Source organism: Mesorhizobium amorphae (genome assembly GCF_014843845.1).
In the GTDB taxonomy this organism is placed as follows: domain Bacteria; phylum Pseudomonadota; class Alphaproteobacteria; order Rhizobiales; family Rhizobiaceae; genus Mesorhizobium; species Mesorhizobium amorphae_A.
Genome location: NZ_JHQS01000015.1, coordinates 278,166 through 333,082, shown reverse-complemented (window position 1 = coordinate 333,082; position 54,917 = coordinate 278,166). Strand labels below are relative to the sequence as shown.

Here is a 54,917-nt window from a genome sequence, read left to right as displayed (position 1 = left end):
CACAGTCTGGGGAGACGGAATGGCGCTCGCTGAGTGCCATGGCAGCACAGGATTTGTATCATCATGACGCAGGCCGCTTTGCTCAACCTTGCACCCGCTCCGGCAGCGACCCGGGCCGGCACGAAAGCGGGCGAGCGCTTCCTGGTGCTCGATTCCTGGCGCGGCATCTGCGCGCTGCTGGTGGCGCTGTTCCATTTCCCGACCAGCTCGATGATTTCGCAAAGCGCCTTCGTCGGCGGCTCCTATCTTTTCGTCGATTTCTTCTTTGTGCTGTCGGGCTTCGTCATCGCCAGCTCCTACGCCGACCGGCTGAACGAGCCGGACGAGGTCGCGCGTTTTGCGCTGGTGCGTTTCGGCCGCGTCTATCCGCTGCATCTTGTGATGCTCCTGGCCTTCGCCGCTTTCGAGATGCTGCGGCTGCTGCTGCCGCAATTGCACGGCACGGGGGCCGCACCTTTCACCGGCGGCTTCGACGTCAAAAGCCTGGTGACGAATCTCGTCCTGCTGCAAGGCATGGGCCTCGAGGATCATCTCTCCTGGAACGCGCCGAGCTGGAGCATCTCGGCCGAGTTCTTCACCTATCTCATGTTTGCCGGCGTTGTCTTCGTCGCAGGCCGGCGTGCCTGGATCTGGTTCGTCGCCGCCGCGCTCACCGCGCCTTTGTTCCTGCTTGCCTTCTCCGACAGGCATATGGACGTATCCTTCGATTTCGGCTTCATCCGCTGCCTTTACGGCTTTTCGCTTGGCGCGTTGCTGGCATGGTTTCAGCACGATTCCATTGCAGAGGCGCGACAGTCGCTGGCCGGCGGCCGTGCCCGGATGGCCTGGACATTGGCCGAGATCATGATGATTGCGGTGATCGGCCTTTTCGTCTCGCTGGCGGGAAGCAATGACGCTGGGATCGCGGCGCCCTTCGTGTTTGCGCTGGCGCTCTTTCTCTTTGCCCATGAGGGTGGGCTGGTCAGCGCCTTGCTACGCAGCCGGCCGATGCTGGCGCTGGGCGCGTTCTCCTACTCCATCTACATGGTCCACATCTTCGTGCAGGCGCGCATGATCAATGTCGCCGGACTGGTCGAGCGCAAGCTTGGTCTTGGGCTGGTCGGTGATATCACAGTACGAGGCGAGGCCGCGACTGGCTTCGGCGCCGCCTCGCCATGGTTTGGTTTCGCGGCAATCCTGGCGATGCTCGTTGCGGTCGTCGTTGCCTCCTGGGTTTCATGGCGTTTCGTGGAAATGCCGGCTCTGGCCTGGTTCCGCCGGCTCGCAAAGCGTATCTGAGGCGCAGCCGCGGCCGATCCGCTAGCCGGCTTCGTTCACCGGCCTGTCATGGGCATCGCCTATCCGGGGGCCGATCCGGAACGGAGCGATTCTCGATGCGAACGATCTGGCAGAGCCTTCTGTTTGCCGCAGGACTTGCCGCCTCTATTGGCCACGCCTCGGCCAGCGAAACCCGCGCCAGGCAGATCCTCGACCGCTTCGAGCACGCCAACCAGTGGCGCGACCATGTGCTGGTGGCGGCGCACCGGGCCGGCAGCATGCAGGCCGGCAAGACGCTTTACCCGGAAAATTCGATCGCCGCCGTGGAAGGCTCGATCGCCATGGGCGCCGAGATCGTCGAGGTCGACATAAGGCGTTCGAAGGACGGCGAATTCGTCGTCATGCATGACAGCTGGCTCGACCGCACGACGAATTGTAAGGGCGAGGCGGCCACCTACACCGTCGCGGAACTCAAGCGCTGCAGGCTCGTCATCGAAGGCACTGGCGCGGTCACCAATGAGACGGTCTCCACATTGCGCGAAATGCTGACGGCGACCAGGGACAAGATCCTGATCAACCTCGACAACAAGCTCGATGTTCAGGCTCTGCCGGGCATGATCGCGGTCGCCCGCGATCTCGGCATGGCCGATCAGGTCATCGTCAAGGAGAACCTCTGGAACCAGCAACGGATAGACAGCGTCAAGAGGGCCCTGGCTCGGACCGGCGGCGGCTTCCAGTTCATGCCGATCATCGCCGACGACGCCGTGCATGACGCAGCCTTCGCCGAACAGGTCGGCAAGGCTTTTTCGCCCGGTGCGATCGAGCTCATCAACTGGCGGGCTGGGGCCGAGACTCTGACCGAGACTGGCGGTCCGTTGTTCAGCACCCGCATGCGCGCCGTGTCGGTGCGGGGTGGCTGGCACATCTGGGCCAACACCTACGCCATCGTCAACAAGCCGGGCGGTTTTCTCTCCGGTGGCCGTGGCGACGAGCTGGCGGTGCAGGCCAGCCTGCCAGCCGAGACCTATGGCTTCTGGGCCGAGCGCGGCGCCACCATCATCCAGACCGACGAGCCAAAGGCGGCGATCGGTTGGCTGGCGGCGAATGGTTTTCGCGTGCCCTATGCCGACGACGCAAGGCCTGCTGAGCCCGCCAACACGGCGAGCATCAACTAGAAACCAGACGCTGGCGCCACACCACTGGCCTGGTAAGGCCATGCAGCGACGACCTCCTACCTCCCTTGATGGGGAGGTCGCGCCGCTGGCGCGGGTGGGGTGACCGCCCAGCCCTCGAAGGTTGCTTTCAGGCGGCCATCGCCACGCCGTCCAATTCCTCAAGCACATCCGCCGGCAGTGCGAGTTCGGCTGCAGCGAGGTTCTCCCGCAAATGCGCGACGGACGATGTGCCGGGGATCAGCAGGATGTTGGGTGCGCGGCCCAGCAGCCAGGCGAGCGCGACCTGCATCTGCGTGGCGCCGAGGCGCGCCGCAACGTCCGACAAGGTCGACGATTGCAGCGGGTTGAAGCCGCCGAGCGGGAAGAACGGCACATAGGCGATGCCGTCGCGGCCAAGGTCGTCGATCAGGGCGTCGTCACCTCGATGCGCCAGATTGTACTGGTTCTGCACGCAGACGATCTCGGCGATCCGGCGTCCTTCCGCGATCTGCGCCGACGTCACGTTGCTCAGTCCGATGTGCCTCACCAGACCTTGCCGCTGAAGCTCGGCCAAGACTGTAAGCGGCGCCTCGATCGAGCCTTCGGCGGGACCATGCGTGTCGAACATGACCCTGAGGTTGACCACGTCCAGCACGTCGAGCCCGAGATTGTTGAGATTGTCGTGCACCGCCTGGGTCAGCGCTTCCGGCGAGAACGCCGGCAGCCATGATCCGTCAGCGCCGCGGCGGGCTCCTATCTTGGTGACGATGACGAGGTCGTCGGGGTAGGGCGCCAGCGCTTCGCGGATCAGCAGGTTGGTGACGTGCGGACCGTAGAAGTCGCTGGTGTCGATGTGGTCGACGCCGGATGCGACGGCTTCGCGCAGCACGGCCAGTGCCGCGTCGCGATCCCTGGGCGGGCCGAAGACGCCGGGGCCGGCGAGTTGCATGGCGCCATAGCCAAGCCGTTTTACGGAGTGGTCGCCGAGAGCAAATCTACCGGAGTGGTCGATGCGGGACATGATCTATCTCCTTTTCAAGCAATGCAGAGATAGGCGTTGGTCCATGCCACGATAATCCGGTACAATCCGCACGGCTTGTGCAGGAATGCGAACGGTGAATGTCGACCTGGGTGATCTCAACGCCTTCCTGGCGGTCGCGCATGCCGGTGGTTTTCGCGAGGGTGCGCGTGCCAGGGGCGGCAGCGCATCGGGCCTGAGCGAGGCGGTCCGCCGCCTGGAGGCGCAACTCGGCGTCAGATTGTTCAATCGCACGACGCGCAGCGTCGCCTTGACCGACGCCGGTGCCGGTTTGCTGGCGCGGCTCGGCCCAGCCCTGAACGAGGTCGAGGCGGCACTCGATGTGGTGAACGGATTTCGCGACCGGCCGGCCGGCACGTTGCGCCTCAACGTACCGGTCAGCGCGGCGCGCCTGGTGCTGCCCGCAATCGTCCCGCGATTTCTCGCCGCCTATCCCGGCATCCGGCTGGAGGTGATCGCCGAAGAGGGCTTTGTCGACGTGCTGGCCGCCGGCTGCGACGCCGGCATCCGCTATGACGAGCGGCTGGAGCAGGACATGATTGCGGTGCCGATCGGACCGCGCGTGCAGCGCTTCGCTGCAGCCGCCAGCCCTGCCTATCTCGACCGCCATGGGAGACCAGAACATCCAGGCGACCTGCTCGGCCATGCTTGCCTGCGCGGTCGTTTCGCCAGCGGCGCGATGCCGCCTTGGGAGTTCGAGCGCGACGGCGAGGTGGTGCGGGTCGATCCAACCGGGCCGCTTCTCGTGACCCTGGGCGGGGCTGCCGATCTCGCCGTCGATGCAGCCATCGCCGGCACCGGCATTGTCTGCCTCTTCGAGGACTGGCTTCGCCCTTACATCGACAGCGGCGTGCTCGAACCCGTCCTCGAACCCTGGTGGCAGAGTTTTTCGGGACCGTTCCTCTACTATCCCGGCCGGCGCCTTGTCCCGGCGCCGTTGCGGGCGTTCATAGACTTCGTCAAGGATGGCGGGGCCTGAGGCACGCCAACGGAAAAGGCCGCCCGGAGGCGGCCTTTGGATCGTCCGAACTTCGTAGCGCTTAGCGCTTCGAGAACTGGAAGGAGCGGCGGGCCTTCGCCTTGCCGTACTTCTTGCGCTCGACGACGCGGCTGTCGCGGGTCAGGAAGCCACCCTTCTTGAGCACGGCGCGCAGCGTCGGCTCGTAATAGGTCAGTGCCTTGGAGATGCCGTGACGCACGGCACCCGCCTGGCCGGACAGGCCGCCGCCGACAACGGTGGCGACGATGTCGTACTGGCCGGCGCGGTTGGCCGCGACGATCGGCTGGTTGAGGATCATCTGCAGGACCGGACGCGCGAAATAGGTCGCGAATTCCTTGTCGTTGACGACGATCTTGCCGGAACCCGGCTTCACCCAGACACGTGCGATGGCGTTCTTGCGCTTGCCGGTGGCATAGGCGCGGCCCGACTTGTCGAGCTTCTGGACATGGACGGGTGCAGCCGGCTGCGTATTGAGGTTGCCGGTAGCCGTTCCGAGTTCTGCGAGCGAGGAAAGCTCAGCCATCTTACGAAGCCTTCTTGTTCTTGGCGTTCAGCGCGCCTACGTCGAGGGTGACGGGCTGCTGGGCGACATGCGGATGTTCCGTGCCTGCATAGACGCGGAGATTCTTCATCTGGCGGCGACCGAGCGGGCCACGCGGGATCATGCGTTCGACGGCCTTCTCGACGACGCGCTCGGGGAAACGGCCCTCGAGCAGCTGGCGCGCGGTGCGCTCCTTGATGCCGCCGGGGTGGCCGGTGTGCCAGTAATAGACCTTGTCGGTGAACTTCTTGCCGGTGAACACCACCTTGTCGGCGTTGATGACGATGACGTTGTCGCCGTCGTCGACATGCGGGGTGAAGGTGGGCTTGTGCTTGCCGCGCAGATGGTTGGCGATGACAGTGGCGAGGCGGCCGACGACGAGACCTTCGGCGTCGATCAGCACCCACTTCTTCACCACATCCGCAGGCTTCTGCGAAAAGGTTGGCATGGATTTATCGCTTTCGGTTTGACCTTCCCCATCCACGAATGACAAGGAAAGGCGTTTCTTGTTGCTTGGATTGGCAACAGGCGCTTGCCCGACGCCAATAACAAAACGGCGGCCTTTGCGGGCCGCTGCTTCGTATGGGCTTATAGGGGAGGGCGTTGTAGGCGTCAAGGTGCATGAAAAGCGTGCCGGCGCGCAAAATGTAGCAAAAACAATTGGTTGATAAAAAGGTATTATTTTACCACATCAAAAATGCGGCGGCATGGCCGCCTAATGCTTTGCCTCGATTTCCTTGCGGGCCGCGCTGGACAGAAATGCAGATCGGGTTATGCCCCGTTCGCGCGCCGCGGCATCGATCGCTCGCAGAACGCCCCGCTCGAAAGTGACGTTTGCCCTGACCACGGCGCTGTCATTGTCGATCAGCGGCACCGAGACCAGATAGCCGCCTTCGGCGAGCGCACTGCGGATATCTGGAAGTGCAAGGACCGCTTCGTGGCTCGACGGCTCGGGAACGGGCATATCTTCCGCCCATAATTGCAGGGCCTCAACGGCATTCGGAACGATATCTTCTGCTTCGTCCGCAGCCGAAAAGCAGCCAGGAATGTCGGGAAAGCGGATGCCGAATGCGCTGTCGGGGTCTTTATCGACCAATGCGAAATAGTTTTTCATAATGGGTCTCCGGAGCGCTTCATCTTAGCCAGCCTGCCTGCTTGGCGATCGCGCGAGCAGTGCCGGTTGGCAGATCCTTCTCAGGATGGGGGACAATCAGCACGATCGCGCCCTTGCGGAATTTGTGATGCGAGCCGCGCACGGAAATCAGTTCGAAACCTTCATCCTTGAGACGTTTCACGATCTTACGGCTGTCACGTTCCAGCAAAGGCTACCTATGCGCATATATATACACATCAAGTAAAAATTCAATTGTCAGGACGACGCCCGCTTCGGCGGTATCGAATAGGTGCCGGTTGCATGCGCCACCGTCTGTCCGTCCGGTCCGGCGACGATGTCGATGTCGAACACCATCAGGCTTTTGCCGAACTTCAGGATGCGGCAGTGGCCGTCGATCGGCCCGGCCTCGGCCTTGCGGACAAAATTGATGTTGAGGTTGGTGGTCACCGACAGCGCGTCCGGTCCGGCATGCGAGAGCATGCAGACATAGCCGCCGATGTCGGCCAGCGTGAACAGCGACGGGCCAGACACCGTGCCGCCGGGGCGCAGATGCCGCGCGTCGGCATTGAGCCGCACCGTGCAGCCGCCGGGAAACACCTCGAGCGCCTGGTAGAAGGCGAACTGGTCGTTGAGCTGCGGGTAGACGGTTCCCATCAGCGCGTTGACTTCCGCCGCCGACAGCACCGGTTTGAGATTGTCTTGGGCGGGCATTGGCGGTTTCCTACATGGAGCCGGTATGGGCTCAGCAACTGGTCCAATTGTCGGGGTCGAGAAAACACGTCTCGCGGCTTTTCTTCAATCGGCAGCGTGCTAGTTCTTTTGTTCCATGGCTCGCGAATCCACAGAGCGGGCATACAGAGAGGTTTGGACCCATGGCCGAAATCGTCGCCATCAAGCCGGTCGTCGCCGAAGGTCCGGTTGTCTCACAACAGGACAAGGGCGTGCTGCGGCTGACGCTCGCCAGCCCGCCGGCCAATGCCTTGTCGCTTGCGGTTATGGCGGCTTTGGCGGCCGAACTCGATCGCGCAAAGGCCGACAAGTCCGTCCGCGTCATCATCCTGGCCGCGACCGGAAAAGTGTTTTGCGCCGGGCACGATCTCAAGGAACTGACCTTGCATCGCGCCGACGCCGACAAGGGCAAGGCGTTCTTCGAACAGACCTTCGCCGCTTGCGCGGCGCTGATGCAGACGATCGTGCGCCACCCGAGACCCGTCATCGCCGAGGTCGACGGCCTGGCCACCGCCGCCGGCCTGCAGCTGGTCGCCAGCTGCGACCTCGCCATCGCCTCGCATGAGGCGACCTTCTGCACGCCCGGCGTCAATATCGGCCTGTTCTGCTCGACGCCGATGGTGGCGCTGTCGCGCAACGTCTCGCGCAAGCATGCCATGGAGATGCTTCTGACCGGCGAGACAATCGATGCGGCGACGGCCAAGGAATTCGGCCTCGTCAACCGCATCGTGCCGCGCGAATACCTGAATCAGATTGTCATCAAATACGCGCAAACCATTGCTTCCAAATCATCTTTGGTCGTGAAGTCCGGCAAGGAAGCTTTCTACGCACAGGCCGAGATGGGGTTGGCGGATGCCTATGCCTATACCGGCCGCGTCATGGTGGAAAACATGCTGGCCCGCGAAGCCGAGGAAGGCATCGGCGCCTTCATGGGCAAGCGCAAGCCGGAGTGGAAGGAGGACTAGAAATGGAGCCGCGCATCTCCATCATCACCATCGCCACCGACGATCTTGAGCGGGCCGTGCGCTTCTACGAGGCGATGGGGCTGAAACGCCATGCCGGGATCACCGAGGGAGTCGCCTTCTTCCAGATGGGCGGCGCCATTCTCGGCCTGTTTCCGCGTGCCAGCGCCGAGGAGGATTCGGGCGTCACCTTCGCCGGGGCACCGTCGGCGGTCTACCTCGCCTACAACACCCGCTCCGACGCCGAGGTCGACGAGGTGCTTGCCATGGTCGAGAGGGCCGGCGGCCGTATCGTCAAGCCGGCAAGCCGCGCCTTCTGGGGCGGCTGGTACGGCTATTTCGCCGATGCAGACGGGCATGTCTGGGAAGTGGCACACAATCCGGCCTTTCCGATCGCGGAAGACGGCTCGATTTCCCTACCGGCCTGACCGCATCCGCATGGCGCCTCGCAAGCAACTGACGCGGCTGAAGGCGCCCTACCTCAAGCGCATCCTGCTCGAGCCGGCACGGGTAGCGGACTGGGAAAAATACCCGTGGCACCTACCGATCTTCCGTGAGCGCGAATTCCAGCTCGAATTCACCACGCCGATCACCATCATCGTCGGCGAGAACGGCACCGGCAAATCGACGCTGCTGGAGGCAATCGGCGCGCTGGCCGGTTACGACGAGGCCGGCGGCGGCAAGGGCTACAGGCCGGTCGATCATACCGCCGCCATCGACAAGAGTGGCGCGGCGCTTGCCGACACGCTACGCGGCCGAAAGCGCGCTTTCACCGACGCGGCAGATTGAACTGCTCAAGCTGCTCAGGCGGATGGACCGGTCAGGCACGGCGCAGGTGATCATGGCGACGCATTCGCCGCTGCTGATGGCCTGTCCCGGCGCGCGTCTCTTCCGCATTAGCCGCTTCGGGCTCGATCCGGTCGATTTTCAGGATACCGACCATTTCCGCATGATGCGCAATTTCTGCAACGATCCGGATGGTTTTCTCACCGAGGCGTTGTATGAGGACGAGGCATGAACCACGACAGCTACGACAATGCCTACATCGGCGGCATCCTCAATTCGGTGAAGACCATCGCCATGGTCGGCGCGTCGCCCAACGACGTGCGGCCAAGCTTTTTCGTGCTGAAATACCTTTTAGCCAAGGGGTTCTGGGTGTTCCCGATCAATCCGGGACATGCCGGCAAGGAGATCCTCGGCCGGACGGTCTATGCCAGGCTCGCCGATCTCCCTGAACCCATCGACATGGTCGACATCTTTCGCGGTTCAGCGGCCGTGCCTGGCGTCATTGAGGAGATTTTGCGGCTAGATCCCTTGCCGAAGGTCGTCTGGATGCAGCTTGGCGTGCGCCATGACGAGGCCGGCGCGCGCGCCGAGGCTGCCGGCATGAAGGTGGTGATGAACCGCTGCCCCAAGATCGAATACGGCAAGCTGTCCGGCGAGATCGGCTGGACCGGCGTCAACTCGGGCGTGCTGTCGTCGAAGAAGCCGCTGATGCGCCAGGGATTCCAGAGTTTTGGCGTTCGCCAGAAGTAGAAGCAAAATTATTCCGTAGGCTGACGCATTTTCTCGCTCACCGGGCGCCGATCGCTCGCCGAAAGGCATTTTCTTCTTTGCATTCGCAAGCGCGCTTCGCCAAGAATGCCCGGCGATTTTGAGAGATTTCAAAGGGAGGTTTTCGATGACCCGTACGCCCGGTTTCAACACGCTCGCCGTTCATGCCGGCGCCAAGCCTGATCCGGCGACGGGGGCACGGGCGACCCCGATCTACCAGACCACCTCCTTTGTCTTCGACGATGCCGATCATGCCGCCTCGCTGTTCGGGCTGAAGGCGTTCGGCAATATCTACACCCGCATCATGAACCCGACGCAGGCGGTGCTCGAGGAACGCGTTGCCGCGCTTGAGGGCGGCACGGCAGCACTTGCGGTCGCATCGGGTCATGCCGCGCAGATCCTGGTCTTCCACAACCTCATGCAGCCAGGCGACAATTTCGTCGCCGCGACAAGGCTTTACGGCGGCTCGATCAACCAGTTCGGTCATGCCTTCAAGAACTACGGCTGGCAGGTGCGCTGGGCCGACACGGACGAAGTCTCGACCTTCGAGAGCCAGATCGACGACAGAACCAAGGCGATCTTCATCGAGAGCCTGGCCAATCCGGGCGGTGTCTTCGTCGACATCGAGAAGATCGGCGATATCGCCCGCAAGCACGGCCTGCCGCTGATCGTCGACAACACGCTGGCCTCGCCCTATCTGGTGCGGCCGATCGAGCATGGTGCCGACATCGTCGTCCATTCGCTGACCAAGTTCATCGGCGGCCACGGCAATTCGATCGGTGGCGCCATCGTCGACGGCGGCACCTTCGACTGGTCGAAGTCGGGCAAATACCCGATGCTGTCGGAACCGCGCCCCGAATATGGCGGCATCGTCCTGCACGAGACCTTCGGCAACTTCGCCTTCGCCATCGCCGCGCGCGTGCTCGGCCTGCGCGACATCGGCCCGGCGATCTCGCCGTTCAACGCCTTCCTGATCCTGACCGGGCTGGAAACCCTGCCGCTGCGCATGCAGCGCCACTGCGACAACGCCGTGACGGTTGCCGGCTGGCTCTCCAACCACCCCAAGGTCGCCTGGGTGAACTATCCTGGCCTGCCCAGCGACAAGAACAACGCCCTGCAGAAGAAATACTCGCCGCTCGGCGCCGGTGCCGTCTTCACCTTCGGTCTCAAGGGCGGCTATGCGGCGGGCGTCAAATTCGTCGAGGCGCTCGAACTTTTCTCGCACCTTGCCAATGTCGGCGACACCAAGTCGCTGGTCATCCACCCGGCCTCGACCACGCATCGCCAGCTTTCCGACGAGCAGAAGGTCAAGGCGGGCGCCGGGCCCGACACGGTCAGGCTTTCTATCGGCATCGAGGATGTCAACGACATCGTCGCCGATCTGGAACAGGCGCTGGACAAGGTCTGAGATCATGACCACGCCGAACTTTCTGTCCGTCGATATCGACAGCGTCGAGCCGGAGGCCGGTGCGCCGGCGCCGGATCGTCTGATCTCGGGCGATCCGAAATTCCGTACCTGGAACGTCGAGGAGCGCGACGGCGGTCTCTATGCCGGCATCTGGGAATCGACGCCGGGCAAATGGCGCATCGTCTATGACGAGTGGGAGTTCTGCCACATCCTGTCGGGCGTCTCGGTCATCGCCGAGGAGGGTGGCGAAGAGCGCACTGTCAGGGTCGGCGACAGCTTCGTGCTTCGGCCCGGTTTCAAGGGTAGCTGGGAAGTGCTCGAAACCACCCGCAAGGAGTATGTAATCAAGCTTTGACGGCCTGTCGGCGGATCAGAGCAGGCGGTCGATATCGCTGCCGGAAAATCCGTATTCGCCCATCATCTCTCGATGCCATGTGCTTCCCAGCAGGTGGCCAAGACAGGAATCGATGCGTTGAAGCAGCGCCGCATTGCCCTTGGCCAGCGCGAAAGCGCCGGCCGCCGGTTGCTTTTCCTCTGCCGGAACGTTGATGACCGCGAGATCTGCCTCGGGGTGCCTGCCCAGATAGCCGCGATGCGCCATGGCGACGCTGGCATAGGCATGCACCGCACCGGCCGCAACGGCGTCAGCCGCTTCGGCCTGCGTGGCGAAGATCCTGATGCGCTCGGACGGAACATTGTTTTGCAGGGCTGTCTGATGCTGGACCTGGCCTGAGATGACGCCGATCAGGGCTGCCCCGTCCTCGGCGACGGATCGATAGCCGTCGAAGTCGCGCGGATTGTTTTTCGCGACCAGAAGCCCGTCCGGCAGCATCCAGATCGGCCGGGTGAAGTCGACGAGCTTCAATCGTTCGTCCGAAATGAACAGTCCCGTGGTCATGTCCCAGCGGCCCGAGGCGAGCCCGGGAAGCAGTTCGGCGAACTCTGTCTCGATGGGCGAAAAGCTCTCCAGTTCCAACAGCTGGCAAACCTTGTCGGCGAGCATGGCGTCGCAGCCTCCCAGAACCGCCGATGCGTCGGTGAAGCAGAAGGGAGGCTCCTGCAGGAACGCGAATCTCATTGTCTCAATCATCTGGTCCTGTCGCTGGTCTGAAAGCCACCGCGAGCCTTTCCAGCCCATGGAAATGAAAGGTGTCGCGGAAGCGCGGCCCTTCCGCAAGGTGGAGCCGGGGCTGTCGATCGAACAAGGTCTTCAGGGACACCTGCAATTCCAGCCTCGCCAGCGGCGCGCCGATGCAGAAATGGATGCCGGCGCCGAACGAGACGTTCTTCTGGTCCCCGCGTCCGGGCCGGAAAGCGCCGGGTTCGGCAAAGGCCAGGGGATCGTGATTGGCCATGCCGAGCAGCAGCGCGATCTTGTCGCCAGGCTTGAGCAAGATCCCAGGCCCGGCCTCGATCTCCTCATAGGCATAGCGCAGGAACATATGCAGCGGCGCGTCGAAGCGCAGGCATTCCTCCACCGTTGCCGCAGTCGCGTCCGGCGTGGTGAAGAAGCGGCTGGGGTCACCGCCTTGCGCCAGGATCGAACGCACGGCATTGCCGGTCTGGTGCACGGTCGCCTCATGGCCGGCATTGAGCAGCAGGATGGCCGAGGACAACAGTTCGTCCTCCGACAGTTTCTGGCCGTCCTCCTGCGCCGCGATCAGCAGCGACAACAGGTCGTCGCCCGGCTGCTTGCGCCGCTCGGCGACATAGCCGCGCAAAAAGTCGGAAAAGTCGCGCGCGGCGCGATTGGCTGTCTCCTCGGTCTCACGCGTGCGGCCATGCATGTACATGGCAACCATCTTGTGCGACCAGTCGAGCAGTTGCGGCCCCATCTCGACCGGCACGCCGAGCATTTCGGCAATGATGGTGATCGGCAAGGGCGAGGCGAAGGACGGCAGCAGGTCGACCCCGTCAGGCTCGAACCGGTCGATCAACTCGTTGGCTAAAGCCCCGACACGCGGCCTGAGCCGCTCGACCTGGCGCGAGACGAAGGCGCGGTTGACCAGCGTCCGCAGCCTGGTGTGGACCGGCGGCTCGAGCTCCAGCATCGAATTCGCCTCGATGCCGTCGAAGGCGCGGAGATGCGAGCGGTCAGCACCGACGCCGCGGCCGTCGGGAATGCCGGCCGGGTTCTGGCGGCCGAAGCGGCGGTCGCGCAGCAGGCGGTTGACGTCGTCGAAGCCGCCAAAGCACCAGAAGCCGTAATCCTCCCAGAAGAAGGCACTCGATGCGCCATGCAGGAAGGCATAGGTCTCGTATGGGTTCTGGAAGAACGCCGGTTCATGCGGATCGAGCCGCAACCGGCGATTGGCTGGATCAAACACGAGATAGGAAGGCATCAATTCGGTCATGCCAGATGATTAGCGCGCCTTGCCTGCCCGCTGCCAGACCGTATGTTGGCGCCCGGCAACCCAATGTATTGAGCCAGAAGAAGCGGCTGCGGAAGGATGGTTTCGATGAACGTGATTGTGGTCGGTGCGGGCATTGCCGGACTTTCGACGGCGTGGTCGCTGGTCAAGGCCGGCCATAGCGTGTCGATCGTCGAGCAGGGGCCGATCCCCAATCCGCTTGCCGCGTCCGGCGATCACCATCGCGTCATCCGTCGCGCCTACCGTGCCGGAACCGGCTATGGCCGGCTCATCACCGAAGCCTATGAAGCCTGGGACGAGATGTGGGTCGATCTCGGCGAGAGCCATCTCGACGCGCGCGGCTTCCTCTGCATCTCGCGCGAGCCGGGCGACGAGGCCGAGGAATACCGCGAAGGTCTGGAAGAGGGGAATTTTCCGTTCGAATTGTTCGCGCCTGACGCTGCGGTCGAGCGCTGGCCGTTCCTCGAGCCCAATTCGTTCCGCTACGCCTATTTCTCGACGGAAGGCGGCGCCCTGCATTGCCGCAGGATCGCCTCGGGCCTCGCGGCATGGCTACGCGCCAACGACGCCAACATCTATGAGCACAGCAGGGTGACGGAGGTCGACGCCGAGGCAGGCCGCATCGTGCTGGCCTCTGGCGAGACCATGCAGGCCGACCGCATCGTCGTCGCGGCCGGCGCCTGGGTGCTGAAACTGTTTCCGGAACTCGGCGGCGAACTGAAGACTTTTCGCACCGCGCTCGCCTATGTCGAACCGCCGGCGGATCTGAAAGCGACCTGGGAGGCGGCCCCCGTTGTCCTCGACGTTGGCGGCACCACCGACGGTTATATTATCCCGATCTCGCGTGGCGCCGGCATGAAATTCGGTTCCGGCCTGCACAGGGTGCCGACCAGCGACGCCGACTGGAACCGCGAGCCGGTGCCGGGCGAGGGGGAGGCGATCCGCAACCTGTTTTCGCCGCCCATCGCCCGCATCGAGGAATACGAAGTGACCGAAGTCGTCACCTGCGCCTATACCTTCACCGCCGAGGAGAAGTTTTTGGCGCATGAGAAAGGCAAATGCCTGATCGTCTCGGCCTGCTCCGGCCATGGCTACAAATTCGGTGCTGCGGTCGGCCGGCGCGTGGCGGCGGCAGTCGGCGACGGCGACATTGCCGGCCTGAAGAAATGGCTGCGGGCGGAGGTGGCCTGATGGGCATTCCATGACGGACGCATCCTCAGAGACCATACTGGCAGGGCTAAGACGGTCGCTTCCGTCGTCGTATGTTGATTTTCTCAAGCAACACGATGGAGGCGAATGGGTTTGGGGTGCCGACCTTGTCGCTATCTGGAGCGCTAAGCAGTTGGTGCCGTTCAACCGCGAGTATCGTGTTGAAACCCGCACACCTGGTCTGCTTCTGTTTGGCTCTGATGGCAGTGCCGAAGCCTATGGGTTCGACCTGCGCTCACCAGCTATGTCTGTGGTTCGAGTTCCATTTATCGGCATGAACTGGAAGTTGGCGATTGCCATCGCGAAGGATTTTGGCGACTGGCGAAGTGCGCTGGAACCCCGCCGGATCGACAGTTCTCGCGTTGGAATGCAACTTGCGGAACTCAAACCAGTCCTGCTTGGCGGAGACCCCGTGGATTCCGCCAACAAGGTATGGCTGACACGCGACCAGCATTTTGAGTACGTGCGGTTCTGGAATGATGTTGTTACGGCTGCCGGTTCGAAGTCGACCTCTCAATAGCTCTTGGCAAGAACCGAGGGTTGGGAAGTCCTAATGCGGCCACTCGATTGACGACTCCCGATCCTAGTCCGGGCAGTGCCGAGCAATATGCACGCGCCGCCACTTGGTGGAGCCCTCTCGCACCAGCACTCGGCGCGCTACCCTCTGGTATGAAGGCGCAATCTCGGTGATGCGGCGTCGTTCCGGCCGCACCAGTACTTCCCGGGCGACACTTTCATATTCAGCCGGAAGGACCACGCGCCGCGTGCGCTCGGGCTCGACGACCACCGTTTCGGCAACGCGCGCATATCGCGCCTTGCGCCAGACCTTGCACAGCACCTTGCGGCCGTGGATGACGCGCCACTCCCAGGCATAGCCGCCATCGTCGACCTTGACCGTGTGGTAGATGGTGCGCGTGATCGCCGGCACGACCTCATAAGTGACGCGAGGCGGCGCGATCTGCTCCACGCTCTCGCTCGTGCCATAGATCGGCGGATCGTAATCGACCAGCTGCCCGCCAGGGCTCACCATCACGTCCTCATAGACGGTGTCGTAGAGGGCCGGCCTGTGCTCTGGTTCATAACATTCAAGCGCGCGGCCGCCAGCCGCGGTTTCGGACGCGGTGGCAAGGATTGCGAGGCTGGCAACGGCGAGCGATGCAGGACTTTTCTGGATCATGACACGCCCCCTTCGCGAACTCGTGGTACAGTTCAACGCAGAAAGTGTAGCGCAAGGCGTATCGCGGGAAAGTGATTTTGCCGCGTTTCGTTAAGCGGCGCGGTTAAGGAATTGCTACCGGGCGCCGCCGCAATTCCTTGCGCTCAACGCTTGATTCGACTTAACCAGATGGCTAGGAGGGGCGGCCTTGCGCTAGGGTGAGCCGGCATCCTATTTACAACGTAACCGTCAAGAACCGATTCTGCCCGACTTGCTCATTTCCCGGCGCCGGAATCCCATCTCCAAAAAGGGATAGTCATGAAGAACCCCGTCGAAACCTACATGAACCTCGTTCCGATGGTGGTCGAACAGACCAATCGCGGCGAGCGGGCCTACGACATTTTCTCGCGCCTGCTGAAAGAGCGCATCATCTTCATCACCGGCCCGGTCGAGGACGGCATGGCGACGCTGGTTTGTGCACAGCTTTTGTTCCTCGAGGCCGAGAACCCGAAGAAGGAAATCAACCTCTACATCAATTCGCCGGGCGGCGTCGTCACCTCGGGCATGGCGATCTACGACACCATGCAGTTCATCAAGCCGGCGGTGTCGACGCTGTGCATCGGTCAGGCCGCCTCGATGGGCTCGCTGCTGCTCTGCGCCGGCCAAAAGGACATGCGCTTTGCCACGCCGAACGCCCGCATCATGGTTCACCAGCCTTCCGGCGGCTTCCAGGGCCAGGCGTCCGACATCGAGCGCCATGCCCAGGACATCATCAAGCTGAAGCGCCGTCTCAACGAGGTCTATGTCAAGCACACCGGCAAGAGCTACGACGAGATCGAAAAGACGCTCGACCGCGACCATTTCATGACCGCCGACGAGGCCAAGGATTTCGGCCTCATCGACAAGGTCATTTCGACGCGCGAACCGGTCGAAGGTGTTGCCGCATAAGCCCGCAATGGCAGCTGGATGGCGGGGATAACGCGCTTTTGGTGCGGTTTGCGGCATTTCGGCCACAATTGGCTGTTCCCTCGACGGTTGGGATTGCCTACGTTAAGGCTATGTTGATTTTCGACGGCTTAGCTTTGCGTGGGGTTTGTGCGAATCATTGCGACGTTTTCTGATTTGTGTTTCGTTCGGAATACGTTGTGTGAGTTGGGACACTGGCGGCGGCGAATTCCCGCGATAGATTGAATTATGCGCCCTTTCAGCCAGACCATCGGCGGGCGGCCATGAAAGGACTGGAAAATGAGCAAGGTTGGCAGCAACGGCGGCGATTCCAAGAACACGCTCTATTGCTCGTTTTGCGGCAAAAGCCAGCACGAAGTGCGCAAGCTGATCGCCGGTCCGACGGTCTTCATCTGCGACGAGTGCGTCGAACTCTGCATGGACATCATCCGCGAGGAGAACAAGACCTCGATGGTGAAGTCGCGCGAAGGCGTGCCGACACCGCAGGAGATCCTCAAGGTCCTCGACGACTATGTTATCGGCCAGCCCTACGCCAAGCGCGTGCTGTCGGTGGCCGTCCACAATCATTACAAGCGCCTCGCGCATGCCGGCAAGAACAACGACGTCGAGCTGGCCAAGTCCAACATCCTTTTGATCGGCCCGACCGGTTGCGGCAAGACGCTGCTGGCGCAGACGCTCGCCCGCATCATCGACGTTCCCTTCACCATGGCCGACGCCACGACGCTGACCGAGGCCGGTTACGTCGGTGAGGACGTCGAGAACATCATCCTGAAGCTGCTGCAGTCGGCCGACTACAATGTCGAGCGCGCCCAGCGCGGCATCGTCTACATCGACGAGATCGACAAGATCTCGCGCAAGTCCGACAACCCCTCGATCACCCGCGACGTGTCGGGCGAGGGCGTGCAGCAGGCGCTGCTGAAGATCATGGAAGGCACGGTCGCGTCGGTGCCGCCGCAGGGCGGCCGGAAGCATCCGCAGCAGGAATTCCTGCAGGTCGACACCGCCAACATCCTGTTCATCTGCGGCGGCGCCTTCGCCGGGCTGGACAAGATCATTTCGGATCGCGGCAGAAAAACCTCGATCGGCTTCGGCGCCATCGTCGCTTCGCCCGAGGATCGCCGCACCGGCGACGTTTTCCGCCTGGTCGAGCCCGAGGATCTGCTGAAGTTCGGTCTCATTCCCGAGTTTGTCGGCCGTCTGCCGGTCCTGGCGACGCTGGAAGACCTCGACGAGCCGGCACTGATCCAGATCCTGACCGAGCCGAAGAATGCGCTGGTCAAGCAGTATCAGCGCCTGTTCGAGATGGAGAATGTCGACCTGACCTTCCACGAGAACGCGCTGTCGGCGATCGCCAAGCGCGCCATCGAGCGCAAGACCGGCGCGCGTGGCCTGCGCTCGATCATGGAAGCGATCCTGCTCGACACCATGTTCGAGCTGCCGGCGCTGGAAGGCGTGCGCGAAGTGGTTATTTCGGAAGAGGTGGTGTCCGGCAACGCCCGGCCGCTCTACATCTATTCCGAGCAGAAGGAGAAGAAGGGCAACGTCAGCGCCTGACGTGAGCCTCAGACAGGATTTTGAAACGGCGCCCGCGAGGCGCCGTTTTGCTGTAGGCCGTTTCATGCCGCGCAACGACGGATCGGATGGACCAGCCGGTGTTGACCCTTGATCTTTGCCCCTCGGGCATCCAACTAACAGCAGAAGGCCGCCGGGCCGAATTCTGTGCTGTAAAACTCCCGTCACAAACGGTGGTAGGCGGAACGACCGTCGGTCGCTAATATGAGATTCGCGGTTGGCCGATTGGTGGCCGCGACATGAAAGGTTGGACAATGGCCAAAATATCAAAGGCTCCCAGCGACGGCGTCTTCGCAGTCCTCCCGCTGCGTGACATCGTGGTGTTCCCGCACATGATCGTTCCGCTCTTCGTCGGGCGCGAAAAGTCGATCAAGGCGCTGGAAGAGGTGATGGGTCAGGAAAAGCAGATCCTGCTGGCGACCCAGATGAATGCCGCAGACGACGATCCCGAGCCCGATGCCATCTTCGATATCGGCACGCTCGCCAACGTGCTGCAACTGCTGAAACTTCCCGACGGCACCGTGAAGGTGCTGGTCGAGGGCGCTTCGCGCGCGAAAATCGTGTCGTTCACCGATCGTCCCGACTTCCATGAGGCCCGTGCTTCGGCGCTGGTCGAGCCGGAAGAGGAAGAGGTCGAGATCGAGGCGCTCGCCCGCTCGGTCGTCACCGACTTCGAGAATTACGTCAAGCTGAACAAGAAGATCTCGCCCGAAGTGGTTGGCGCCGCCAGCCAGATCGACGATTATTCCAAGCTCGCCGATACCGTCGCCTCGCATCTTGCCATCAAGATCCCCGAGAAGCAGGAGATGCTGGCCACGCTTTCCGTCAAGGAGCGGCTGGAAAAGGCGATGGGCTTCATGGAAGCCGAGATCTCCGTCCTGCAGGTGGAGAAGCGCATCCGCTCGCGCGTCAAGCGCCAGATGGAGAAGACCCAGCGCGAGTACTACCTCAACGAGCAGATGAAGGCGATCCAGAAGGAGCTCGGCGAAGGCGAGGACGGCCGCGACGAGGCCGCCGAGATCGAGGCGCGCATCAAGAAGACCAAGCTCTCCAAGGAGGCTCGCGAGAAGGCGGAAGCTGAACTGAAGAAGCTGAGGACGATGTCGCCGATGTCGGCTGAATCGACCGTCGTGCGCAACTATCTCGACTGGATCCTGTCGATCCCGTGGGGCAAGAACTCCAAGGTCAGGCATGACCTGGCTTTCGCGCAGAACGTGCTCGACACCGACCATTTCGGCCTCGACAAGGTCAAGGACCGCATCGTCGAGTATCTCGCCGTGCAGAGCCGCCAGAAGAAGCTGAAGGGGCCGATCCTGTGCCTCGTCGGCCCTCCCGGCGTCGGCAAGACCTCGCTCGGCAAGTCGATCGCCAAGGCGACCGGCCGCGAGTTCATCCGCATGGCGCTGGGCGGCGTGCGCGACGAGGCCGAGATCCGTGGTCACCGGCGCACCTATATCGGCTCGATGCCCGGCAAGGTCATCCAGTCGATGAAGAAGGCCAAGAAGTCCAACCCGCTCTTCCTGCTCGATGAGATCGACAAGATGGGCCAGGATTTCCGCGGCGATCCGTCGTCGGCCTTGCTCGAAGTGCTCGATCCCGAGCAGAACTCGACGTTCATGGACCATTACCTCGAGGTCGAGTACGACCTGTCGAGCGTGATGTTCGTGACGACGGCGAATACGCTGAACATCCCTGCGCCCTTGATGGACCGCATGGAGATCATCCGTATCGCCGGCTATACCGAGGACGAGAAGATCGAGATCGCCAAGCGGCACCTGATGCCGAAGGTGATCCGCGATCACGCGCTGCAGCCGAAGGAATTCTCCGTCGGCGAGGACGCGATCCGCGGCATCATCCAGACCTACACCCGCGAAGCGGGCGTCAGGAGCCTGGAGCGCGAGCTGATGAAGCTCGGACGCAAGGCGGTGACCGAGATCCTGAAGACGAAGAAGAAGACGGTGAAGATCACGGCGGACAATCTCGCCGACTATCTCGGTGTTCCGCGCTTCCGCTTCGGCCAGGTCGAGGCCGACGACCAGGTCGGTGTCGTCACCGGTCTTGCCTGGACGGAAGTCGGCGGCGAGCTGCTGACTGTCGAAGGCGTCATGATGCCCGGCAAGGGCCGCATGACGGTGACCGGCAATTTACGCGACGTGATGAAGGAATCGATCTCGGCGGCGGCCTCCTATGTCCGCTCGCGGGCCATCGATTTCGGCATCGAGCCGCCGCTGTTCGACAAGCGCGACATCCACGTCCACGTGCCGGAGGGCGCAACCCCGAAGGACGGGCCGTCGGCCGGCGTGGCGATGGCGACCGCGATCATCTCTGTCCTGACCGGCATTCCGATCAAGGCCGATGTCGCGATGACCGGCGAGATCACTCTGCGTGGCAGGGTGCTGCCGATCGGTGGTCTGAAGGAGAAGCTACTGGCCGCGCTGCGCGGCGGCATCAAGAAGGTGCTGATCCCGGAAGACAACGCCAAGGACCTGGCGGAGATTCCGGACAATGTGAAGAACGGCATGGAAATCATTCCGGTCTCACGCGTCGGCGAGGTGCTGCGTCATGCGCTGGTGCGCATGCCGGAGCCGATCGAGTGGGTCGAACCGGTCAACCCGCCGGCCGCCGCCGATACGACGGACGATGCCGGAAAGTCGCTTGCACATTAGGCCGCGCGTCCACTTGGACGCGCAAAGGACGCTCTAACACTTTAGACTTGCACATGGTCCTTTCCGAAAACCGGCTACGGTTTTCGGGGCCATGCGTTAGTTTTAGCTAAAGTTGCAGCGCACAAAACGAAAGCCGGGCCTCGCGCCCGGCTTTTTCATGTGAAAAACCCCGGAATTCCGGGCTTTTTTCGACCTCTTGCTGCTTTTTCGACTTGGTTGCAGGAACGCTTCTTTCTAAAGTCCCTTTCCTGCCGGATGAGTCGAGTGTTCTTCCGGTTTTCTCATGGAAGGAAATTTTGATGAACAAGAACGAACTGGTGTCCGCTGTCGCCGACGCTGCGAGCATTTCGAAGGGTGACGCACAGTCTGCCGTCGATGCGGTGTTTTCCGTGATCAGTGGCGAACTGAAGAAGGGCGGCGATGTCCGGCTTGTCGGCTTCGGAAATTTCACCGTGTCAAAACGCGCTGCATCGACCGGCCGCAACCCGCAGACCGGCGCTGAAGTGAAGATTCCGGCGCGCACCGTGCCGAAGTTTTCGGCCGGCAAGGGCCTCAAGGACGCGGTCAACTAAGACCTTTTTCTTTAGAGATCAGAAAAGCCGGGCTTGCCCGGCTTTTCTTTTGCCTCCGATTGGGGTCGCCGGCGAGAGGAAAGGCCGCCTTATGCGGTTGGCGCATCATCGCGCATCAGGCCTTCCTGCTTGAGGTCGGCCCACAGCGCTGGCGGTAGCGTGGCATCGAGCAGCGAGCGGTTGCTTTCTACCTCGCTCGGCCGTTGGCCGCCCGGGATCACCGAGACGACGGAGGGATGCAGCAGAGGGAATTGCAGCGCCGCTTCGATCAGGCGCACGCCGTGGCGCGTGCACACGGCTTCGATGCGGGCGACGCGGTCCAGGATATCCTGCGGCGCCTCTGAGTAGTTGTAGTAGGCGCCGGGCTTCGGACCCGTTGCCAGTATGCCGGAATTGTAGGGGCCGCCGAGAACGATGCCGATGCCGCGTTCCTGGCAAAGCGGCAGGAAGGAGGCCAGCGCCTCCTGTTCCAGCAGCGTGTAGCGCCCGGCCAGCAGGAAAAGATCGAAGTCGCCGCGCTCGGCCAGCGTCTGGCAGACCTGCCATTCGTTGATACCGCCGCCGAACGCCTTGATCGCGCCCTGGTCGCGCAGCGAAAGCAGCCCGTAATAGCCGGAGGTCATGAACTCCTCGATGCGGCGGTCGGAAGCCTCCTTGCTGCCATGGGTGAATATGTCGACATCGTGCACAAAGAGGATGTCGATGCGGTCGACGCCGAGCCGCTCCAGCGAAGCCTCAAAGGAGCGCATGACGCCGTCATAGCTGTAGTCGTAGACTTCGCGGCGCGACGGCGTGTCGAAGAACTTGCCGATGCCGGTGCGCTGTTCGGGCGGACAGGCACGCATGATGCGCCCGACCTTGCTCGACAGCACATAGTCGTCCCGCTTCTTGCCGCGCAGGAACGGATTGAGCCGGGTTTCCGACAGGCCGAGCCCATAGAGCGGGGCGGTGTCGAAGTAGCGGCAGCCGGTCCGCCATGCCGCTTCCAGCGTGGCGTTGGCATCCTCGTCGGAGACGGCGCGGTAGAGATTGCCGAGCGGCGCCGTGCCGAAGCCGAGCTCGGTGAAGTCTATGCCGCCATTGCCGATGCGGTCGAAATGCCGTGTCTTCATGTCCTGCGGTTATCCCGGATTGATTTGTCTGACATGACACTATCATGCTGGTGGCCTAGCAAAAGCACCGAGGGCCGTTGGACACGCATTTTCGCGGTGATAGCATGAACAAAAACAAGCTGTTCGGGGGAAACGTGAAGAAGAGATCGCGATCGTTTTTCAGGTCCCTCATGCGGGTGGAACGCGCATGACCGGCACCGGCACGACCCTGTTCGACACCGCGCTGGGTGAACTCGGCAAGGTGCTTGCCCGGATCGACGAGAGCCAGGTCGACGCCGCCTGCGCCATGCTCGCCGGCGCCGGAAAAATCGCCGTCTATGGCTGTGGCCGCGAGGCGCTGCAGGTCAAGGGTTTCGCCATGCGGCTCTACCATCTCGGCCTGCCGGTGTCGGTGGTCGGCGACATGACCACGCCGCCGCTGGGTGAGGGCGATGTCTTCCTGGTCAGCTCTGGCCCAGGCGAGACCACCACCGTGCTGACCCTGATGCAGGTCGCCCGCGATGCGGGTGCCACGGTGCTGCTGCTCACCGCCGAGGCGGCAAGCAGCGCGGCCAAACGCGCCGACTTCACCTTGCTCATCCCGGCGCAGACCATGGCCAGCGATCAGGGCGCGGCAAAGACCTCTGTCCTGCCGATGGGCTCGCTGTTCGAAGGTGCGTTGTTCCTGCTCTTTGAGGTGATGGTGCTGAAGCTCAAGGACCTCACCGGCGCGACGCCGGAGGCGATGCGCACCCGCCACACCAATATGGAGTAGGGGCATGCGCTATGAGTTGATGCTGCCGCACCAGATCCGCAGAGCGATCGCGGAGAACTGGCCGGTGGTGCTGCCGCTCGGCGTGCTCGAATACCATGGCGAGCACATGGCTGTCGGCATGGACACGCTGGCCGTCGTCAAGACGCTGGATCTGTTCGAAAAGGAAGCCGACATCGTCATCCTGCCGCCTTTCTACTACGGCGCTGCGAGCTATGCGGTGGCACCGCCGGAGGGCAGCGGTTCGGTGCAGGTCGGCGGCAATCAACTGGCGCCGTTCGCGGAGGAATTGTTCCACAGCCTGCTGCGCATCGGCTTTCGCAACATCCACGCCATTATCCACCATCAGACCGAGAATTTCGCCGCCGGCATGCCGACCGATCTTGCCTTCAAGAGCGCCGGCAGGCAGGCGATCTTCCGCTTCCTCGAAAGAGAGCGCGGCGAGGGCTGGTGGGGAGCGGACGCGATGGCCGACTATTATTCCGAACACGCCGCCGGCGAAAACTTCTTCAATTGGGTGCAGGTGCATCCGCTGATGCCGGCGGCCATGAACGGAAAATACCCGTTCGATCATGCCGGTATCGGCGAGACCTCGCTGATGTTGGCACTCTGCCCGGAAGCGGTAGATGCCGGCCACTTCGCTGACAACACCGGCTGGTACACGGCGAGCGCCCCGGACGCTTCGGTGGAACTCGGGAACAAGGGCGTCGCCATGATCCTCGATCATCTGCGAACGACGCTTTCGCGCTAGATCCGTCTAGACCCGGACGATCTGGCTCTTAGCCGTTCGGCCTGATAGTCGGCCCTGGTCTTGTCGGGATCGACTTTGGTCGCCGCAGCCCAGATGAACGTGCCGCCGCCGGCGATTGCCAGGATGGCGAAGAGCGCGATGCCGAGAGGAAACGACTTCGTGTAGAGCACGGTCAGCAGCATCATCAGGCCACCGGCGACCATCGCCACCACAAAGCCGGCGATCACAGCCCGCCCTTCCCAACTGATCGGCATCACGCCTCTGCTGTAGCCGTTGCCCCGCCGATTGCGCGCGAACCAGTATTTGTTGGCCATCGCCTACTTCACGGCTCCCGCCGTCATACCCATGATCAGGTAGCGTTCCAGCGCGATGCCGATGACGGCAAGCGGTGCGATTGCGGCAGTGGCTAGCGCTGCCATCGACCACCAGTTGATGCCTTGCGAACCGGTCTGGCTCGCCACCATGACCGGGATGGTCTTGGCATCGGTCGAGGTCAGAAGGGCGGCGAAGAAATACTCGTTCCAGCACAGCACCATCGCCAGGATGAAGGCGGCGACCATGCCCGGCAGCGCGATCGGCATGACGATGCGGAAGAAGGCACCCCAGATCGACAGGCCATCGACAAGGGCTGCCTCCTCAAGTTCGACGGGAATAGAGTTGAACTGGTCGCGCATGATCCAGATGACGATCGGCAGCACCATCAGCGTGTAGAGCAGGATCAGCCCGATGCGCGTGTCGAGCAGGCCGACTTCCCGATAGAGCACGAGGAAGGGCAGCGCCAGCACCACTGGCGGCAGGATCAGCTGCGACAGGAAGAAGAAGGAGATGTCCTCGTTCTTGAACCAGGCGAAGTGGTAGCGGTAGCGGGTCAGGCCGTAGGCGGCGAGGCTGCCGATGACGATGGCAAGGCTCGACGCGCCGACCGAGGTGATGACCGAATTCATGAAGCGCTTGAGGAATTCCTCGCGCACTGTCGAGGTCTGGAAGATCGAGTCCGGCGACAGGCCGAGCGAGCGCCAGCCTTTCCAGTCGGGCTGGAAGTCGACAAACGGGATGAGATGGCCCTGGGTGACGTCGACCGCGGTCTTGAACGAGGTGGTTATCGTCCAATAGATCGGGAACAGGCAGATGAAGGCCCAGAACGCCAGCGCGCCATAGATGAAAACGCGGTTGGCGACGAAGCTCGCCGGCGAGCGGATTTCGGAGGCGGTATAGTCGGTGGTCTGCACGCTCATCTGTTCGCCTGTCAGTTCACGTTGCGCACGAAGCGGTTGGCGAATTTCAACAGCCATGTCACGAACACGACGATGATCACGAGATAGGCCATCGCCAGCATGGTGCCGTAGCCGACATTCGAGCGGTCGCGGTATTCGCGGTAGATGAAGCTCGACACCGAATCCGTGGCGCCGCCGGGACCGCCCGACGTGACGGTGATGATGATGTCGGCAAGCTTAAGCTTGAAGATGATGCGCAGGATCACCGCCGTCACCGACACCGGCAGCATCAGCGGGAAGGTGACTTGCCAGAAGGTCTGCCAGGCTGTGGCGCCGTCGACGCGCGCCGCCTCGAGCACCTCGCGCGACATCGCCTGCAGGCCGGCGAGCAGCATGATCATCATGAACGGAATGAAGGTCCATGCATCGAGCACCATGATCGAGATGCGGGCGATGATTGGATCCGAGAAGAAGGCCGGGTTTTCCCAGCCGAGAGTGCGTGCCAGCGTGGCGGCTGGCCCGAACCGGTACTCCATCAGCGATTTGCCGATCATCCACGACACCGCCACCGGCGACAGCATCAAGGGCAGGAGGAAGACAACGCGGAAGAATTTTCTGGCGCGGATCTGCGCGTTGAGCAGCAGCGCCAGCCCGAAGGCGATGGCATATTCGACCAGCACGGCGAGCACGTAGAGCACCATGTTGAACAGCGCGTTGCGGTAATAGGGGTCGGCCAGCATCTGCCAGAAATTGTCGAGCCCATTGAATTTCCGGCCGGAGAAGGAACTGAGGTTCCAGTCGGTCAGCGCGATGTAGAAGCCGAACAGCGTAGGGAAGACCACCATGGCGATGGTGAACAGGAGCGCGGGGAGAAGAAACAGCGCGCGCTGGCCGTCCTCGCCACGCGTCAGCACCTGGCCGGCGCCGAGCGCCACGCCCCACAGCACATAGGCATAGATGACCGGCCGCCAGGTGTCGAAGCCGAGCGTGGTAACTTCCGTCTTGTAGAGGATCTGCAGTGCGATGACAGCGAGCAGGCCGAGCGTCGCCACGGTCATCAAGGCGAAACCGAGCCGCTTGCGGCCCGGTGCGATCAGATCGGCTGGAACGCCGTTTGCCGGCCATGCATTGGTAGGCAAGGTCTGGTCAGCCACGCGTCTCGTCCATTCATAAGAAGGCCCCTACGACCGGCCTGGCCGGTCAGGTCCGGCGGCTTTTCGCCGCCGGACCCTGTTCACTTGCGATCAGCCTACACGCCAAGCGAGGCTTTGTAGAGCTTGATCTGGTTTTCGCGGCCGATCTGGTCGGTCAGCTTCTCCCAGGCGGCGGCGATGGCGTCGGCGCCTTCCTGCGCCTTCATCTTGCCGGCGAAGGTGTTGGCCAGAATATCCTCGGCGGCGCTGTAGTATTGGAAGATGCCGGGGATGCGTGGCTCGATCGCCGCGTTCGGATGGTTGTAACTGTCGGCTTCCGACTTGAGATACGAGGTGATGAAGGCCTCGTCGTAACCCGCCGCCACCCATTCCGGAATGTTGAAATGGCTGTTGCGGTAGGGCTGGAAGCCCGACGGATACGCCGCGCACCAGAGCGACAGATCCTTGCCGCCGAGATGAGCAGCGGCAGACCAGGCCGCCTTCTTCTTCTTTTCGTCGCTGTCGACGCGGGCCATGACATAGACACCCCAACCGAGATAGGCGCAGTTCGGAGCATAATTCGGGCCGCTGGCCAGTTTGTCCCAGGCGCCGGTCTTGGAATTGTAGACATCGTCGGAGCCTGGCAGGATCGAGAATCCTGTGACATCGCCGACGACCGACGAGTCGTTAGTCTTCGCATTCGAGCCCGCGTCTCCCCACCAAGCCAGCATCGAACCAGTGCCGCCCAGGAATTGGGAGAAACAGGTCTGGTTCGGGTCGGCATTGATTTGATCTTGCGGTTCGAAAGGCAGCGCGTCGATCACGTCCTGGATTGCGCGCACCCAAGCCGGGTTGTTTATACGCGGTTTCATCGTATCCGGATCGAACAGCCACGCCTTGTCATCAGGGTGCTTGGCATAAGCACTGGCACGGCTGCCAAGGAAGTAGAAGCCGAAACCGCCCCAGGCCTTGGGCGCGTCGAGATAACCGAAGACGTCCTGGCCCTTCATCTGCTTGCCCTTGAGGAACTTGGTCACGGCCTGCACCTGCTGCCAGGTCTTCGGCACGCCCCACTCCGTCAGGCCTGCCTTGTCGCCGCTATCGGCTTTCCAGGCTGCTGCCAGATCAGAGTCGGAGAACACGTCGGTGCGGTAGTTGAAGTTGTGCGCGTCGCCGTCGACGGTGATGCGGTACTGCTTGCCATCCCAGGTGCCGACCGGCGGCTGCAGATAGGCCACAACGTCCTTCATGTCGATCTGGTCCTTGACCCAGTCCGGCATTTCAGAGGTGAGGCCCTTGCCGCAGACGTCGCCTTCGAACGGCGCGCCCATCTCGATGATGTCGAAATCGACGGTGCCGGTGGCGATCGCCTGCTGCAGGCGCGGATTGTAGTCGGCTTGCGCCAGATCGATCCAGCTGATCTTGGCGCCGGTATAGGCCTCCCACGGCTTCAGGAAGCCGCGGAACAGCACATTGTGCAGGTTCTGGTTGTTGAGGCCCATGAAGGAGAGCTCGACGCCGGCGAATTCGCCTTCCTTGACGTTGGCCTTGGTGGCTTCGAGGCAAAGCTCGCCGACCTTCTGGAAGTCGGCGTCGGTCGGCTGACCCTTGCCGACGCCGGGGATTTGCAGAATCTGCGCGCGCAGATCATCGGCGGCGGATGCTGGACGCGTCAATGCGCCAAGACCGGCGCTGGATGCCGCCGAGAGCGCGGCCATGCCGGCAGCTCCCTTCAGTATGTCGCGCCGCGTGGCACCCGCGCGCATAAGTTGGTTGAAAAGGCTGACTCTCATCTCGTTCCTCCCAGAAGATCAATGGTGACAGTTTCGGATAGTGGAGCGCTAACGGTGTTCCCCAACGACGCGACTCCCGGAAAATTACGGCCCCAGCTTCCTCCCGTAACGCGTCGACTTCCGATGTCCGGACAAGCGTGCCGACGCGCGCGGAAGAGGGCCAAGAACCCTGACACCTTCACTATTCGCACAACCGAATGCCGTGTCAACGACAATAGGTTTTTTATCTATAAGAGACTGACTTGCCCTTGCCGTCAGCGTTGGTTAGCTTCACGGCAAACGAAGGACCCGCAGGTCCAAAACCCCAGGGGGGATGATGGCTCAAGTCGCGATCAGCAATGTGGCCAAGGCGTTCGGAACCGTCAAGGTCCTGCACGACGTCAGCGTCGATATTGCCGACGGCCAGTTCGTCGTGCTGGTCGGTCCCTCGGGTTGCGGCAAGTCCACGCTGCTCAGGATGGTGGCCGGGCTGGAGACCGTTTCCGGCGGCACGATCGCCATCGGCGAGCGCGTCGTCAACAATTTGCCGCCGGCCAAGCGCGACATCGCCATGGTGTTCCAGAATTACGCGCTCTATCCGCACAAGACGGTGGAGCAGAACATGGCCTTCGCGCTGAAGCTGCGCAGGACCGACCCGGCCGTCGTCGCCGAGCGGGTCAAGCGGGCGGCCGACATCCTCGACCTCGCGCCCTATCTCAAGCGCTATCCGCGCCAGCTGTCGGGCGGCCAGCGCCAGCGCGTCGCCATGGGCCGGGCCATCGTGCGTAACCCGCAGGTGTTCCTGTTCGATGAGCCGCTCAGCAACCTCGATGCCAAGCTGCGTGTCCAGATGCGCACCGAGATCAAGGAACTGCACCAGCGGCTGAAGACCACCACCATCTATGTCACCCACGACCAGATCGAAGCCATGACCATGGCCGACAAGATCGTGGTGATGCGCGATGGCCGCATCGAGCAGATCGGCGCGCCGCTGGAGTTGTTCGACCGGCCGGCCAATCTGTTCGTCGCCGGCTTCATCGGCTCACCCTCGATGAACCTTCTGAAGGGCATCGTGAAGAAGGGCGACAAGCCGGTGGTCGACATATCGGGCACGCCGTTCCCGATCGCCGCCAGCAGCGCCGCGCAGGACGGCCAGGCCGTCGTCTACGGTGTACGGCCCGAACATCTGGAAATCCATCCCGACGGAGTCGCCGCGAAGATTTCCGTGGTCGAGCCGACCGGTTCCGAAACCCTGGTCTTCGTCCGCTTCGGCGAGGGCGAGATGGTGGCGTTGTTTCGCGAGCGCCACGACTTCAAGCCGGGCGACACGCTGCACCTCAAGCCGCGGCTCGACCAGGTCCACCTCTTCGACGCAGAGACCGGCAAGCGGCTCTGATTTCCAACTGACTTTTCCACGAGGAATGCCATGCTCAAAGGGATCAATCCGCTGCTCAATGCCGATGTGCTCCAGGCGCTGCGGGCGATGGGCCACGGCGACGATTTGATCATCGCCGACACCAATTTCCCCGCCGATTCCGTGGCGCGCCAGACCGTGCTCGGTAAGCTGTTGCGCATTGACGCGCCAGCGGCCGATGTGGCCAGGGCGGTGCTGTCGCTTTATCCGTTGGACACATTCGTCGACGACGCGGCCGCACGCATGGAGATCGTCGGCAAGCCGGACGAAATTCCGCCTGTGCAGAAGGAAGTCCAGAAAGAAATCGATGCCGCCGAGGGCAAGGCGTGGCCGATGATTTCGGTCGAGCGCTATGCCTTCTACGAACGCGCCAAGAAAGCCTATTGCGTCATCCAGACCGGCGAGCGCCGCTTCTATGGCTGCTTTGCGTTCCGCAAGGGCGTCGTTCCGCCGGATGCGGAGTAGCATCATGGCGGCCGGCAAGCCTGTCGTCATTCTCGGTGTCTTCGTTGCCGACACCGCCTATCGCGCCGATCGCCAGCCGCGCATGGGCGAGACGATCCTCGGTAACTCGTTCAAGCTCGGCCCCGGCGGCAAGGGCTCGAACCAGGCCGTGGCCGCCGGCAAGCTCGGCGCCGACATCACCTTCCTGACGCGCCTCGGCGTCGATGCCTTCGCCGACATGGCCAAGCACACCTGGCAAGAGGCCGGTGTGAAGGCTGCAGTGATCGACACGCCAGACAGCTACACCGGTGCCGCCTACATCTTCGTCGAGGAAACGACCGGCAACAACGCCATCATCGTCAGCCCAGGTGCTGCGATGTTGATCTCGCCTGCCGATATAGAGGCCAATGCCGGCCTGATCCGCTCGGCCGGCGTTTTCGTCACACAGCTTGAGCAGCCGATCGAGGCGGCGCTCAAGGCGCTCGAGATCGCGCGCGGGGCAGGGGTGACCACGATCCTCAACCCGGCGCCGGCGGCAAGCCTGCCCGACCGCATCTACACGCTCTGCGATTACGTCACGCCCAACGAGACCGAGGCCGAGGAACTGACCGGCATCAAGGTCGCGTCGGTCGACGATGCCCGCCGTGCCGCCGACAGTCTGCTGAAAAAGGGAGTCGGTGCGGTGATCATCACGCTTGGCGAGAGGGGCGCGCTGCTGCACACGGCCAGCGGTTCCGACCATGTCGGCGCGGTCAATGCCGGGCCGGTGGTCGAAACCACAGGCGCCGGCGATGCCTTCAATGGCGGCCTGGCTGCGGCGCTTGCCAAAGGCGTCGAGCCGCTGCAAGCGGTGCGTTTCGCCTGCGCCGTCGCCGGCATTTCGGTGACCCGGCCGGGCACGGCGCCGTCGATGCCGACGCTGCAGGAGGTCGAGGCGCTACTGGCGAGAGGTTGAGTTCGACAGCGTCCCAGGCGGGCTCACCAGTCCGGATTGCCGTCGAGCCAGTATGCATCAAGGCAGCCGAATTGGCGCGGGATGCCGAGCCGCCGGTTGGCGTCAAATGCCATCTCTGAAAGAATCCACGGTGCGTTGTTCTCTGTCACGCTTGGCACGATGGTGTACCCATCCGCGATCAATTGCAGCCGCATTTCCTCGAAATGCCTTTTGAAACCATTCTCGATCCGGCTTTGCGCGTAGCGCCGTCCGTGCAGGCATTCCTGGCGCAGAATGCCGGAATACATCCGGGCGCTGGTCAGTCTCAGTGCGTCTTCGGAGATCTGCTTGCTGGCGTCGTTGGACCAGCATGGGCCTGCCGACGCTACCAGCATCGCGGCCAACAAGCCTGCCATAAACCTTGCCACCTTGGTCCCTTCCGACCAGGGTGGCATATTAGCCACAGATAATGTTTATCGGCAATCCGGTCTTGCGCCATTGGCATAGGTGTCCCGTAATGGGCCACTGAGTTTGGCGCCGTAATTGCATTGTCAGCAATGCCGGGCCACTCATCAGTCCGGCAATCGGGGGGCAATTGGGGGGCCCCGCCGCTCCGCTAATGGAGCGGCGGGTCTTTAGCAGCTGAAAGGCGCTGGACCGCCAAAAAATGGGAGCTGGGTGTTATGTATTTTCCGCAGTTTCTGGTGGGCATGTTCGCGACGTCGTTCATCGTGGCGATCTGGGCAGTGTTGGAAACCGGCTCCATCTGGAAGGCGTTCGGCTGGGCTGTTGTTGCTCTGATCATTCTTCAGGTCGGATACATCGGTCTGGTCCTCGGACTGATCTATGGACGGGGGTCGAAGGGCGCCGAGGCAGACCCGGCAGCGGCAAATTCCATGCCCGCGTTCCGTGGGGAGCTGGGTAAAATTCTGCAGCGATGGAATCGAGCGCGTCCGCGGTAATTGGTTCGAGAGGCGCGCCGGACAGAGACGCCGCGACGAAACGCGGCTCCGCCTTTGAGACCATCCGCCCGGGTTTGAAGGTGATCCGGAAACAGGAGGTCGTCATCGGCAGCAAAGCCGATCAGCTCGCCCCAAGCCTCGCGCAGCGCGATATTCCGGTTCGCGTAGCCGTAGCTCGGCGCCTTGGGGAGATCGAAGAACGGATGCGGGCGTCACCAAAGGCTGCACGACCTCGGCGGTGCCGGGCGCGCAGCCGTCGCCCACGACCAGCAATTCAAAATCGTCGACGGTCTGATCCAGGACGGATTTGAATGGCCAGGCCGATGACGTCGACGCGCGAGTGGGTCGGCATCAGGATGGAAAAGCCCGGTTTGCTCACCATCCCTTCGCGCTTCCGAAATCGTAGGGAATGAGATCGCTGTCGATCGGCAGGCGATACTTGTCGGGATTCGAGTGATCGTACTGGATGGTCGGAAAGTTGATGACGACCGCATCGGACATGCCGATATTGTGGTCGGCGTGCCAGACGAATTTCGGGATATTGACGAGCCGGGGACGGCTGCCGGAAAGGTAGACCTTGGAAATCTTGCCGTATGTGCTGGAGTCCGGCCTTGGATCGTAGACAACCAGCTCCAGTTCGCCGCTGACCACGAAATAGCGGTCCTCGTGCAGCTTGTGCAGCCCCCAACCCTTCACCATGCCGGGCCGAATTGTGAAAACATAGGAGAAGACCAGCGGGTCGGGATGCCAGCCCCAGCGAGGGTCGTAGATCTCGGTGACGCTGCCGCGCTCGTCATTGTGTCGAATGCTGTCGTAGAAGGACATGCCGTCGAGCAGAGGCGCAATGCTTTGACGCTGCTCGTCCACCGTTCGCTGGTCCTGCAAGGCAGCGGCGAGGGTGGTCTCAAGAATGTTCGGACGCGTCCCGCTATCCCCGTGATCGCTCATCGCAAGCCCTCCCTGACCCGAACAATATGGGTTCGGTGTGCCAGCAGCTTCTCACAGCCGGCACGGGTTTTGTAAATACGGCACAGACGATGCCGCGCCTGCGAACGAGTCCGGTTGAACTCGTGCCAGGTGCGAAACCGATACGTTGGGAAGAAATGGCGCGAGTGACGGGGCTCGAACCCGCGACCTCCGGCGTGACAGGCCGGCACTCTAACCGACTGAGCTACACCCGCGCACAAGACGAGCACGTGTCAGCCGTGTTCGTCGTTGGGCCGCTGGATAAGGGGTTCGCCACCGGGTGTCAAGCGGAGTGGGACAGCATAACAGCAAACAGGAGAAGGTTTTTTGACAAGCCTCGCTTTGTTGGCGAAACCGGCATCCGAACAGGACGTTGCCCGTTCATTTTGCCTTGCGAAGCCTGTCATGACCGCTTAAAGGTCCGCGCCGGAGCGGGCGATTAGCTCAGTTGGTAGAGCGCTTCGTTTACACCGAAGATGTCGGCGGTTCGAGCCCGTCATCGCCCACCATTTTTCAGGTTGATCTCAATCCTTTCATTTGACCCCGATGCCGGCGGTCAGGCCGCCGTCGATCTTGTAGTCGGCGCCTGTGCAGAAGCCCGCCTTAGACGAGCACAGAAACGCGATCAGCTCCGCTACCTCTTCCGGTTCGCCGATGCGGCCAAGCGGGTGCGCTTCGCCGAAGCGTTTGTAGGCGGCCTCGACATCGGCGTCGGTCCCGTTGTCGCCGCGCGCCGCCTTTTCCAGGATCGGCGTGCGGATCGATCCGGGGCTGACCGAATTCACGCGGATCCCCTGGCGGGCGTAGTCGAGCGCTAGCGAGCGCGTCAGCGTATGGATCGCTCCCTTCGTCGTCGCATAGGCGGCGACGTTCTGCTGGCCTCGGACGGCGACCCGAAGCCGTTACGTCTGTCAGAATTGAATCTCGATCAGCTCGGGAGGCTCCTTGTTGAAATCGGAATATCGAATCCACCGCGGCGTCGCTTTGAACATCACGGCCCCTCTCTCGATGAACTCCCTGTCGGCCGGAACGCTGTTGAGATAAGCTTCCTGGTATTGTTCGATATCCGCGGCAGGAACCCTTGTTGCCTCACCCTCGTATTGAACCGTGATATTGTCGTTCCATCCGACTACGAACGCGACGCCGGGACGCTCCGCGAGATTGTCGAACTTTCGCGTGTCCTTGAAAGTGCTGAACACGATCTCAAGATTGTCGCGCACCGAGAAGTCGACCGTAGCAGCCTCCGGCGTTCCATTACGATGGCAGGTCGCGATGACCGCCAAGGTGTGCTTTCTCAGGAATTCAAGGATCATGCGTTTCGTATGAAAATCGTCCATTGTCTCGTCCCTCAGTGAGTATTCTCGATTTTTGTGCAGTCCCATTCGACAGCCCGCCGGCCTCAGCGGAGTTTGGCCGCCAGCGCCGCGAGCTTGCGAGTTCAGGTTGATCTTAATCCTTCATTTGACCCCGATGCCGGCGGTCAGGCCGCCGTCGATCTTGTAGTCGGCGCCAGTGCAGAACCCCGCCTTAGACGAGCACAGAAACGCGATCAGCTCCGCCACTTCTTCCGGTTCGCCGATACGGCCAAGCGGGTGCGCCTCGCCGAAGCGTTTGTAGACGGCTTCGACATCGGCGTCGCTACCGCTGTCGCCGCGCGCCGCCTTTTCCAGGATCGGCGTGCGGATCGATCCGGGGCTGACCGAATTCACGCGGATCCCCTGGCGGGCGAAGTCGAGCGCCAGCGAGCGCGTCAGCGTATGGATCGCTCCCTTCGTCGTCGCATAGGCGGCAACGTTCTGCTGGCAGGCGTGGCCCTGCACCGAAGCAACGTTGACGATAGCGCCGCCGCCCCGTTTGATCATTTCGGGAATGCCGAAATGAGCGGTCAAATAGATCGAGCCGACATTGACAGTCATCGCCCGGTTCCAGGTTTCGAAATCGGTGCTCGTTGCCGTGCCGTAAGGGTGCACGGCGGCGGAGTTGACGATGACGTCCAGCCCGCCGAACCGCGCGACGCCGGCGGCGACCGCCCGGGCAACCTGATCCGGCAACGAAACGTCCGTCGTCACCACCAGCGACTTTGCGCCCGAGTGGTCGAGTTCGGCCTGCATCGCCGCATTTGCGTTGCTGTCGATGCCGCAGGCGATGATCGCGGCACCACCCGCCGCCAGGCGTCTGGCGCTTGCCAGGCCGATCCCGGTTGTTCCCGTCACCAGGGCAACCTTGCCGCCAAAATCGTTCATGGCTGAAACTCCGTCATGCGTCGTTGGGATTGCCGAAGTCTCGACTCCGACTATGGTCCAACAATACGGTTTTGGCTTCGCTTCGGAAGGGACCTTTATGGAACAATGTTGGCGCTGGTACGGGCCGGACGATCCGGTCACGCTCGATCATGTCAGGCAAGCAGCGGCGACGGGCATCGTGTCGGCCCTGCATAACATCTATGACGGCCGTGCCTGGCCTCTGGCCGATATCCTTGAACGCAAGCGCATCATCGAGGATGCAGGGCTGACCTGGGCGGTGGTGGAGAGCATTCCCGTCCACAATTCGATCAAGATCGGTTCGGCGGAGCGGCAGCGCTACGCCGGCTTCTACAAGGACACCATTCGCGCCCTGGCCGAGGCCGGCATTTCGACCATCTGCTACAATTTCATGCCCGTGGTCGACTGGACCCGCACCGATCTCATGTACCGGCTGCCGACCACCGGCTACGCCTTGCGCTTCGACGCGATCGACTTTGCCGCCTATGACCTGTTCGTGCTGAAGCGGCGGAATGCCGAGGCCAGCTACAGCCCGGCGCGCATCACCGAGGCGGAAGCGCGGCTGAAGGCCTTGAGCGACGAGCAGATCGACACGATCGAGCGCAACCTCATTGCCGGACTGCCGGCCACCGAACGCAAGTACAACCGCGACACGATGCGCGAGGCGCTTGCCGACTACGATGCAATCGGCCCGGCGGAACTGCGCGCCAACCTTGCATGGTTCCTGAAGGAGATCATCCCTGTCGCCGAGGAGGTGGGCGCGCGCATGTGCATCCATCCCGACGATCCGCCTTTCTCGCTGTTCGGGCTGCCGCGGGTCGTCTCCACCGCAGAAGACGCACGCTTCATCCTGGAGACGGTCGACAGCCCGGCGAACGGCCTGACCTTCTGCACCGGCTCCTACGGCGTGCGCGCCGACAACGACCTTGTCGCGATGATCGAGGAGTTCGCGTCGCGGATCCATTTCGTCCACCTGCGCAACGTCACGCGCGAGGACGACGGCTCGTTCTTCGAGGCCGAACATCTGGAAGGCTCCACCGACATGGCGGCGGTGATCCTGGCACTGATGAAGGAAGAGGTCCGCCGGCGCAAGGAAGGCAGGAGCGACTGGCGCATCCCCATGCGTCCTGACCATGGCCACCTGCTTGCCGACGACATCGGCAAGACCAGGATCAACCCAGGCTATTCGCTGATCGGCCGCCTCAAGGGGTTGGCCGAACTGCGCGGCATCATGCGGGCGGTGGAGCGGTTTGGGTTGGCTTGAAGGAGAAAATCGGCAGAACTTTCAATATTTTATGACGCGGCGCTCAACAAGCACGACGATTGCGAACAGCGCGATCGACAGCGACGACGACAGCACGATCGCCGCATAGAGGCGGTCCGACTGGTAGTTGAAGCTCGCCTGGATGATGAGCGCGCCGAGCCCCTTGTCCGAGCCGATCCATTCGCCGACGATGGCGCCGATGACGGCGGTGGCCGATGCGATCCGCAGCGAGGAGAACAGCATCGGCAGGGCTCGCGGCAGGCGCAGGCTCCAGAAGACCTCCCGGCGCGTCGCCGACAGCACCCGGAACAGTTCGTGCTCGCTGTCGCTGGCCGAATCCAGCCCGCGGATCATGTTGACCAAGGTCGGGAAGAAGCAGATCACCGCGGCAATGACGATCTTCGGCGTCATGCCAAGCCCGAAGATCAGGATGATGATCGGCGACAGCGCCAAGATCGGGATCGTGTTGAAGAACAGCACGATCGGAAAATATGCGGCCTGCAGCACGCGGCTGTGCACGAAGACCACCGCCAGCAGCACGCCCGCAAGGTTGCCGATGACGAAACCGGCCAGCGCCTCGACCAGTGTCGGCCAGAGATTGCTCATAAACAGCGCAAGGCTCTTCCGGAAAACCCCGAATATGGCCGTCGGCGTGGGCACGATATAGGCCGGCACGCCGAGCCAGGGCAGCAGGAACTGCCAGGAGAGCAGAATCGAGGCTGCACCCAGGACGGGGAGCGCAATCGCCAGCGCTGGCGGCAGGGGTGCCTGTCTCATGAGGCCCGCTCCAGCGCGCCGCGCAATTCGGCCATGGCGGCGATAACAGCGGGATCCTCGCGTGAGCAGCGGTTGCCGTCCTGTTTGAACGGCCGCATGTCCAGGTCCTTGACCAGCCGCCCGGGATTGGCGGCAAGTACGATGACGCGCTCGCCGAGATAGGCGGCTTCGGCGATCGAATGGGTGACGAAGAGAATGGTCGTGCCGGTCCGCCGCCACAGCGCCAGCAATTCGTCGTTGAGGCGGTCGCGGGTGATTTCGTCCAGCGCGCCGAACGGCTCGTCCATCAAAAGCAACTTCGGTTGTCCCAGCAGCGCGCGGGCGATCGCCACACGCTGCCGCTGGCCGCCCGACAATTGGTGCGGCAGGCGCTCGCCAAAGCCGGCAAGCCCCATCAGCTCCAGCAATTCGTCGCTGCGATCCTCGATCGTGCGCGTCAGGCTGCCTTGCCCGACGCCGAGCGGCAGACGGACATTGTCACGAACCGTGCGCCAGGGCAGCAGGGTCGAATCCTGGAAGACGAAACCGACATCGCGGCGCGAGCGCACCGCGTGCGGCGTGTCGCCAAGCACGCTGATCGTGCCGCCGAGCGGATCGAGCAGGTCGGCGACCACCCGGAGCAAGGTCGACTTGCCGCAGCCCGACGGGCCGAGGATCGACAGGAAGGAGCCGGCCGCGACCGTGAGGTCGAGGCCGGAGAGCACTTTCACCGCCGTCTGCCGGCCGCCGTAGCCGACATCCAGCCTGCTTGCCTCGATTGCGTTCGCCATCAGGCGGCGGGCGCGTCGAGCTTGGGCCGGTCGGCGGCCGAGAGTTCGAGGATCTTGGTGGTGTAGACGTCGGCTGCGGCCGGCCGCCCGTTCGGGTATTGGCCGACCTTGTCCAGCAGCACCAATTGCTCCTCGATCGAGGCTGGGTCGAACGTTCCCCAGCCGTCCTTGGCGGTCTGCCCGTCGAAGGACAGCTTCAGCACCAGATTGATGGTCTTTTCTTCCCAGCCGAGGTCCATTTCCGGATAGGCGGCGACCATCTTCTTCACCGCTTCCTGCGGATTGGCGTGCACCCAGCCCCAGCCCTTGGCGACCGCGCCGATGAACTTGGCCAGCGTGTCCGGATCCTTCTCGATGGCGGCATCGGTGGCGAAATAGACATCGGCATAGGAACTCAGCCCGAGATCGCGCACCAACAGGTCGATGCGGTCGTCGCCGACGACGCTCAGAGCCTGCGTATTGGTGATCCAGCCGCCGATGGCATCGACGTCGCCGCGCACCAGCGGCGCCTTGTCGAAGCCGACATTGACGATGGTGACCTCGGACGGGTCGATGCCGTTCTTGGCCAGGATCTCGTCGATGACGAAGCGCGCCGTCGGCTGGATGCCGATCTTCTTGCCCTTCAGATCGGCGACGCCGCGGATCGGCTTGGCCGGCTTCGAGGTGAAGGCATAGGGGCCGGTGCGGAAGCCGCAGGCGATGATCTTGACCGGCACGCCGCTGGCGCGTGCCGCATAGAGCTGCGGCGTCTCGGAGAACTGGCCGAGCTGGGCAGCACCGGAAATGACCGGCGGCACGGTCGCGGCATTGGGGCCTCCGGGGCTGAATTCCACTTCCAGCCCCGCGTCCTTGAAATAGCCGTTGGCGACGGCGGCGATGTCGCCGATCTGTCCATTCGACATCAGCCAGTCATATTGGATGACGACCTTGCCGGCCGCCCTGGCGCCCGGCGTCAGCACCAGCTGCATGCCGGCCGATGCGACGGCAAGGCCGGCGAAACCGGCTTTCACGAAGCTGCGGCGGTTCATATCGTATTGTCCGTTCCCACTCATTTGTCGCTCCTGTTGCAAGACTTCTTGTTTCTTCTTCAGGCGCCGCTCCCACGGCGCGGCGTCGTCTACGGCTGTTCGTCGTGGTAGTCGCCGGGGCCGCCGTCGAGCCAGGCGTATAATTCCCAAAGCGTGTCGTCGGGATCGGTGAAGTAGGCGCAGCGCGCGTTCCAGACATAGTCTTGCGGAGGGCCGTAGAAGGACACGCCCTTGGCGCTCAGCTCGCCATGCAGGCGGTCGATATCTCCCGGTGCATCGAGCCTCACCGCCACGCAGATCTTGTGCGCCTGGCGCGGCGATTTGAGTTTCGAAACGCCGGTGTGGCGGCTGATGTGGTCGATCTCCCACGCCGCAAGTGTGACGCCCTCGCCATGGAAATCGGCAAAGCCTTCGGCGCGGCGGCGCAGCCGAAAGCCGAGCTTCTCGACATAGAAATCAACCGTACGCTCGATATCTTCGACGAGCAGGCAGACATCCGAAATCGCGTATGCACCTCCGAGCGGCATCGTCATTTCCCTTTGCCGGTGTGCTTGGCGCGCGCCGCGGGCAGCTTGACGCCGACACGCTCGGCGGCGCCGATAATATGGGCGCGCATTGCCGCCTCGGCGGCCTTGGGATCGCCGGCGACCAGCGCCTCGTAAATGCGCACATGCTCGCCGACATTGACGTCCACCAGGTCGTGCAGCGGATTGGTGAGGCGGGCGTAGTGGATCGAGCGGCGGATCTGCTCGCAAACGAAGGAAATGAAGGTGTGGATGTAGCTGTTGCCGGTGGCCCGTGCGATCTCGCGATGGAACAGCAGATCGGCGTCGATGCTGCCTTCTTCCCAGCGCTCCTCGCCGCTCATCCGGTCGAGCGCCGCCTTGATCGCGTCGAGGTGCTCCTGTCCCCGCCGCTCGGCGGCAAGGGCTGCCGACTCGGCCTCGAGGATGCAGCGCAGCTCGAACAGCCGCTCCATATTCTCGGTGTCTTTCAGTGCCTCGCCGTCGATGCGGATCGAGGCGCGCTGCTCCGGCGCCAGTACGAAGGCGCCGACGCCTTGCCGCGCCTCGATCATGCCGTCGGCACGGAGCTGGGCGATCGCTTCGCGCACCACGTTGCGGCTGACGCCGAATTTCTCTGAAAGCTGCTGCTCCGTCGGCAGCCTGGTGCCCGGATTGAGTTCGCCGGAGTCGATCTCGCGGCTGAGGAAGGCGGCGACACGGTGAGGCAGCGCTTCCACCGTGCCGATGGCGGCCAGTCTTTGCTTCATGAAGAGGTCTCCGTTAAAGGCAGAAGGCAGCCGGGGTTCATTAGCCCTTGCGGGTCGAGCGCATTCTTCAGCGCGGTGATGAGCCGGCGATGGGTGGGCGCCAGGCCAGCCCAGAAGGCGCGGGTGCGGGTGCGGCCGATGCCATGCTCGGCGCTGATCGAGCCGCCGAGCGTACCGGCGATCCGGTAGAGCCCGGCAGTGATGTCCGTACCCCTGGCGCGGGCTTCGCGCTCGGCAAGGCCGGCTGGCGGTAGCACGTTGAAATGGATGTTGCCGTCGCCGGCATGACCGTAAGCCTGCGACAGCCAGCCGGGATGGTCGAGCGTAACGAAGCGGCGAGCCTGATCGACGAGAGTCGGGACGTCCGATATCCTGACCGCAAGGTCGGTGCGCACATGGTAACCGCGTTTTGCCTGGCCCTCGACCAGCCCCTCGCGGATCGCCCAGAACGCCTTGGCCTGCGCGCCGCTTTCGGCGAGTACCGCTTCGGTAACGAGACCGCTCTCCATGGCGCCGGCCAGGAAGTCGACCAGCAGCGCGCGCAAATCGACCGGGGCACTTGCGGACAGCTCGATCAGCACATGGACGGGAGCTTCGACCGGCGAGGCAATATCGGCGTCGATCAGGCGCGCCAGTTCGATGCATTCCGAACCGATGATCTCGAAAGCCGACATCAGATCGGCCGAGGCCCGGCGGGCCTGCCGGAACAGCGCGATGGCTGCTTCGAACGAGGCAAGCCCGAGATAGGCCGTTTCGACCCGGACAGGTTTTGGAAACAGTTTCAGTTCGACGCCGGTGATGATGCCGAGCGTTCCCTCGCTGCCGATGAAAAGCTGCTTCAAATCGTAGCCGCGATTGTCCTTGCGCAAGCCGGAAAAGCCGCTCCACAATTCACCGTCCGGCAGCACGACTTCGAGGCCGAGGATGAGATCGCGCGCCATGCCGTAGCGCAGAACATTGATGCCGCCGGCGTTACTCGCCGCGTTGCCGCCGATCTGGCAACTGCCCTGGGCGCCGAGCGCCAGCGGAAACAGGCAGTCATGCGCCTCGCTCGCGTTCTTGATGGCCTGCAGGACGCAGCCGGCATCGGCCTGCAGGACGAAATTGTCGGCGTCGACGAGACGAACGGCATTCAGCCGCTCCAGGCTGACGACCACCGCGCCACGGGCCTCGATGTCGATCGCTCCCGCCACCAGGCCAGTGTTGCCGCCTTGCGGGATGATGCCCAGTCCAAGTGCTGCGCACAGCCGCACCACTGCCTGAACCTCGGCGACCGAAGCCGGCTTCAGCACGGCAAGCGCACCGCCATGGTGATCGCCCGACCAGTCGCCAAGGTATTTCGCCATGTCGCCGGCGTCGATGGCGATGCCACCTTGCCCGACAGCGCCTTCCATGGCGCTGAGGATTTTTGGCGAAAGGCGGTGAACGGTCATGAACGGGGCCGACAACGATGTCTGGACATAGGGTGATACATATCATCCTACAACTGAATCAAGTCAACGGCTCTTCCGAGAAAGACGGGCAGACGCCGGCAAAGGGAAGGCGCGGGGCGCATCGGGTTTAGGACCTGCTCATGCGCCGTCTTGGCCGATTGCCGCCAGGTCGAAAGCATTTCAATGGTGAGCGGCGGCTCGCCCGCGACCGTTGATCCAGCAAGGCATGGGGACAAGATGATCGAATTGCCGTTTTCGCACCACGAATACCAGCAGCGGCTTCGAAAGATCCGCACCGAGATGGCAAGGCGCGGCATCGAACTTCTGATCGTGAACGATGTTGCCAACCAGCATTACATCACCGGCTATGACGGCTGGTCATTCTACACGCCCCAAATGGTGCTCGTTACGATCGAGGAGGTCGAGCCGGTCTGGATCGGCCGCGCCATGGATGCAGCCGGCGGTCTCCTCACAGCCTGGATGAAGCCCGAGAATGTGGTCGGCTTCCCGGAAGACTATGTCCAACGCGGCGATCGCCATCCCATGGACTGGATAGCAGCCTGGATCGTCGCCAAGGGCTGGGGCAATCGTCACATCGGCATCGAGCTCGAAGCCTATTATTTCTCGCCGAAAGGGCATGCCCGGCTTGTCGCGGGACTGCCCAACGCCAGGTTGCATGACGCTGATCTTCTGGTGAATTGGATTCGCGCGGTCAAATCGGCGCCAGAGATCGATTATTTGCGCAAGGCATCAACCTTGGCCGAAGCGGCGGTCGCGCGGGCCTTTGAGGTTATTGCACCGGACGTTCGCGAATGCGATGCGATTGCTTCCATCCAGGCGGCGCAGATCGCCGGCAGCCCGGATTTCGCGGGCGATATTACGGCCTTGCCTCCGACAATTCTCGGTGGCGAAAATGCCTCCGCTCCGCACATCATGTGGAGCGACAGGCGGTTCGGGGAGAACGAGACGATTGCTCTGGAACTCGCCGGGGTCTGCCGTCGCTATGCCGCCGGGCTTGCAAGAACGCTGCAGCTCGGCAAAACGCCGACAAATGTTTCAGACACGGCAAAGGCGGTGATCGAGGGCATGGACGCGGTGCTCGATGCGGTCAGGCCAGGAACGACCGCCGAGGCGGTCGAAGCCGCCTGGCGCAAGGTCATTCAACGCTACGGGCTGAGGAAGGAGTCGCGTATCGGCTATTCCATCGGCGTCGCCTACCCGCCGGATTGGGGCGAGCACACGATCAGCCTCAGGCCAGGCGACAAGACGGTGCTTGAGCCCGGCAACGTCGTGCATTCCATCCTTGGCATGTGGATGGACGGTTGGGGCATCGAGATCAGCGAGACCATCCTGGTGACCGAAACCGGCAATGAGACCCTGACCAGGTTCCCGCGAGACATCCATGTCAAAGCCTGACGATTCGAGGGCAGCGGGCGGTGCCGCGGCTCCCGTCCTAGCCAATATCGATGCCGGGATTCTGGACCGGATGATCGAGATCCGCCGGCATCTGCATCGCAATCCGGAGCTTTCGAACCGGGAAGTGAACACGCAGCGTTACCTGCGGCAGATGCTGGCTGGTCAGGGGATTGATGGCATCCGCGACGTCGCGGGCTTCGGTCTGGCCGTCGATATTGTCGGCACCGGCAAGCCTTCAAATCGCAAGCTGGTCATTCGCGCCGACATCGATGCCTTGCCGATCGAGGAAGAATCCGGTGTCGACTATGCGTCGATAAATCCAGGCGTGATGCATGCATGTGGCCACGATGCCCATGCATCGATGGGCTTTGCGGTTGCCGCGCATCTTCATCGGTCGAGGGATGATTTTGGCGGAACCGTGCGCCTCATCTTCCAGCCCGCCGAGGAAGACGAACCGTCGGGCGGAAGACGGGTGGTCGAAGAGGGGCTTCTTGACGATATCGACGCCACCATCTGCGTTCATGTCGATCCATATACGCAGTCCGGCAAGATCGCCGTCAGTTCCGGTCCGTACACCCTGGCTTGCGATACCTTCGACGTTGTCGTCACGGGCTCCGCCGCGCACGCCGCAAAACCCTATGAAGGTATCGATGCGATAGCCGTCGCCTGTTCGATGGTCACCGAACTGCAGAAGATCGTCGCGCGCGAGATCGACCCCTACGACCCGTTGGTCATATCCGTGACCACCATCAACGGCGGCAGCGCCTACAATGTGATCGCCGGCAAGGTCACGTTGAAAGGCACCATCCGCAGCGGCAGCGACGCCACCCGCGAGCGGGCCTGGCGCCGCGTTCGTGCGATAGCCGAGGGGATGGCGGCGAGCCACGGCGCGAGTGTTGAGATCGACATCCACAAGGGCGAGCCGGGGGTCGTCAACGATGTCGAGATGACTGAGCTGGTTGTCGCCAGCGCCAAGGCCTGCGTCGGGGCCGACAATGTTCTCAACACGCCCGGATGGACCATCGCCGACGACTTTGGCTACTACAGCGAGAAACGCCCGTCGGTCTATTTCCGGCTCGGGATCCGCAATGAAGCGGTCGGATCGGTCGTTCCGCTCCACCATGCCAGGTTTCGTGTCGACGAGGCTGCCTTGAAAGTCGGCGCGGCCACTCTGGCTTCGGCAGCGACGATGTTTCTGTCGACGCGGCGGGAAAATCTCGACGCACAGTGAATCGCGGGACAGGGTGGCCTAGAGGTACTGCTCGACCTTCTTGCCGACGGTCAGGAAACGCAGCGGATCGACCGCCTCGCCATTGTGGCGGACCTCATAATGCAGATGCGGGCCGGTCGAGCGGCCGCTGCTGCCGGTCTTGCCGATGATGTCGCCGGCGGCGAGCTTCTGGCCGACGGTGACGTCGATTTCGCTGAGATGCCCGTAACGCGTGGCAAAGCCGTTGCCGTGATCGACCTCGACCATGCGGCCATAGCCGCCGTTCCAGCCGGCCTTGACGACGACACCGGGCGCAGTGACCTTGGCCGCCATGCCGATCGGGGCCCTGAAATCCATCCCCGAATGCAGCGCCGCGGTGCCGAGGATCGGGTCGGTGCGCACGCCGAACGGGCTGGTGACGGAATGGCCGGGCGCGGGATTGGCGAGCGGCAGCTTGCGCGCTTCCTTCTTCAGATGGTCAAGCGCATCCAGCGCCTCGTCGAGTTCCTTGACCTTGCTGTCGAAGATCATCGAGCCATCGACCGGGATCAGCGGACCACCGGCATCGCTCTTGCCGAAGTCGCTGTCGACCGGCAGCCCGGCCGCCTGCAGCGCCTGGGTTATGGCATCGGCACTCTTGTAGGCGTTGTCGGCAAGCGTGGCGACGCGGGTAAGCTGTTCGGTTTCGATGGCCTTGAGCGACTGGTTGATCGACACGAACAGCCTGTCGGCACGGTCGGCGGCCGAATCGCTGGGCAGCGGGTCGGAGCGGGTCGACCACAGCGAGAACGGCCTGGTGTCGCCGGCGCCCGGACTGGTGGTAAGGCTGGCCACGGAATAGGCCGCCGGCTGGGCGATGCTGCCGGTCACGTCGGCATGTTCGTCGGGCTTGGCGGCGGCGTCCGCCGCGGCGGGCGCGGTGCCGACTTCGCTCTCGGCGCGTTCGAGGATCGGGCCGAGCCGGCCATGGCGCTGGCTGAGCTGGCTCTGCCGCTCGAGAAGTTCGCTGACCTTGGTTTCCATGAGCTGCTGGTCGAGGAGCTGGCGGCTGGTGATGCGGTCGACCTGGGCGCGAAGCGCCGAGATGCGGTCCTCATAGGCCTGCTGCATGCGTGCCTGGCGGGCAGTGGTGGCGCCGATCAGATCGTCGCGCAGCACCAGATAGGAGGTCGCCAGGAGGTAACCGATGGCGATCGCCGCCAGCGCCGAGCCGATGAAGGCGGCAAGCCAGGGGCGGATGGTGAAATGCCGTATCTCGTTGCCCCGGGCGATGATGACTGTGTGGGGCTCTTTGCGCCTGCCGAAGACCGCTGACTGACCGGTTGGGTTCACGGGACCAAGCTTTCGTTACGACATCAACGACAAGCCCGATTACACATCATTAAGGTTAACGGTCGGTTGATTTGGCGCAACGTCTTGCAATTCACGGGTTGTAACCGTTTTAAGACGAGGCGCGCCAGCGCGGCGGCCATCGCGCCGACCGGCAACCTTTTCCACGTGATTCTTCGACGGCATCCTGACCGTCACCAAAGGCAGCGACATGAAGCTTGCCGGCAACCTCATAACCTCGGCGCTGGACACACTGACCGTGACCTGGGATGGTACGAAAAGTGCTGGTCGGTGAACGTCTAGAGTTCAGCCACCTCAACGACATAGCCATCCCGAAGCCAATACCGTTCTCGGGATGGCGACAGCCCGGCGGCAAGCATCAGCTCGCGGGCGGTGAATGGGTTGGCTTCGTGGTTGATGGAGATCAGAAGTTTGGCGTTCTCCTTCGCCCATTGAATGTATGTCTCGGCACTGCCCCTCGACATTTCAGTGAACGAATCCACGTTGATGACGATGTCGACCGGCGGGGCTTCCGGCAGCCATTCTGGGATGCGCATGTTTACGGCTGCCCGCTCTTCGCCATGCAGCGAGATCTGATCGTCGCCAAGAGTGCGGCCCAGAAAATAGGCCTGGGCAACACCTGTCGTCGGAAGGTCGATGAGGGTGTAGTTCTCAAAGCCGAACCTTTGGGCGTAGTACGCGGTGCGGCCGAGACCGCCGCCGATGTCGAGTACGGAGGGGGAAGGCATTCCGGCGGCATATCGCTTAAGCAAAATGGCCTGGTAGAGGGAGTTGATGGCCCTGTATGAGGCGACGCCGCGCTTCGATACGATGCCGAATTCGTTCGGGAATGGATTGGGAAACGACAACTCCCCACCCATGATGCCTTCGATACCGTCGATCAGTATGTCGGTGTCAAGAGCGGCCCGTGGCCCACTTTCCGGGTTTGCGAGTCTTATCGCGCCGATGACTTCGGCGAGATAAACAAGCCTGATGTGAAAAATGGCGCCCTGCTGCTTGTGAATGGCATCCCCACCATTCTTAAGCGCGTCGCTGAAGTCGCTCACGAGATTGTCGAAACCATAGTGGAACGTGGTGCTGGATGGATCGCGCAGGAGCTTGGTGGCCAGATCAATGTCGTCATTCATCAGCGCAGCAGAGACGTCGCCCTTCTTCTGTTCGACAATCGACTTCCAGAATGAGCCGGCAGGATCGGTGTGCATGGCGCACGCCGCACGGAAGGAGCGGGCTATCCGCCTTACCAGGTCGGCGTCATCGGGCGTGGTCTCGCCACTGAAAGTGGTGCGGTAGGGAGCAGTCTCTACGGGAGGTTCGGCCTCTCGCTTAAGTTGTTCGACCTCTCCGATGCTGTTCAGCCGAGGCTGGGTGCGGAAATGGTCAAGCATGAAGCGTTGCCAAAGCGTCCGCGGTTGTTCTGTCATTGCTGTATCCCCATAAGTCCAACTGACCCTTAACCGAAAATCTCAGCCCTGAATAGTTGCAGGCTGCGCCACTGCACAGCGATAATTCTACACCCGCGCCGCGGCCGTAACTCTTGCGATTGCGGGAGGCGCAATCCATGGATCGCAACTTTTCCCGCGCGCTGGCGCTGGTGCTGAAATCCAAGGGCGGATGGCTGGACAATCAGGTCGACCCGAGCGGCGCCACGATGAAGGGCGTCACGCCACTTCCGCCGCTACGTGAAGGCGGACGCCAGCAAGGCGGATCTGCCCAAGATCAGCGATGGCTAGATCGCCACCGTCTACCGACGGTTCTATTGGGACGCCGTCGCCGGCGTCGGCCAGGGCGGACGCATCGGTTCCGCCACGCTTACCGCCGTGGACAAGATGCTACCGGCGAGGGGATCGACAAGTTCTGCGACAACCGCCTGGCCTGGCTGAAGCGCCTGCCGACCTGGCCGACCTTCGGCAGGGGCTAGACGGAGCGCGTCGTTTCGGTGTGGGCGCAGGCCTTGCTCATGGCTTCCTTTTGCCGCCTGCCACGCCCGCACAGCCGGCGCCAGAAGCGTCGACAGCACCGCACGCCAGGACCGGCCAACGGCTCCGCGTGTCAAAGCGCGCGCACCGCCTCGAGCACCTCTTCGGCGTGGCCCTTGACCCGGACCTTCCGCCAGATCCTGGCGATGCGTCCGTCCTTGCCGATCAGGAACGTCGCGCGCTCGACGCCCATATAGTTGCGGCCGTACATCGTCTTTTCGACCCACAGATTGTAGGCCTCGATCACCTTGCGCTCCTCGTCGGCGACGAGGTCGATGGTCAGATCGTATTTCTGCTTGAACTTGTCGTGCTTCTTGATGCTGTCCGGCGACAGCCCGATCACCACCGCGCCGGCCTTCTCGAATTGCGGCTTCAGCTGCGAAAAGCTGATCGCCTCGGTGGTGCAGCTTGAGGTGTCGTCCTGCGGGTAGAAGTAGAGTACAACAGGCTTTCCGGAATACGCGGCGAGGCTGAGCGACCCGCCACCGTCGCGCGGAAGGTCGAATTGCGGCGCATGGTCGCCCAGGTCGAGATCAGCCATATCGGTGCCCTTGTTTGCGGTTACGCGCCAAGCCGCATCGATATAGTGTCGAGCGGGGATTCGTCCACGATCGAGTTCGCTACAACGGAATATTGCGTGGATCAGGAAGAACCGCAGCACGAGAAGATCAGGTTCAGGCGTGACGAGATCACCGACCTGGGGGCTTTTCCATCTGCGTGCAAGGTGCCGCCGCTTGGCCGCGCCAGGATCGGCCGCGGCTTTCGCATTCTTGGGAGGCTGGTTGCCGGCCTTTGCGCGCTGGTGCTGCTGGCCGCGGCCGGCGTCTATGTGCTCGGCGCGACGGGCTTCGGCACCGAACGGCTTCGGGCCGAGGCCGAGACGGCAATCGAGAAACTGGCCGGCTTCGATGTCGATGTCGCGGTCGGGCCGGCACGACTGACGCTCGATGGCTCGAGCTTCATCGCCTTGCAGGTGAGCGACGTCGTGTTGAAGACCGCCGATGGCAAGCCGATGGCCGATGCCGGGCGTGTACGTTTCGGCATAAGGCTGATCCCGCTGCTTTCGGGCGAGGTGCGGCTGACCAGCGCCAGGATTTCCGACGCGCACATCGTGGCGGCGGCGATGCCGTCAGGCGGCGGCGACTGGACGGCGGCGTTGCGCAACGAAGACGGGCTCGTCGATCCGGAGAAGCTGGCCGACGCGGTGTTCGCCAACGTCAACCACGCGCTCGACGCGGTGCGCGAGGATTCGATGCGCCAGATCGACCTCTCGAATGTCGAGTTCGTGCTGCCGGACGCCGGCTCGGTCAAGCGGGTCACCGTCGCCGACGCCTCGGTTCTGCAGACGGGGCGGGGCAGCATGCGGCTGTCAGCCACGGCCGATGTCGACGGCAGGGCGCTCACCGTCGCCGCCACGGCCACGCGCGATCCGGCGGCGCGGCGCGTCAGCGCGCTGGACGCCAGCGTCGGGTTGGCCGAGGCCAAAGGTGCTGCCACGGCCACCGGCGGAAAGCTGGGCACGGTCGCGCTCAAATTGACGGGATCGGAAGGAGCGGGCGAGACCGCGTCGCGGCTTGTGGCTTCCCTGTCGCTTGCCGGCGCCGTGCTCGATCTCGGCACGCGCGGCCTGCTTCCGGCCGACGTCGATGCCAATGCCACGCTCATCTCCGGCTCGAACAAGATCCAGGTCGACAGGCTGCTGCTCAAGACCGGCCGCTCGACCTTCGACTTCGCTGGTTCGATCGGACCGAAGCCGGCCTCCGGCACGGCGGGCGAAGAGCCGGCCTACCGCTACGACCTGACCAGCGACCGTTCGATTTTGGCGCCTTCCGAGTCGCCGGAGCCGGCGCTCGACTTCGTCGCGCGCGTTGCCGGCGTCTATCAGACCAAAAGCCACAAGCTCCTCGCCGAGCAGATCGGGGTCCGGTCGGGCGGCTCGAGCGAGGTCATGGGCACGGCCGCGGTCACCTTTGTCGACGGCAAGGCGCCGGGCATATCCGTCTCCCTCAACGTCCACGACATGCCGGTCTCGCATGTCAAGCAATTGTGGCCCTGGTTCTCCGCCCGCAACGCCCGCCTCTGGGTGCTGAACAATCTGTTTGGCGGCCGCGTCGTCAATGCCAGCGTGGGATTCCAGGTCGTGCCGGATCGCCTTGGCAACGGCGTTCCGCTTTCCGCCGATGAGGTGTTCGGCCGCTTCCAGATCGAAGGGTCGCGCTTCGACACCGCCGGCCGCATTCCGCCGATCCGCGATGCCGTGGGCGAGGTTTCGTTCCATGGCAACGACGTCGACGTCGCGCTCACCTCCGGCAGCGTCTTCATGCCGAGCGGCCGCACCGTGGCGGCCAGCAACGGCACGCTGACGGTCAAGCAAGCCAATCGCCCGCCGGTGATCGGCGCGCTCGATATCGACGTCGCCGGCGAGGCGCCGGCGATCGCCGAGCTCGCTTCCTACGAGCCGATCAACGCCATGCGCCATGTCGGTCTCGTGCCGGAGGACCTGTCCGGCGAAATGACCGGCCACGTCAAGGCGGACATTCCGCTGCAGTCTGGTGTCGACACCTCGAAACTCGATTGGCTGGTATCGCTCGACTACACGGATCTGTCGCTCGCCAAGCCGTTCGAGGACCAGACGGTAACCGAGGCCGACGGTTCGATCACGGTCGGGCCCGATCAGGCGGTGATCTCCGCCAAGGCGCGGCTCAACGGCATCCCGGCCGAGCTTGACCTCGTCGAACCGCTCAAGGACGGTGGCCCTCCGCGCAGCCGCAAGGTCGCATTGGTGCTCGACGACAAGATACGCGCTGCCGCCATGCCTGGCCTGTCGCCGCTGCTTTCGGGAACCATAAAGGTGGCGATCGACAAGAGCGAGGGCGGCGACCAGAACGTCTCGGCTGACCTCACCAATGCCAGGCTGGACATTCCCTGGGCAGGCTGGAGCAAGGGCGCGGGCGTTCCGGCCAAAGTCACCTTCGTCATGGCGAAGTCGGGCAGCACCACGACGCTGTCCGATTTCGACCTCGACGGAAAGAGTTTTTCCGTCGATGGCGACGTGACGCTGGTCAACGGCGGCCTGTCGTCGGCCCGCTTCAGCAAGGTCGCGCTGAACAGGGGCGACGATGTCGCCGTGTCGGTCAAGCGATCGGGCAAGAGCTACGCGGTCGATGTCAGCGGCGAGGCACTCGACGCCCGCTCGCTGATCAAGCAGTTCACTTCCGACGTCGACACCGCCACCAAGACCACCGGCTCCGATGCGATTTCGGTCAGCGCCGACGTCAATTCCCTGACCGGATTCCATGACGAGGTGCTGTCCAATTTGAAGCTGGACTACAGCGCCGCCGGTTCCAGGGTGAACGGGCTGAAGGTGAGCGCAACCGCGAGTTCGGGCGCCGCGATCACCATCAGCAACACGGCCGGCGACGGCCAGCGCATGCTCAACATGAAGTCGGCGGACGCCGGCGCGATCCTGCGCTTCCTCAACATCTACGAGCACATGGAAGGCGGCTCGATCACGCTGTCGATGGCTGGCACAAGCGATGGGCCGATGAAGGGCCAGGTCGATTCCAGCAACTTCTTCATCGTCAACGAGCCGAAGCTTGCCTCGATCGTGTCGACGACACCGGCCGGTGACAGCCGCAATTTGAGCCAGGCGGTCAAGGCCGACATCGATACGTCGCGGGTCAAGTTCGAGCGCGGCTTCGCCGAGATCGACAAGGGCGCCGGCTATCTGAAACTGGCGAACGGCGTGCTGCGCGGCCCGCGCATCGGCACCACCTTCCAGGGCACGCTCTATGACCAGAGCAACAATATGGACATGACCGGCACCTTCATGCCGGTCTACGGCCTCAACCGCATCTTCGGCGAACTGCCGCTGTTCGGCCCGCTGCTCGGCAATGGCAGGGACCGCGGCCTGATCGGCGTCACCTACCGGCTCAAGGGCAACGCCAACAAGCCGGTTCTGGACATCAACCCGCTGTCGGTGATCGCGCCTGGCATATTCAGGTCGATCTTCGAGTACCGCTGAGGTCAAACCCAATCAGTGTGAGCGACCGAATTCGATTTTAGGCGGATACTCGTTCGCCCCGGCCGTATTCACGACCATGGCCCGATACCGACGTCCGCGATGGTGTCCATTCCCCTGCCGGACGACGTTCAAGAATCACCAGCCGCCGCATCGGTCGCCGCATGACGAAGGAGATGATGCGCGCCAGGCTTCCCATCAGATGGTTGCGTCGCACCTTCGCAGGCGCCGCCCGCGTCTCGATTTGCTCAAAGCCCCATCGTGAATAGGCGCCGGCATTGGGCGCGGCTGTGATCACCCAGACGGGCTCCCGATCGTCGGCAAGCAGCGTATCGATCAACCGCGAAGCGATCCCACGGCCTCGCGCCTCCTTGGCCACGACGAGCGATCCGAGTTCGCGCGAGCCGTCGGTATGTTTGCGCATCTGCACCGCACCGATGATGCGGCCTCCTGTTATCGCAACCAGGAAGTTCGGCCAATTGAGGTCGGTTGGGTTCAGACGCTCGGAACGCACCAACGCGCGAATGGCTTGCTGATCCCACTCCGTCGCGCGACGAACGACAATAGCCAGCTGATCCAAGCAACACGCCTCCTGCACCGCGATCTGATCGCATTTCGGCGGCAGGAAGTAGCAAGACGCGTGTTTCTACCAAATGTCGCTACGACCGAGCTTTGTTTCGGCCGGCAGTTGATCGCTTCAGGCCGTTGCCCGTCAGGCCGGCCGCGCCAGGACGTGTTTTTTCTTGCCAAGTGAAAGCTTTATGACGTTTTCCGGACTCAAATCCTGAAGCGTCACCGTGCGACGGTCGTCCGAGACCGGCTGGTCGTTGAGGCGCACGGCGCCGCCCTGGATGTGCCGCCGCGCCTCGCCGTTGGAGGTCGCGAGCCCGGCGGTGACCAGCAGCGACAATATGCCGACGCCGGCTTCCAGCGCCGCTCTGTCCACGTCCACGCTCGGCAATGTGTCGGCGAGCGCGCCTTCCTCGAAGGTCTTGCGGGCGGTTTCGCTCGCCGTGTCCGCAGCATCGCGGCCATGCAGCATGGCGGTGATCTCGGTGGCGAGGATCTTCTTCGCCTCGTTGATCTCCGAGCCGTCGAGTTGTTGGAGCCGCGCCACCTCGTCGAGCGGCAGCGTCGTATAGAGCTTCAGGAAGCGGCCGACATCGGCGTCCTCGGTGTTGCGCCAGTATTGCCAGAACTCGTAGGGCGACAGCATCTCGGCATCGAGCCAGACGGCGCCCGAGGCCGACTTGCCCATCTTGGCGCCCGACGACGTGGTGAGCAGCGGCGTGGTCAGCGCATAGAGCTGCGCGCCTTCCATGCGATGTCCCAGATCGATGCCGTTGACGATGTTGCCCCACTGGTCGGAGCCGCCCATCTGCAGCCGGCAGCCGACGCGCTTGTAGAGCTCGACGAAATCGTAGGCCTGCAGGATCATGTAGTTGAATTCGAGAAACGACAGCGACTGCTCGCGGTCGAGCCTGAGCTTGACGGAATCGAAAGCCAGCATGCGGTTGACGGAAAAATGCCGGCCGACATCGCGCAGGAAGTTGACGTAGTTGATCTCCATCAGCCAGTCGGCGTTGTTGACCATGACGGCGTCGTGCGCACCGCTGCCGAATTTGAGGTAGGGCGCGAAGTTGCGGCGGATGCCGGCGAGATTGTCCTCGATATCCTGCGGCGTCAGGAGCTTGCGCGCCTCGTCCTTGAAGGACGGGTCGCCGATCATCGAGGTGCCGCCGCCCATAAGCGCGATCGGCCGGTGGCCGGTCTGCTGCAGCCAGTGCAGCATCATGATCTGGATCAGCGATCCGGCATGCAGGCTTTTGGCGGTCGCGTCGAAGCCGATATAGGCGCTCACCGTTTCCTTGACGAAAAGCTGGTCGAGGCCTGCATCATCCGACGTCTGGTGGATGAAGCCGCGCTCGCTCATCGTGCGCAGGAAATCGGATTTGAAGGCGGACATTTTAGCTTTCCCGAAAGCGCCAGGCCGCTGCGGCGCTGGCGTGATATGAACGCGGGCGTTTAGCATCCAAGCGCGATCAGCAAAAGTGGAATCCGGTTTTGCGTCTGATCGCGCTTCAGCCGGCAAGCGCGATTAGCAAAAGTGGAATCCGGTTTTGCGGCCCGCGCGGATGCCATTTGCGAATCCTTGCCTCATCGTTTTGGCTGGCGTAATGAGGCGCCGCGCAACGGCTTCGCCCGAGGCGCCGCGACGAGGCCAATCGACCGCCACGCAGATCAAGTCAGGAATCCGGCCTCCCGCACATGAACAGGAACTACCTCATCCTCTTTCTGTTCAGCCTGCTGATGACGCTCAGTGGGCTGATGACCCTTCCGCCCGTCGATCGCGACGAGTCACGCTTCGTCCAGGCCACCAAGCAGATGGTCGAGACCGGCGACTATGTCGACATCCGTTTTCAGGATGTCTCCCGCTACAAGAAGCCGATCGGCATCTACTGGCTGCAATCGGCGGCGGTCGCGCTGAGCGGGCAGGGGGCCGAAGCCCCGATCTGGGTCTATCGCCTGGTGTCTGCCCTCGGCATCGCCATCGCCGTCGTCGGCATCGCCTGGACGGGCACGAAACTCTTCGGCGTCAAGGCCGGTCTCGCCGCCGGCCTGATGATGGCGGCGATCTTCGCCACCGCCTTCGAGGGCCGTGATGCCAAGACAGACGCCATGCTCCTGGCCTGCTGCGTGGCGGCGCAGGGCGCGCTGGCGCAGATTTATCTGGCATCGCGCCGCAACGAGCCGGTTGCCGGCCATCTGCCGTGGGTCTTCTGGATCGCCCAGGGCACGGGAATCCTCATCAAAGGTCCCGTGAGCCCGCTCCTTTCGGTCCTGACGGTCGCCGCGCTGTTCGCCTTCGAGCGCGACTGGCGCTGGTTGTTGAAGCTGAAGCTTGTGCGCGGTGTCGCGCTGGTCCTGCTGATCGTGCTGCCCTGGGTCATCCTCATTACCTGGAAGAGCGGTGGCGCCTTCCTGCAGGAAGCCGTCGGCAAGGACATGATTGCCAAGGTCGCGCAGGGCGAGGAATCGCATGGCCTGCCGCCCGGCTTCTACATGCTCACCTATTCGCTGTTCATGTGGCCCTTCGGCCTGATCGCGGTCGGCGCCGGGCTGCAAGCCATCAACCGCTTCTGGGACGATCCGCGCCTGCGCTTCTGCCTCGCCTGGTACATCCCGTTCTGGCTGGTGTTCGAGCTGATCCCGACCAAGCTGCCGCATTATGTCATGCCGGCCTATCCCGGCATGGCGCTGCTGATCGGCTGGCTGCTCACCTTGCCGGCCGAGGAGGCCAATGCACCGCTCCGCCGCTGGCAGTCCTGGCTGTGGTGGTCGACCGCTTTCGGCCTTGTCGTGGTCTCCATAGGCCTAGCTGTCGTCTGCATCGGCGCGCCGCTTTATCTGGCC

The 54,917-nt window shown here is 63.0% G+C and carries 56 protein-coding genes, 2 tRNA genes and 2 pseudogenes (1 of these 60 only partly in view); 28 read left to right on the top strand and 32 right to left on the bottom strand.

What is annotated here, in order from left to right; genetic code table 11:
* Positions 1-63: 63 nt before the first annotated feature.
* On the top strand, positions 64-1,278 hold the full coding sequence (locus DH08_RS09390; RefSeq protein ID WP_192179032.1) for an acyltransferase family protein: 1,215 nt from the start codon (positions 64-66) through the stop codon (positions 1,276-1,278).
* Between the two features lie 95 nt (positions 1,279-1,373).
* Positions 1,374-2,432 carry a glycerophosphodiester phosphodiesterase family protein gene (locus DH08_RS09385; RefSeq protein ID WP_192179031.1) on the top strand — a complete coding sequence of 353 codons (1,059 nt, stop codon included), beginning with the start codon at positions 1,374-1,376 and terminating at the stop codon, positions 2,430-2,432.
* Positions 2,433-2,559: 127 nt separating this feature from the next.
* Here DH08_RS09385 and DH08_RS09380 read toward each other — a convergent pair whose 3' ends face one another.
* Positions 2,560-3,432, bottom strand: a complete 873-nt coding sequence (locus DH08_RS09380; protein ID WP_192179030.1) for an aldo/keto reductase family oxidoreductase — start codon at positions 3,430-3,432, stop codon at positions 2,560-2,562.
* Between the two features lie 94 nt (positions 3,433-3,526).
* Between DH08_RS09380 and DH08_RS09375 the strand changes: the two genes are divergently transcribed.
* Positions 3,527-4,429: a LysR substrate-binding domain-containing protein gene (locus tag DH08_RS09375; RefSeq protein WP_192179029.1), complete on the top strand. Its 903-nt coding sequence runs from the start codon at positions 3,527-3,529 to the stop codon at positions 4,427-4,429.
* A gap of 61 nt (positions 4,430-4,490) precedes the next feature.
* On the opposite strand, the gene rpsI is transcribed toward DH08_RS09375, so the two are convergent.
* From rpsI to DH08_RS09350, 5 genes are all read right to left on the bottom strand, one after another.
* The gene (gene rpsI, locus DH08_RS09370; protein WP_192179028.1) at positions 4,491-4,973 is read right to left on the bottom strand and encodes a 30S ribosomal protein S9; all 483 of its coding nucleotides are present in this window, start codon (positions 4,971-4,973) and stop codon (positions 4,491-4,493) included.
* 1 nt (position 4,974) lies between these two features.
* A complete protein-coding gene (gene rplM, locus DH08_RS09365) occupies positions 4,975-5,439 on the bottom strand; it encodes a 50S ribosomal protein L13 (RefSeq protein ID WP_006201860.1) in 465 nt (154 codons plus the stop codon).
* A 267-nt stretch (positions 5,440-5,706) separates the two neighbouring features.
* Positions 5,707-6,105, bottom strand: coding sequence for a type II toxin-antitoxin system HicB family antitoxin (locus tag DH08_RS09360; protein WP_192179027.1), 399 nt, complete (start codon positions 6,103-6,105; stop codon positions 5,707-5,709).
* A gap of 19 nt (positions 6,106-6,124) precedes the next feature.
* A complete protein-coding gene (locus DH08_RS09355; protein ID WP_192179067.1) occupies positions 6,125-6,310 on the bottom strand; it encodes a type II toxin-antitoxin system HicA family toxin in 186 nt (61 codons plus the stop codon).
* A gap of 50 nt (positions 6,311-6,360) precedes the next feature.
* Positions 6,361-6,816 carry a PaaI family thioesterase gene (locus tag DH08_RS09350; protein ID WP_192179026.1) on the bottom strand — a complete coding sequence of 152 codons (456 nt, stop codon included), beginning with the start codon at positions 6,814-6,816 and terminating at the stop codon, positions 6,361-6,363.
* Between the two features lie 161 nt (positions 6,817-6,977).
* On the opposite strand from DH08_RS09350, the gene DH08_RS09345 reads away from it, so the two are divergent.
* From DH08_RS09345 to DH08_RS09320, 6 genes and pseudogenes are all read left to right on the top strand, one after another.
* Complete coding sequence (locus DH08_RS09345; protein WP_192179025.1) at positions 6,978-7,799, top strand: enoyl-CoA hydratase; 822 nt, start codon at positions 6,978-6,980, stop codon at positions 7,797-7,799.
* Positions 7,800-7,801: 2 nt separating this feature from the next.
* Entirely contained in the window at positions 7,802-8,224 is a 423-nt protein-coding gene (locus DH08_RS09340) for a VOC family protein (RefSeq protein ID WP_192179024.1), read from the top strand.
* Between the two features lie 10 nt (positions 8,225-8,234).
* Positions 8,235-8,814, top strand: a pseudogene (locus tag DH08_RS09335) (AAA family ATPase).
* On the top strand, positions 8,811-9,332 hold the full coding sequence (locus tag DH08_RS09330) for a CoA-binding protein (protein WP_192179023.1): 522 nt from the start codon (positions 8,811-8,813) through the stop codon (positions 9,330-9,332). Before DH08_RS09335 ends, DH08_RS09330 begins: the two are co-directional and overlap by 4 nt.
* Before the next feature lie 145 nt (positions 9,333-9,477).
* A complete protein-coding gene (locus tag DH08_RS09325; RefSeq protein ID WP_192179022.1) occupies positions 9,478-10,758 on the top strand; it encodes an O-acetylhomoserine aminocarboxypropyltransferase in 1,281 nt (426 codons plus the stop codon).
* Positions 10,759-10,762: 4 nt separating this feature from the next.
* Positions 10,763-11,113 (top strand): cupin domain-containing protein, encoded by a 351-nt coding sequence (locus tag DH08_RS09320; protein ID WP_192179021.1) that lies wholly within the window; start codon positions 10,763-10,765, stop codon positions 11,111-11,113.
* Between the two features lie 15 nt (positions 11,114-11,128).
* Here the strand turns inward: DH08_RS09320 and DH08_RS09315 are convergent, their stop codons facing one another.
* Together DH08_RS09315 and DH08_RS09310 are read right to left on the bottom strand one after the other, a co-directional pair.
* Positions 11,129-11,836 carry a transporter substrate-binding domain-containing protein gene (locus DH08_RS09315; protein WP_246800747.1) on the bottom strand — a complete coding sequence of 236 codons (708 nt, stop codon included), beginning with the start codon at positions 11,834-11,836 and terminating at the stop codon, positions 11,129-11,131.
* A gap of 4 nt (positions 11,837-11,840) precedes the next feature.
* A complete protein-coding gene (locus tag DH08_RS09310) occupies positions 11,841-13,112 on the bottom strand; it encodes a cytochrome P450 (protein ID WP_192179019.1) in 1,272 nt (423 codons plus the stop codon).
* A 105-nt stretch (positions 13,113-13,217) separates the two neighbouring features.
* Between DH08_RS09310 and DH08_RS09305 the strand changes: the two genes are divergently transcribed.
* Entirely contained in the window at positions 13,218-14,321 is a 1,104-nt protein-coding gene (locus tag DH08_RS09305) for an NAD(P)/FAD-dependent oxidoreductase (protein ID WP_192179018.1), read from the top strand.
* A gap of 10 nt (positions 14,322-14,331) precedes the next feature.
* The gene (locus DH08_RS09300; RefSeq protein ID WP_192179017.1) at positions 14,332-14,859 is read left to right on the top strand and encodes an SMI1/KNR4 family protein; all 528 of its coding nucleotides are present in this window, start codon (positions 14,332-14,334) and stop codon (positions 14,857-14,859) included.
* A 63-nt stretch (positions 14,860-14,922) separates the two neighbouring features.
* On the opposite strand, the gene DH08_RS09295 is transcribed toward DH08_RS09300, so the two are convergent.
* Positions 14,923-15,516 carry a hypothetical protein gene (locus DH08_RS09295; RefSeq protein ID WP_192179016.1) on the bottom strand — a complete coding sequence of 198 codons (594 nt, stop codon included), beginning with the start codon at positions 15,514-15,516 and terminating at the stop codon, positions 14,923-14,925.
* 297 nt (positions 15,517-15,813) lie between these two features.
* Here DH08_RS09295 and clpP point away from each other — a divergent pair, with 297 nt between their 5' ends.
* The 3 genes from clpP (at position 15,814) to lon (ending at position 20,699) form a co-directional block, all read left to right on the top strand.
* Positions 15,814-16,443: an ATP-dependent Clp endopeptidase proteolytic subunit ClpP gene (gene clpP / locus DH08_RS09290; RefSeq protein WP_192179015.1), complete on the top strand. Its 630-nt coding sequence runs from the start codon at positions 15,814-15,816 to the stop codon at positions 16,441-16,443.
* A 297-nt stretch (positions 16,444-16,740) separates the two neighbouring features.
* Positions 16,741-18,015, top strand: a complete 1,275-nt coding sequence (clpX, locus tag DH08_RS09285; RefSeq protein ID WP_120015555.1) for an ATP-dependent Clp protease ATP-binding subunit ClpX — start codon at positions 16,741-16,743, stop codon at positions 18,013-18,015.
* Between the two features lie 272 nt (positions 18,016-18,287).
* Positions 18,288-20,699, top strand: a complete 2,412-nt coding sequence (lon, locus tag DH08_RS09280) for an endopeptidase La (protein WP_192179014.1) — start codon at positions 18,288-18,290, stop codon at positions 20,697-20,699.
* 106 nt (positions 20,700-20,805) lie between these two features.
* Here the strand turns inward: lon and DH08_RS09275 are convergent, their stop codons facing one another.
* Complete coding sequence (locus DH08_RS09275; RefSeq protein WP_139032201.1) at positions 20,806-21,006, bottom strand: hypothetical protein; 201 nt, start codon at positions 21,004-21,006, stop codon at positions 20,806-20,808.
* Between DH08_RS09275 and DH08_RS09270 the strand changes: the two genes are divergently transcribed.
* Entirely contained in the window at positions 20,999-21,271 is a 273-nt protein-coding gene (locus tag DH08_RS09270) for an HU family DNA-binding protein (RefSeq protein WP_015318196.1), read from the top strand. The two genes, DH08_RS09275 and DH08_RS09270, sit on opposite strands and share 8 nt — an antisense overlap.
* Before the next feature lie 89 nt (positions 21,272-21,360).
* Here DH08_RS09270 and DH08_RS09265 read toward each other — a convergent pair whose 3' ends face one another.
* Positions 21,361-22,383 carry an aldo/keto reductase gene (locus tag DH08_RS09265; RefSeq protein ID WP_192179013.1) on the bottom strand — a complete coding sequence of 341 codons (1,023 nt, stop codon included), beginning with the start codon at positions 22,381-22,383 and terminating at the stop codon, positions 21,361-21,363.
* 187 nt (positions 22,384-22,570) lie between these two features.
* Between DH08_RS09265 and hxlB the strand changes: the two genes are divergently transcribed.
* Positions 22,571-23,137 (top strand): 6-phospho-3-hexuloisomerase, encoded by a 567-nt coding sequence (gene hxlB, locus DH08_RS09260; protein ID WP_192179012.1) that lies wholly within the window; start codon positions 22,571-22,573, stop codon positions 23,135-23,137.
* A 4-nt stretch (positions 23,138-23,141) separates the two neighbouring features.
* Positions 23,142-23,885, top strand: coding sequence for a creatininase family protein (locus DH08_RS09255; RefSeq protein WP_192179011.1), 744 nt, complete (start codon positions 23,142-23,144; stop codon positions 23,883-23,885).
* Here the strand turns inward: DH08_RS09255 and DH08_RS09250 are convergent.
* The 4 genes from DH08_RS09250 to DH08_RS09235 form a co-directional block, all read right to left on the bottom strand.
* The gene (locus tag DH08_RS09250) at positions 23,882-24,199 is read right to left on the bottom strand and encodes a hypothetical protein (protein WP_192179010.1); all 318 of its coding nucleotides are present in this window, start codon (positions 24,197-24,199) and stop codon (positions 23,882-23,884) included. The genes DH08_RS09255 and DH08_RS09250 overlap by 4 nt on opposite strands.
* Positions 24,200-24,202: 3 nt before the next feature.
* Positions 24,203-25,120: a carbohydrate ABC transporter permease gene (locus tag DH08_RS09245; protein ID WP_192179009.1), complete on the bottom strand. Its 918-nt coding sequence runs from the start codon at positions 25,118-25,120 to the stop codon at positions 24,203-24,205.
* 11 nt (positions 25,121-25,131) lie between these two features.
* Positions 25,132-26,253 carry an ABC transporter permease subunit gene (locus tag DH08_RS09240; RefSeq protein WP_192179008.1) on the bottom strand — a complete coding sequence of 374 codons (1,122 nt, stop codon included), beginning with the start codon at positions 26,251-26,253 and terminating at the stop codon, positions 25,132-25,134.
* Positions 26,254-26,348: 95 nt separating this feature from the next.
* Positions 26,349-28,025 (bottom strand): ABC transporter substrate-binding protein, encoded by a 1,677-nt coding sequence (locus DH08_RS09235; RefSeq protein ID WP_192179007.1) that lies wholly within the window; start codon positions 28,023-28,025, stop codon positions 26,349-26,351.
* A gap of 316 nt (positions 28,026-28,341) precedes the next feature.
* Between DH08_RS09235 and DH08_RS09230 the strand changes: the two genes are divergently transcribed.
* Genes DH08_RS09230 through rbsK form a run of 3 tightly spaced genes read left to right on the top strand, consistent with a single transcriptional unit; the run spans position 28,342 to position 30,817 of the window.
* Positions 28,342-29,400 carry an ABC transporter ATP-binding protein gene (locus tag DH08_RS09230; protein WP_192179006.1) on the top strand — a complete coding sequence of 353 codons (1,059 nt, stop codon included), beginning with the start codon at positions 28,342-28,344 and terminating at the stop codon, positions 29,398-29,400.
* A 30-nt stretch (positions 29,401-29,430) separates the two neighbouring features.
* Positions 29,431-29,883 (top strand): RbsD/FucU family protein, encoded by a 453-nt coding sequence (locus tag DH08_RS09225; protein WP_192179005.1) that lies wholly within the window; start codon positions 29,431-29,433, stop codon positions 29,881-29,883.
* Between the two features lie 4 nt (positions 29,884-29,887).
* Complete coding sequence (rbsK, locus tag DH08_RS09220; RefSeq protein WP_192179004.1) at positions 29,888-30,817, top strand: ribokinase; 930 nt, start codon at positions 29,888-29,890, stop codon at positions 30,815-30,817.
* A 23-nt stretch (positions 30,818-30,840) separates the two neighbouring features.
* On the opposite strand, the gene DH08_RS09215 is transcribed toward rbsK, so the two are convergent.
* Positions 30,841-31,200 (bottom strand): hypothetical protein, encoded by a 360-nt coding sequence (locus DH08_RS09215; RefSeq protein ID WP_192179003.1) that lies wholly within the window; start codon positions 31,198-31,200, stop codon positions 30,841-30,843.
* A 279-nt stretch (positions 31,201-31,479) separates the two neighbouring features.
* Here DH08_RS09215 and DH08_RS09210 point away from each other — a divergent pair, with 279 nt between their 5' ends.
* Positions 31,480-31,758, top strand: coding sequence for a hypothetical protein (locus DH08_RS09210; RefSeq protein ID WP_192179002.1), 279 nt, complete (start codon positions 31,480-31,482; stop codon positions 31,756-31,758).
* A 375-nt stretch (positions 31,759-32,133) separates the two neighbouring features.
* Here DH08_RS09210 and DH08_RS09205 read toward each other — a convergent pair whose 3' ends face one another.
* Entirely contained in the window at positions 32,134-32,706 is a 573-nt protein-coding gene (locus tag DH08_RS09205) for a polysaccharide biosynthesis C-terminal domain-containing protein (protein ID WP_192179001.1), read from the bottom strand.
* Positions 32,707-32,862: 156 nt separating this feature from the next.
* A tRNA-Asp gene (locus tag DH08_RS09200) sits at positions 32,863-32,939 on the bottom strand.
* Positions 32,940-33,157: 218 nt separating this feature from the next.
* On the opposite strand from DH08_RS09200, the gene DH08_RS09195 reads away from it, so the two are divergent.
* A tRNA-Val gene (locus tag DH08_RS09195) sits at positions 33,158-33,233 on the top strand.
* A gap of 24 nt (positions 33,234-33,257) precedes the next feature.
* Here the strand turns inward: DH08_RS09195 and DH08_RS09190 are convergent.
* The 3 genes and pseudogenes from DH08_RS09190 to DH08_RS09180 all read right to left on the bottom strand — a co-directional run.
* Positions 33,258-33,602, bottom strand: a pseudogene (locus tag DH08_RS09190) (SDR family oxidoreductase); the annotation flags it as partial.
* A 33-nt stretch (positions 33,603-33,635) separates the two neighbouring features.
* Positions 33,636-34,061, bottom strand: coding sequence for a pyridoxamine 5'-phosphate oxidase family protein (locus tag DH08_RS09185; protein ID WP_192179000.1), 426 nt, complete (start codon positions 34,059-34,061; stop codon positions 33,636-33,638).
* Positions 34,062-34,181: 120 nt separating this feature from the next.
* Complete coding sequence (locus DH08_RS09180) at positions 34,182-34,967, bottom strand: SDR family oxidoreductase (RefSeq protein WP_192178999.1); 786 nt, start codon at positions 34,965-34,967, stop codon at positions 34,182-34,184.
* A gap of 97 nt (positions 34,968-35,064) precedes the next feature.
* On the opposite strand from DH08_RS09180, the gene uxuA reads away from it, so the two are divergent.
* A complete protein-coding gene (gene uxuA / locus DH08_RS09175) occupies positions 35,065-36,249 on the top strand; it encodes a mannonate dehydratase (protein WP_192178998.1) in 1,185 nt (394 codons plus the stop codon).
* A gap of 21 nt (positions 36,250-36,270) precedes the next feature.
* On the opposite strand, the gene DH08_RS09170 is transcribed toward uxuA, so the two are convergent.
* From DH08_RS09170 to DH08_RS09145, 6 genes are all read right to left on the bottom strand, one after another.
* The gene (locus DH08_RS09170) at positions 36,271-37,026 is read right to left on the bottom strand and encodes an ABC transporter permease (RefSeq protein WP_192178997.1); all 756 of its coding nucleotides are present in this window, start codon (positions 37,024-37,026) and stop codon (positions 36,271-36,273) included.
* Positions 37,023-37,796 carry an ABC transporter ATP-binding protein gene (locus tag DH08_RS09165; protein ID WP_192178996.1) on the bottom strand — a complete coding sequence of 258 codons (774 nt, stop codon included), beginning with the start codon at positions 37,794-37,796 and terminating at the stop codon, positions 37,023-37,025. The genes DH08_RS09170 and DH08_RS09165 overlap by 4 nt, the downstream gene beginning before the upstream one ends.
* A complete protein-coding gene (locus tag DH08_RS09160; protein ID WP_192179066.1) occupies positions 37,796-38,824 on the bottom strand; it encodes an ABC transporter substrate-binding protein in 1,029 nt (342 codons plus the stop codon). Before DH08_RS09160 ends, DH08_RS09165 begins: the two co-directional genes overlap by 1 nt.
* A gap of 89 nt (positions 38,825-38,913) precedes the next feature.
* Positions 38,914-39,351 (bottom strand): VOC family protein, encoded by a 438-nt coding sequence (locus DH08_RS09155; RefSeq protein ID WP_192178995.1) that lies wholly within the window; start codon positions 39,349-39,351, stop codon positions 38,914-38,916.
* A gap of 2 nt (positions 39,352-39,353) precedes the next feature.
* Positions 39,354-40,097, bottom strand: a complete 744-nt coding sequence (locus DH08_RS09150; RefSeq protein WP_006204455.1) for a FadR/GntR family transcriptional regulator — start codon at positions 40,095-40,097, stop codon at positions 39,354-39,356.
* Positions 40,094-41,530 carry an FAD-binding oxidoreductase gene (locus DH08_RS09145; RefSeq protein ID WP_210328581.1) on the bottom strand — a complete coding sequence of 479 codons (1,437 nt, stop codon included), beginning with the start codon at positions 41,528-41,530 and terminating at the stop codon, positions 40,094-40,096. Before DH08_RS09145 ends, DH08_RS09150 begins: the two co-directional genes overlap by 4 nt.
* Positions 41,531-41,767: 237 nt before the next feature.
* Here DH08_RS09145 and DH08_RS09140 point away from each other — a divergent pair, with 237 nt between their 5' ends.
* Together DH08_RS09140 and DH08_RS09135 are read left to right on the top strand one after the other, a co-directional pair.
* On the top strand, positions 41,768-42,946 hold the full coding sequence (locus DH08_RS09140) for a M24 family metallopeptidase (RefSeq protein WP_192178994.1): 1,179 nt from the start codon (positions 41,768-41,770) through the stop codon (positions 42,944-42,946).
* 70 nt (positions 42,947-43,016) lie between these two features.
* On the top strand, positions 43,017-44,177 hold the full coding sequence (locus DH08_RS09135) for a M20 metallopeptidase family protein (protein WP_246800746.1): 1,161 nt from the start codon (positions 43,017-43,019) through the stop codon (positions 44,175-44,177).
* A gap of 18 nt (positions 44,178-44,195) precedes the next feature.
* Here DH08_RS09135 and DH08_RS09130 read toward each other — a convergent pair whose 3' ends face one another.
* Entirely contained in the window at positions 44,196-45,488 is a 1,293-nt protein-coding gene (locus DH08_RS09130; protein ID WP_192178992.1) for a peptidoglycan DD-metalloendopeptidase family protein, read from the bottom strand.
* A 296-nt stretch (positions 45,489-45,784) separates the two neighbouring features.
* A complete protein-coding gene (locus DH08_RS09125) occupies positions 45,785-46,927 on the bottom strand; it encodes a putative sugar O-methyltransferase (RefSeq protein WP_192178991.1) in 1,143 nt (380 codons plus the stop codon).
* Positions 46,928-47,064: 137 nt separating this feature from the next.
* Here DH08_RS09125 and DH08_RS09120 point away from each other — a divergent pair, with 137 nt between their 5' ends.
* Entirely contained in the window at positions 47,065-47,424 is a 360-nt protein-coding gene (locus DH08_RS09120) for a hypothetical protein (protein WP_246800745.1), read from the top strand.
* A 131-nt stretch (positions 47,425-47,555) separates the two neighbouring features.
* On the opposite strand, the gene DH08_RS09115 is transcribed toward DH08_RS09120, so the two are convergent.
* Positions 47,556-48,023, bottom strand: coding sequence for a peroxiredoxin (locus DH08_RS09115; protein WP_192178990.1), 468 nt, complete (start codon positions 48,021-48,023; stop codon positions 47,556-47,558).
* 96 nt (positions 48,024-48,119) lie between these two features.
* Between DH08_RS09115 and DH08_RS09110 the strand changes: the two genes are divergently transcribed.
* On the top strand, positions 48,120-51,506 hold the full coding sequence (locus DH08_RS09110) for a YhdP family protein (protein ID WP_192178989.1): 3,387 nt from the start codon (positions 48,120-48,122) through the stop codon (positions 51,504-51,506).
* Positions 51,507-51,543: 37 nt separating this feature from the next.
* Here the strand turns inward: DH08_RS09110 and DH08_RS09105 are convergent, their stop codons facing one another.
* Together DH08_RS09105 and tyrS are read right to left on the bottom strand one after the other, a co-directional pair.
* Positions 51,544-52,083 carry a GNAT family N-acetyltransferase gene (locus DH08_RS09105; RefSeq protein WP_192178988.1) on the bottom strand — a complete coding sequence of 180 codons (540 nt, stop codon included), beginning with the start codon at positions 52,081-52,083 and terminating at the stop codon, positions 51,544-51,546.
* A gap of 132 nt (positions 52,084-52,215) precedes the next feature.
* Positions 52,216-53,469 (bottom strand): tyrosine--tRNA ligase, encoded by a 1,254-nt coding sequence (gene tyrS, locus DH08_RS09100; RefSeq protein ID WP_192178987.1) that lies wholly within the window; start codon positions 53,467-53,469, stop codon positions 52,216-52,218.
* Between the two features lie 302 nt (positions 53,470-53,771).
* On the opposite strand from tyrS, the gene DH08_RS09095 reads away from it, so the two are divergent.
* On the top strand, positions 53,772-54,917 hold the 5' portion of the coding sequence (locus DH08_RS09095; protein WP_192178986.1) for an ArnT family glycosyltransferase. Its footprint extends 498 nt past the window's final position; 1,146 of the gene's 1,644 nt are visible here — the first part of the coding sequence; its start codon is at positions 53,772-53,774; the stop codon falls past the right edge of the window.

What these genes read in the sequence shown, in the direction of transcription:
- DH08_RS09180 (WP_192178999.1), bottom strand. Translation starts at nt 34,967, where the DNA reads ATGAACGATTTTGGCGGCAAGGTTGCCCTGGTGACGGGAACAACCGGG.
- DH08_RS09160 (WP_192179066.1), bottom strand. Translation starts at nt 38,824, where the DNA reads ATGAACCGCCGCAGCTTCGTGAAAGCCGGTTTCGCCGGCCTTGCCGTC.
- DH08_RS09345 (WP_192179025.1), top strand. Translation starts at nt 6,978, where the DNA reads ATGGCCGAAATCGTCGCCATCAAGCCGGTCGTCGCCGAAGGTCCGGTT.
- DH08_RS09230 (WP_192179006.1), top strand. Translation starts at nt 28,342, where the DNA reads ATGGCTCAAGTCGCGATCAGCAATGTGGCCAAGGCGTTCGGAACCGTC.
- rpsI (WP_192179028.1), bottom strand. Translation starts at nt 4,973, where the DNA reads ATGGCTGAGCTTTCCTCGCTCGCAGAACTCGGAACGGCTACCGGCAAC.
- DH08_RS09135 (WP_246800746.1), top strand. Translation starts at nt 43,017, where the DNA reads ATGATCGAGATCCGCCGGCATCTGCATCGCAATCCGGAGCTTTCGAAC.
- DH08_RS09170 (WP_192178997.1), bottom strand. Translation starts at nt 37,026, where the DNA reads ATGAGACAGGCACCCCTGCCGCCAGCGCTGGCGATTGCGCTCCCCGTC.
- DH08_RS09350 (WP_192179026.1), bottom strand. Translation starts at nt 6,816, where the DNA reads ATGCCCGCCCAAGACAATCTCAAACCGGTGCTGTCGGCGGCGGAAGTC.
- lon (WP_192179014.1), top strand. Translation starts at nt 18,288, where the DNA reads ATGGCCAAAATATCAAAGGCTCCCAGCGACGGCGTCTTCGCAGTCCTC.
- DH08_RS09390 (WP_192179032.1), top strand. Translation starts at nt 64, where the DNA reads ATGACGCAGGCCGCTTTGCTCAACCTTGCACCCGCTCCGGCAGCGACC.
- DH08_RS09340 (WP_192179024.1), top strand. Translation starts at nt 7,802, where the DNA reads ATGGAGCCGCGCATCTCCATCATCACCATCGCCACCGACGATCTTGAG.
- rbsK (WP_192179004.1), top strand. Translation starts at nt 29,888, where the DNA reads ATGGCGGCCGGCAAGCCTGTCGTCATTCTCGGTGTCTTCGTTGCCGAC.
- DH08_RS09235 (WP_192179007.1), bottom strand. Translation starts at nt 28,025, where the DNA reads ATGAGAGTCAGCCTTTTCAACCAACTTATGCGCGCGGGTGCCACGCGG.
- DH08_RS09250 (WP_192179010.1), bottom strand. Translation starts at nt 24,199, where the DNA reads ATGGCCAACAAATACTGGTTCGCGCGCAATCGGCGGGGCAACGGCTAC.
- DH08_RS09150 (WP_006204455.1), bottom strand. Translation starts at nt 40,097, where the DNA reads ATGAAGCAAAGACTGGCCGCCATCGGCACGGTGGAAGCGCTGCCTCAC.
- DH08_RS09205 (WP_192179001.1), bottom strand. Translation starts at nt 32,706, where the DNA reads ATGAGCGATCACGGGGATAGCGGGACGCGTCCGAACATTCTTGAGACC.
- DH08_RS09300 (WP_192179017.1), top strand. Translation starts at nt 14,332, where the DNA reads ATGACGGACGCATCCTCAGAGACCATACTGGCAGGGCTAAGACGGTCG.
- DH08_RS09295 (WP_192179016.1), bottom strand. Translation starts at nt 15,516, where the DNA reads ATGATCCAGAAAAGTCCTGCATCGCTCGCCGTTGCCAGCCTCGCAATC.
- DH08_RS09325 (WP_192179022.1), top strand. Translation starts at nt 9,478, where the DNA reads ATGACCCGTACGCCCGGTTTCAACACGCTCGCCGTTCATGCCGGCGCC.
- DH08_RS09305 (WP_192179018.1), top strand. Translation starts at nt 13,218, where the DNA reads ATGAACGTGATTGTGGTCGGTGCGGGCATTGCCGGACTTTCGACGGCG.
- DH08_RS09185 (WP_192179000.1), bottom strand. Translation starts at nt 34,061, where the DNA reads ATGGACGATTTTCATACGAAACGCATGATCCTTGAATTCCTGAGAAAG.
- tyrS (WP_192178987.1), bottom strand. Translation starts at nt 53,469, where the DNA reads ATGTCCGCCTTCAAATCCGATTTCCTGCGCACGATGAGCGAGCGCGGC.
- uxuA (WP_192178998.1), top strand. Translation starts at nt 35,065, where the DNA reads ATGGAACAATGTTGGCGCTGGTACGGGCCGGACGATCCGGTCACGCTC.
- DH08_RS09255 (WP_192179011.1), top strand. Translation starts at nt 23,142, where the DNA reads ATGCGCTATGAGTTGATGCTGCCGCACCAGATCCGCAGAGCGATCGCG.
- DH08_RS09360 (WP_192179027.1), bottom strand. Translation starts at nt 6,105, where the DNA reads ATGAAAAACTATTTCGCATTGGTCGATAAAGACCCCGACAGCGCATTC.
- DH08_RS09385 (WP_192179031.1), top strand. Translation starts at nt 1,374, where the DNA reads ATGCGAACGATCTGGCAGAGCCTTCTGTTTGCCGCAGGACTTGCCGCC.
- DH08_RS09330 (WP_192179023.1), top strand. Translation starts at nt 8,811, where the DNA reads ATGAACCACGACAGCTACGACAATGCCTACATCGGCGGCATCCTCAAT.
- DH08_RS09210 (WP_192179002.1), top strand. Translation starts at nt 31,480, where the DNA reads ATGTATTTTCCGCAGTTTCTGGTGGGCATGTTCGCGACGTCGTTCATC.
- clpP (WP_192179015.1), top strand. Translation starts at nt 15,814, where the DNA reads ATGAAGAACCCCGTCGAAACCTACATGAACCTCGTTCCGATGGTGGTC.
- DH08_RS09225 (WP_192179005.1), top strand. Translation starts at nt 29,431, where the DNA reads ATGCTCAAAGGGATCAATCCGCTGCTCAATGCCGATGTGCTCCAGGCG.
- DH08_RS09165 (WP_192178996.1), bottom strand. Translation starts at nt 37,796, where the DNA reads ATGGCGAACGCAATCGAGGCAAGCAGGCTGGATGTCGGCTACGGCGGC.
- DH08_RS09270 (WP_015318196.1), top strand. Translation starts at nt 20,999, where the DNA reads ATGAACAAGAACGAACTGGTGTCCGCTGTCGCCGACGCTGCGAGCATT.
- DH08_RS09145 (WP_210328581.1), bottom strand. Translation starts at nt 41,530, where the DNA reads ATGACCGTTCACCGCCTTTCGCCAAAAATCCTCAGCGCCATGGAAGGC.
- DH08_RS09380 (WP_192179030.1), bottom strand. Translation starts at nt 3,432, where the DNA reads ATGTCCCGCATCGACCACTCCGGTAGATTTGCTCTCGGCGACCACTCC.
- DH08_RS09155 (WP_192178995.1), bottom strand. Translation starts at nt 39,351, where the DNA reads ATGCCGCTCGGAGGTGCATACGCGATTTCGGATGTCTGCCTGCTCGTC.
- rplM (WP_006201860.1), bottom strand. Translation starts at nt 5,439, where the DNA reads ATGCCAACCTTTTCGCAGAAGCCTGCGGATGTGGTGAAGAAGTGGGTG.
- DH08_RS09265 (WP_192179013.1), bottom strand. Translation starts at nt 22,383, where the DNA reads ATGAAGACACGGCATTTCGACCGCATCGGCAATGGCGGCATAGACTTC.
- DH08_RS09315 (WP_246800747.1), bottom strand. Translation starts at nt 11,836, where the DNA reads ATGAGATTCGCGTTCCTGCAGGAGCCTCCCTTCTGCTTCACCGACGCA.
- DH08_RS09310 (WP_192179019.1), bottom strand. Translation starts at nt 13,112, where the DNA reads ATGACCGAATTGATGCCTTCCTATCTCGTGTTTGATCCAGCCAATCGC.
- DH08_RS09115 (WP_192178990.1), bottom strand. Translation starts at nt 48,023, where the DNA reads ATGGCTGATCTCGACCTGGGCGACCATGCGCCGCAATTCGACCTTCCG.
- DH08_RS09245 (WP_192179009.1), bottom strand. Translation starts at nt 25,120, where the DNA reads ATGAGCGTGCAGACCACCGACTATACCGCCTCCGAAATCCGCTCGCCG.
- clpX (WP_120015555.1), top strand. Translation starts at nt 16,741, where the DNA reads ATGAGCAAGGTTGGCAGCAACGGCGGCGATTCCAAGAACACGCTCTAT.
- DH08_RS09120 (WP_246800745.1), top strand. Translation starts at nt 47,065, where the DNA reads ATGGATCGCAACTTTTCCCGCGCGCTGGCGCTGGTGCTGAAATCCAAG.
- hxlB (WP_192179012.1), top strand. Translation starts at nt 22,571, where the DNA reads ATGACCGGCACCGGCACGACCCTGTTCGACACCGCGCTGGGTGAACTC.
- DH08_RS09140 (WP_192178994.1), top strand. Translation starts at nt 41,768, where the DNA reads ATGATCGAATTGCCGTTTTCGCACCACGAATACCAGCAGCGGCTTCGA.
- DH08_RS09320 (WP_192179021.1), top strand. Translation starts at nt 10,763, where the DNA reads ATGACCACGCCGAACTTTCTGTCCGTCGATATCGACAGCGTCGAGCCG.
- DH08_RS09125 (WP_192178991.1), bottom strand. Translation starts at nt 46,927, where the DNA reads ATGACAGAACAACCGCGGACGCTTTGGCAACGCTTCATGCTTGACCAT.